We start from the raw sequence: 56563 nt of genomic DNA, 5'->3' as shown, positions 1-56563 counted from the left end.
ACCAGCCGGCCGTTGTAGATCACCCGCAGAGTGTCGGACAGGCCGATCAGCTCGTCCAGGTCGGCGGAGATCAGCAGCACCGCCAGGCCCTCGCGGCGGGCCTCGCGGATCTGGTCCCAGATCTGCGCCTGGGCGCCGACGTCCACGCCGCGGGTGGGGTGGGCGGCGATCAGGAACTTCGGCCGGTGGCTCATCTCACGGCCGACGATCAGCTTCTGCTGGTTGCCGCCGGAGAGGGAGGCGGCGGTGACGTCGATGCCGGGGGTGCGGACGTCGTACTGCTCGACGATGCGGCGGGTGTCGGCCTGGGCGGCCTTCGGGTCGAGCCAGAAGCCCTTGGCGTTGGGCTTCTCGGTGACGTGGCCGAGGATGCGGTTCTCCCACAGCGGGGCTTCCAGGAGAAGGCCGTGGCGGTGGCGGTCCTCGGGGATGTAGCCGACGCCGCGCTCGCGGCGCTTGCGGGTGGGCCAGGGGGTGATGTCCTCGCCGAGGAAGCGGATGGAGCCGGAGTCGGCGTGCTTCAGGCCGATCAGCGCGTCGATGAGCTCGGTCTGGCCGTTGCCCTCGACACCGGCGATGCCCATCACCTCACCGGCGTGGATGGTGAAGGTGACGTCGTCGAGGACGCGCTTGACGTCACCGGCGGTGGTATCGGTGAGGTCGGTGAGCAGGCCGGTGGCCGTGGGCTCGGCCTCCGCGCCGAGGGAGGCGCCGCCGGCGGCGTAGACGGTGAGGCCCTCGACCTGTAGCACCGCCTGGTCGGTGACCGTGGACTCGGCGGTCTCCGGGGTGGGCAGTTCGCTGCCGACCATCATCTCGGCGAGCTGACGCGAGGTGGTCTCGGAGGGAACGGCCGTCCCCACCGTCGTACCCCTGCGGATGACCGTGATGTCGTCGGCCACCGACAGCACCTCGCCCAGCTTGTGCGAGATGAAGATGACGGAGAGGCCCTCGGACTTGAGCTCACGGAGGTTCTCGAAGAGCGCGTCGACCTCCTGCGGGACGAGCACGGCGGTCGGCTCGTCGAGGATCAGGGTCTTCGCGCCGCGGTAGAGCACCTTGAGGATCTCGACGCGTTGGCGGTCGGCGACGCCGAGCTCCTCGACGAGGGCGTCGGGGCGGACGTTCAGGCCGTACCGCTCGGAGATCTCCTTGATCTTCTTGCGGGCGCCGGCGCCGATGCCGTACAGCTTCTCGCTGCCCAGCACCACGTTCTCCAGGACCGTGAGGTTGTCCGCGAGCATGAAGTGCTGGTGGACCATGCCGATGCCGCGGGCGATGGCGTCGGCGGGGCTGTGGAAGGTCACCTGCTCGCCGCCGACGGTGATGGTGCCCTCGTCCGGCTTCTGCATGCCGTAGAGGATCTTCATCAGGGTCGACTTGCCGGCACCGTTCTCGCCGACGAGGGCGTGCACGGTGCCTTGCCGGACAGCGAGGTGGATGTCGTGGTTGGCGACGACACCCGGGAACCGTTTGGTGATCCCCGCCAGCTCTACCGCGATCGTCGACCGATCGGTGAGCGGAGGGCTGCTGGTCGCGTCGATGGCGCACTCTCCTTGGGAAAGGGGCCCGATCTACGCGCGTAGTGCCCCTGCTTCACATAGTGCCCGGACCTGATCGGCCTTGTACAGGTACCTGATCCGGGTCCGAGCATTCTGCCGCGCGAACGGGGCACGGGGAGCATCCTCCCCGTGCCCCGTTCCGTGGCCGTAACGCTGTCATTGCAGCGTCCGGTGGCCAATGCCTCCGACGGAAAACGTCAGGAGGTCTTCACCTTGATGGTGCCGTTCTCGATGCCCTCCTTGGCCTTCTTCACGGCCGCCTGGATGTCGGCGTTGCCCTTGAAGGCCGGGTTGGAGTCGGACAGGCCGACGCCGCCGTTCTTGAGGGAGCCGCGGACCACGCCGGTCGCGGGCTTGCCGTCCTTGACGGACTTGGCGAGCTCGTAGACCGCGCCCTCGACGTTCTTCAGGGCGGAGGTCAGGATGTAGTTCTTGTACTGGGCCAGCGCCGCCTGCTTGTACTGGTCGGAGTCGACGCCGATGGCCCACACCTTGTGGGAGGCGGCGGACTTGATGACGCCCTGGCCGGACAGACCGGCCGCGTGGTAGACGACGTCCGCGCCGGCCTCTATCTGGCCCTCGGCGGCGTTCTCGCCCTTGTCGGGGCTGGCGAAGCCGCCCTCCTGCGCCGTCTCGGTCAGGTACTGGGACTTGACCTTGACGCCCTTCTTGGTGTCGGCGACGCCCTGCTTGAAGCCCGCCTCGAACTTGTGGATCAGCGGGATGTCCACACCGCCGATGAAGCCGACGACGTTGCTCTTGGTGGCCTTGGCGGCGGCGACACCGGCGAGGTAGGAGGACTCCTCCTCGTGGAAGACCAGGTCGGCGACGTTGTCGGCCTTGATGGTCTCGTCGTCGACGATGCCGAAGGTCACCTTCGGGAACTTCGCGGCGACCTCCTTGACGGCGGGCGCGTAGGCGTAGCCGACGCCGATCACCGGGTTGTAGCCCTTCCTGGCGAGCGTCTCCAGACGCTGCTCCTTGTCCGCGTTGGACTCACCGTCCTGCGGCTCGACGGCCGTGGACTTGTAGCCGAACTCCTTGTCGGCCTTGTCCATGCCGGCGGTGGCGGCGTCGTTGAAGGACTGGTCACCCTTGCCGCCGACGTCGTACGCGAGGGCGAGACCAAGGTTCTTGTCGCCGCCGGCGGACTCCTTGGAGGAGCTGCCGCAGGCGGACACGGTGACGGCAAGGGCTGCGGTTGCGACGCCTGCAACCGCGATACGGGACACCCGGCGCATGGAACGAGACTCCTTTGTGCAAGCGCCCCTACCAGGCGCTGGTTCCGCGGCAGCGTAACGCGCGTAGACCAGACGGAAAAACCCTTCTGTCCGGTCCGTTATCGAGATGTGGCCACCCGGGGGTACCCGCGTTACGGACAGCGATACGGCCCTTGCGGGGAGGCAAGGAACGACGGGGGCGGGGTGCGTTGCGGGGGCCGGCGCTCCGGTTCACCGACCCGCGCCGCGGGCAGATCGGCGCGCGATGACCGCCACGGTCACCGCGGCCCGGGAGGATCCGGTCCTCCGAGATGTCAGACGCACTGCGAGCACCCCTCATTCCCACGGCACCGGGAGGCGGCTCGCTCCCGGTGTGCCGCCTCAAGTGGCGATCGCGGCGCACAGTAGCGCGCGCAGAAGGGGAGGGGAACGGGGCGGATCCCGGTCGGCCGGGTGACACAAGCGGGCGAAGGGGTGCCGGCCGGGGCACCCCTTCAGCCGGCGTTCTCAGCCGGTCACGTCCAGCAGGGCGGCCGCCGTGAACAGCTCGACGCCCACCTTGATCGCGGACTCGTCGGCGTCGAAGTCCCCCTGGTGCAGGTCCCGCACGATCCGGTCCCCCGGGGCGCGCACCCCGAGCCGGGCCATCGCACCGGGCACCTGCTCCAGGTACCAGGAGAAGTCCTCCCCGCCCAGGCTCTGCTCGGTGCTCTCGACGGAGTCCACACCCCGCCGCTGAACCATGGCGTCCCGCAGCAGCTCGGTGGTCACCGGCTCGTTCACCACCGGAGGCACCCCGCGCACGTAGTTGATCTCGGACTTGGCCCGGTGCAGGTTGGCGACCTCGTCGATCGCCGCGACCACGATGTCGGGCGCCTGCCGCCACGCCTCCAGCGAGAGGCAGCGCACGGTGCCCGCCAGCTCGGCGTGCTGCGGAATGACGTTCGGGGCGTGCCCCGACTCGATCCGTCCCCAGGTCACGGCGAGCCCGCTGCGGCTGTCGAACCGCCGCGCGACCAGCGCGGGCACATCGGTGACGACCCGGGCGACCGCCGTGACGAGGTCGGTGGTCAGATGAGGCCGCGCGGTGTGCCCGCCCGGGCCGTCGAGCGCGATCTCCAGCCGGTCGCACGCCGAGGTGATGGGCCCTTCCCGCAGTCCGATCCGCCCGGCGTCCACCCGCGGATCACAGTGCACCGCGAGGATCCGCCGCACGCCCTTGAGCACTCCGCACTCGATGGCGTCGGCGGCGCCGCCGGGCAGCACCTCCTCCGCGGGCTGGAAGATCAGCCGTACGGGCCGGGCCAGCAGCCCCTGCTTGTACAGCTCGGCGAGGACGAGCCCGGCCCCCAGCACCACCGTCGTGTGCACGTCGTGCCCGCACGCATGCGCCCGATCGGGCACGGTCGACCGGTACGAGCAGTCACTCTTCGTGTCGGGGATGGGCAGCGCGTCGATGTCGGCCCGCAGGGCGAGCATGGTGGGGCCCCCGTCCCATTCCCCTCCCTCGACGCCGATGTCACAGACGAGCCCGGTTCCGAGGGGGAGTACGCGCGGCTTGAGGCCGGCCCTTTCGAGCCGTTCCTTGATCGCGGCGGTCGTACGGAACTCCTGGTTGCCGAGCTCGGGGTGCATGTGCAAGTCACGCCGGAACGCGACGAGTTCGGCACGCAGCGGCTCGGGGAGCGCGCCGGGAAGCACGGTTTCACCGGGAAGGTCGGCCTCGGACTCTGGAGACATCAGTTGCTTCACCCTCTGAAGGGTAGGACGCCCGGGCGGCAGGTTGACCCTCGATCAACAAAAGTTCAGCCCCTCAGGGGAAGAAAACCTGGCCGCTCGATGCATGGCTGACGACTGCGATGGGTAAACTCGCGCCTCTTGAGCCGAGTGGATCATGGAATCCACGGAGAGTGACATCGAAAAGTGATCTCGGCCACACTCCGGCACCCATCCTCCTCAGACGGATACCACGCCCCGCCCGACCCACGCGGCCGGTGCCGGGAAAACCCCAGGTTAGCGCCGAACCGGCGGACGGCCCCACGGCACCGCCGGTAGGGTGCGCCTGCGTGACCAACCCCCACGCCACCCCGGCCGCCGGCTTCGTGGACGCCACCCGAGCCTCCTACGACGCCATGGCGGAGCCCTTCACCGACTTCTGCGGCGACTGGCTGGCCGGCCGCCCTCTGGACCGTGCCCTCGTCACCGCCTTCGCCGAGCTGGTACGGGCGCAGGGCAGCGCGCCGGTCGCCGATGTCGGCAGCGGACCCGGCCACATCACCGCCCGGCTCCATGACCTCGGCCTGCCGGTCTTCGGGATCGACCTCTCGCCCCGCATGGTGGCGCTGGCCCGCCGGACGCATCCGCACCTGCGGTTCCACGTGGGTTCGATGACGTCCCTTGACCTTCCGGACGAGACGCTCGGCGGGATCAGCGCCCTGTACTCGATCATCCACGTACCGGACGATCACCTGTCCGCCGTCTTCGCCGAGTTCCACCGCGTCCTCGCGCCCGGCGGCCACGTACTGCTCGCCTTCCAGTCCGGCGACGAGGACGGCCACCTGCACCTCAGGGAGCGCTTCGGCCAGGACATCTGCCTCGACTACTACTGGCGCACCCCGGACACCGTGGCCGCGCGCCTGACCGAGTCCGGTCTCCAGCCCGTGGCCCGGTTCCTGCGCGAGCCCGACGAGGAGGAGAAGCGCCCCCGTGCCTTCGTTCTGGCCCGCCGGCCGCCGGCGTGACGGCTACACCGCGCTGACCGCCGACAACCGGTGCACATCGCGTGCCGTCCCCGTCACCCCCGACAGGAACCCCTGCGCCCGCGGCGAGGCGTTCTCCGTCAGCCAGGCGGGGTCGATGTCGCACACCGCCACCCGCACCTGAGTACCGGCGAGCGCGAGGGGCAACGTGTGCACGACCGTCGACGGGAAGCTCAGCACCGTACGGCCGATGGGGCCGCGGCGGGCGATCAGCTCCAGCGGAAGGTCCGGGCGGACGATCTCCAGTCCCGTCTCCACCGCCAGCCGGTGGAGCTTCTCCGGGCTCTCCCGCCGGTGGGCGAAGTAGCGGGTCGCCCCGTGGGCCTTGGCCAGGGCGCGGACGGCCTCCAGATAGCGGTCGCCGTCGACCACGCCCGTCTCCACCAGTGACGTACCGACCATGTCGGCGCCCTTGGTGATGCGGGGCGGGCCGAAGCGGGCGCGGGTCCAGGCGAAGGTGTTCGCGGTCACCGTCACGCCCGCCGGTGTCTCCTCCATCGGCATGGAGGAGAAGATCTCCACCGTCCGCCGTCCGCTCGGCGTCAGACGCCGGCGCGCCGAGGACGACACGGGAGCGAAGACCAGGTCACGCGGGCCCGGGCGGCCGCCCTTGCGGTGCCACCGCACGAGCCGCTCACCGCGGGCCAGCTGGGCGACGAACTCCATCGTCGCCGTGCCGTCGTCGACGACGACCAGGTCACGGGCCCGGGTGATGGTCAGCAACAGCTGGACGTAGCGCGAGAAGGGGTCGCCCATCACCACCCGGCGGGCCCGGCGCAGGAGCGGGGTGAGGCCGCCGACGGTCTGGAACGGGGCCGCCGGGCCGCCCCGCGCCTCCTCCCAGCGGACCTCGTGGCCCTCCTCGCGGGCCAGTTCCGACATGCGGCGCAGCTGGCCGCGGGTCATCGGATCGATCGGGGACAGCACCACGAGCGTGAGCCCCGCGCCCAGCGCATGCTCGCGCGCATGCGCCCACTCCAGCACGTTCAGCAGCTGTACCGGACTCTCGACGAACGCGAGTGTGTGGGGGCCGGCTGACCCGGCGCGGGGGCTCATCGGCGTACGACCGTCCCGTCGTCAGGGGTATGGACGTGTAAGGCGTTCAGGGCTGTCAGACCGCGACCGGCTCGCCCGCCGCCGCGGCGATCTCCGCCTCGGCGACCACACCGGTGACGCGGCGCAGCTTCTTCATCGGGGCCAGCTCGGACTCGTAGACCTTCTTGACGCCGTCACCGAGGGAGGACTCGATGGTGCGGATGTCGCGGACCAGGCGCGTGAGGCCCTGCGGCTCCACGGACGCGGCCTGGTCGGAGCCCCACATGGCGCGGTCGAGGGTGATGTGGCGCTCGACGAAGCAGGCGCCCAGCGCGACGGCGGCCAGGGTGGTCTGCAGGCCCGTCTCGTGGCCGGAGTAGCCGATCGGGACGTTCGGGTACTCCCGCTCCAGGGTGTTGATGACCCGCAGGTTGAGCTCCTCGGCCTTCGCCGGGTAGGTCGAGGTGGCGTGGCAGAGCAGGATGTTCTCGCTGCCCAGGACCTCGACCGCGTGGCGGATCTGCTTGGGGGTGGACATGCCGGTGGAGAGGATGATCGTGCGGCCCGTGGCGCGCAGGGCGCGCAGCAGCTCGTCGTCCGTGAGGGAGGCCGAGGCGACCTTGTGGGCGGGTACGTCGAACTTCTCCAGGAAGGCGACGGCCTCGGTGTCCCACGGGGAGGCGAACCAGGCGATGCCCTTCTTCTTGCAGTAGGCGTCGATCTGGGCGTACTCCTCCTCGCCGAACTCCACGCGGTGGCGGTAGTCGATGTACGTCATCCGGCCCCAGGGCGTGTCGCGCTCGATGTCCCACTGGTCGCGCGGGGTGCAGATCTCGGGCGTGCGCTTCTGGAACTTGACGGCGTCGCAGCCGGCCTCGGCGGCGGCGTCGATCAGCTTGAAGGCGTTCTCGATGTCGCCGTTGTGGTTGATGCCGATCTCGCCGGTGATGTAGACGGGGCGGCCGGGGCCGGCCTCGCGGGGACCGAGCGTGCGGATGCGGGAGTTGGTGCTCATGACAGGGGATGTCCTTACCTGGTGAGGGAATCGAGAGAGGGGCCGAGGATCCAGCTGGCGATCTCTCGGATCGCGCCGTCGCCACCGGGGACGGTGGTGACCGCGCGTGCGGCGCCGCGTACGACGTCGTGGGCGCTCGCGACCGCCACGGGCCAGCCGACGAGGGCGAAGCACGGGAGGTCATTGACGTCGTTGCCGACGTAGAGCACGCGCTCCGGCGCGATGCCCTGCTCCTCGCACCACTGCTTCAGCGCGAGGTCCTTGCGGTCGATGCCGTGCAGCACCGGGAGCTTGAGCTTCCGGGCCCGGGCGGCGACCACAGGGTTCTGTTCCGTGGACAGGATCAGCATCTTCAGGCCGCTCCTGCGGAGCGCCGCGATGCCGAGACCGTCCCCGCGGTGCACGGAGACGAACTCCCGTCCGTCGGAGTCGACCAGCACCCGGTCATCGGTCTGGGTGCCGTCGAAGTCGAGTACGACCGCGTCGATGTCGTCGGCGGTCGGGAGGGCTCCGGGCCGGTCCGCGTCGAAGAGCGGCGCCAGCGCGCGGGCCCGTGCGAGGTCGTGCGGGTCGTCGATCTCCAGGACGCGCGCCGGGTCGGTGCGCACCAGCTCGGTGTGGCCGAAGAAGCGGTGCTGGTGCTTTCGGAAGCCCGCCGCGTCCATGGCGTAGGCGGCGCCGGTCTCCAGCAGGTCCTGGGGGCGGTCCTGGCGGCGCGGGCGGAAGGACTTGTCGTGGTTGACGCCGTAACCGCCGGTCGTCTCTTCGGAGTTGACCTCGTCGTCGGCATCCCGCCAGATGAAGCCGTGGAACGGCGCCACGGTCACCGCCGTGTCCGCCCCGTTCTCCACGAGGGCGGCGGCGACGCCGTCCACGTCCTCGCGGACGATGAAGGGGCTGGTGCACTGAACGAGCAGCACCACGTCGACCACCGCCCCGTGGCGGGCCTCGTGCGCGTCCATGGCGTGCAGCACGGCCGCCTCGGAGGTCGCGGTGTCCCCGGCGATGGTGGCGGGCCGCAGCACCACCTCGGCGCCGGCCTCGCGGGCGGCGGCGGCGATGGCCTGGTCGTCGGTGGAGACGACGACGTCCGTGACGAGCCGCGCGGCCCGGCACTCGCGCACCGCGCGGGCGACCAGCGGCACACCGCCGACAGGGGCGAGGTTCTTCGCGGGCACGCCCTTGGAGCCGCCGCGCGCGGGGATCACCGCGAGCACCCGGCGCACCGCAGCGCCTCGGCCCGCTTCCGGGTGGGACATGGGGTCTACTCCTTGGGCAGGTGTCTCGGGGCGGCTCACAGCTCCCCCATCCGCCGGATGACGGGCGCCACGCGCTGCACGCCGTGCCGGTAGGCGCCGCGCGCCGCCCGGCGCACGACCTGCCGGACCGGTCCGGGCTCCTTGTCGGCGGCGGGCGCGCCGGGCAGCGGGGTGCCGTCCGGGCCGAGGTGGTGGCGGGCGAGGATGCCGGGCAGGTAGCCGGGGGCGGTGGCGGGCGTGTAGTACGGGGTCAGGGGCGGCAGTCCGCCGGGGCGGTCCAGCAGCTTGGCGATGCGTTCGCGCGCCGCGTCGAAGGCCCGCTCGTAGCTGCCGTCCGCCACGACGCCCTGCCGGGCGACCCACTCCTCGTCGGGCACCGGGCGGTGTCCGGCGTCGAGCTGGTCCCAGGAGGCGAGGCAGCCGGAGCCGACGAAGTGGTGGTTGCCGAGCGCCTCGCGCACGCCGAGGTCGGTGAGGACGACCGTCGGGATGCGCCGGTGCAGCGACTCCAGGGCGGCGGTGGAGCTGATGGTGACCAGCAGGTCGGTGCGGTCGAGCACCTCGCCCATGTGGCCGTACACCAGGCGGAAGTTGGGCGGCAGGTCCTGCTTCTGCGCCAGCTTCTGGTAGGGCAGCTCCTCGATGTGCGTGGTGTGTTCGCCCGGCTTGGAGCGCAGCTTCAGCAGCACCTCGCGCTGGGGGTGCCGGCGGGCGTGCTGGACCAGCCGGTTCAGCAGGTACGTACGGTCCCTGCGGTTCTCCGGCACGGAGGGCTGGGCGGCGAAGACCACGGTGTAGGGGTCGTGCTCGCCGGTGTAGGCGGCACCGCCGAGGAACGGCAGCGCGACCTCGGTCACCGACGAGGCGTCGGTGCCGACCCCCTCGTACACGGCGCGGAAACGGTCCGCGTCCTGGCGGGAGTTGGCGAGGACGAGGTCGGCGCCGTGCCGCAGCAGCAGGCCGTCGGCGAGCTTCTCGTAGACGACGCCGACGTAGCCGGTGACGACGACGGGCCGCGAGGTGCGGTCCTCCCAGACGCGCTTGAGGCCGTGCAGCATCGCCTGCACTCCGCCGCCGACCAGGGCGAGGACCAGGATGTCGTACGGCTCCTCGCCCATCGTCCGCAGGAACTCGACCGCGGTCACCTCGCGGAGGGAGTCCGCCTGGACGCCGACTTCCTGAAGCTGACGGGGGGTGGGAGTCGCACGGCCACGCAGGAGATATCCGTCCAGGTGGATGTCCGAATCATCCGGGGCAATACGGTTCGCGGTGAGCGCGCCCCATTTCCACCGGGTGTCGGAATCCGCGAGGACGGCGATCCGCCGTGACTTCGTTGCACTTGCTGGCACACCGAAGACGCTAGGAAGCCATTTCTAGGTTCCGCCCAACCCGAATGCAACAAACGGTTAACAGCACATCGCCGAATGGCGAATCAGGCCGTCCGGCGTCCACAAAAGCGTCCGCTTCACGGCCCCGCCACATCTCGTTCACCCGGCGTCAAATCACAGGTAAAGACGAAGGCCGGGGTTCCGCCTAGCGTCAGGTGTGTGCTCAAGCTCTCCGTCATCGTGCCGTTCTACAACGTGCAGCAATACGTCCCCGATGCCCTGAGGAGTCTGCGCGCGAACGCGCGTGAGGACTTCGAATTCATTCTCGTCGACGACTGCTCGACCGACGGGACCCCGGACATCCTCGCGCGCGCGGAGCGCGAGCTGCCGGGGGCGGTGCTGGTCAGACACGAGCAGAACGGCGGCCTGGCGACCGCCCGCAACACCGGCATCGACCGGGCACGCGGCGAGTACCTCACGTTCCTGGACGGTGACGACTGGCTCGCCCCCGGCTACTACGCCCAGTTGGTCGCCAGGATCGAGGAACTGGGCTGCGACTTCGTACGCACCGACCATGTGCAGTGCACCGCGCGGGCCCGCTCCGTGCACCGGGTGCCGTACGGCCGGCGCAACACGGTGCTGAACCCGCGCGAGGCCATCCTGCCCGCCCACCGGACCACCTCCGTCGACTACGCCTACGCCTGGGCGGGCATCTACCACCGCCGGCTGGTCGACCGCGGCCTGCTGCACTTCACCGACGGGCTGCGCACGGCCGAGGACCGGCCGTGGATCTGGAAGCTGCACCGGGAGGCGGAATCCTTCGCGGTGACCGGACTGCTCGGTGTGTTCTACCGGCGCGGAGTGTCCTCGTCGCTGACGCAGATCGGGGACGCCCGGCAACTCGATTTCATTCGCGCGTTCGACCAGGTCATCCAGGAAACCGCCGAGGATCCGGACGCGAAGAATCTGCTGCCGAAGGCCATGCGCACCTATTGCGCCATCATTTCCCACCATCTTGGCTCCATCGAAAGGTTCGAGCCGACCGTGGCCAGAAAACTGAAGTCGATGAGCACCGCCGCGCTGCGGCGCATGCCGCAGGACGCGCTCGACGAGGTGCTCGACTCGATGGACGCCGAGCGCGCCACGCGGCTGCGCCGGCTGCGCCGCCGTCCGGTTCCGGCGACGGAGGTGGCGGCGTGACCACGCAGATCTTCATGGCGTCGACGCTGTACGGCACCGCCACGCTCGCCGCCGCCCTCGACGCCGGCTGCTTCGCCCCCGCCGACCGGCGGATCCTGCTGGTCTCCAACAACGCGACGAATCCGGAGACGGCCCCGGCCGTGAACGAGATGCCCGGGTTCGAGCATCTGCGGGGGCGGTTCGACGACGTCGTGTCGTGGAACGAGGCCATCTTCCCCTTCCATCCGGGCGGTTGGTCGCCGCGCATGGACGACGTGCCCATGTGGGAACGGTACTTGCGGCTGGCCTGGCGGCTCGGCGACGACGACGTGGCACTCGCCGTGGAGTCGATCCAGGTGCACCCGGCGCTGGGTGTGGCGCAGATCTTCCCCGAGGCGCCCGTCACGGTCTACGCGGACGGCCTGATGAGCTACGGCCCCACCCGCAACAAGATCGACCCGCTGGTCGGCACGCGCATCGAGCGGCTGCTCCACCTGGACCTGGTGCCGGGGCTCAGGCCGCTGCTGCTGACCGAGTTCGGTGTGGAGCCGGAGGTCGTGCCGACGGCCGCGTTCACCAAGGTGCTCGCCGAACTGGTCGACACCGGCGCCGATCTGCCGTACGCCAAGGAATCCGAGGAGCCCGCGCTGCTGCTCGGCCAGTACCTGTCCGCGCTGAACATCCTCTCCGCCGAGCAGGAGGAGAACCTGCATGTGCGGATGCTGAAGGGCGCCGTCAACCTGGGTCACACCCGCGTGGTGTTCAAGCCGCACCCCTCGGCCCCGGCCCGTTTCACCCGCACCCTGGAGCAGGAGGCCGACCGGCTCGGCGTCGACCTCACCGTCCTGGACACCCCGGTCCTGGCCGAGGTGCTGTACCAGCGGATGCGTCCGGAGCTGGTCGTCGGCTGCTTCTCCACCGGCCTGCTCACCGCGTCCGCGCTGTACGGCCTGCCGGTCGCCCGGGTCGGCACCGACACGCTGCTGGACCGGCTGACGCCGTACGAGAACAGCAACCGCGTCCCCGTCACCATCGTCGACGCGCTGCTGCCCGAGCTGACCGACCGCGCGGCCGTGCACGAGCAGCGCCCGAGCATGGACACCGACGCGCTCGCCGAGCTGGTACGGGTGGTCGGGTACGCGATGCAGCCGAAGATCCTGCCGGAGCTGCGGGCCGAGGCCGAGCAGTACCTGACGGACCGGCTGGACGAGCACACCTGGCGGTACTTCAAGAAGAAGCGGCTGACATCACTGGGGCTGCCGGGCGGGGTGCCGGCCCAGCTGTCGTTCCTGCCGCGCAACGCGGCCGTGCGCCGGATGGCGCGCAAGGCACGCAATCTCAAGCGCGCCGTGCGCAGGAAGTGAAGCGCAACGGGGAAGACCTGCTTCCGCAGCGGAGTGTTCGGGCGGGGTTAACAAAGTCTCCATAGCTTCCCCGAATGGTACAAACAGCTTTCACGCCCGGCCCGTTCGACGACTCGGCGGGCGGGCGCAGATGACGCAGCAGGACATCCGCCCGTCCGCGCCGGCTCCCCTGGCCCTCGCGCCGGTGGAGCCGGCCCGGCGGGCACTGGTCTCGTACGTGCTGCCCGTCTACAACGAGCAGGACGGCATCGCGGCGTTCCACGCCGAGCTGACGGCCGCGCTCGCCGGCCGTGCGGAGCTCGACTTCGAGCTGATCTACGTCAACGACGGCTCCTCCGACGGCTCGCTCGCCCTCCTCAAGGACCTCGCGGAGCACGACGGGCGGGTCCGGGTGGTCGACTTCGCCCGCAACTTCGGGCACCAGATCGCCATCACCGCGGGCCTGGACCTGGCCCGCGGCGACGCGGTGATCGTCATGGACACCGACCTGCAGGACCCGCCGCGGGTCAGCCTGGAGCTGGTGGACGCCTGGCTGGAGGGCGCCGAGATCGTGCACGCGCGCCGCCGCAGCCGGCGGGACACCGCGTTCAAACGGGCCACCGCCCACCTGTACTACCGCGTCCTGCGCGCCTCCACGGACGTGGACATCCCGCTGGACACCGGGGACTTCCGGCTCCTCGACCGACGGGTCGCCGACGAGCTGCGCAAGTACCGCGAGCGCAGCCGCTTCGTGCGCGGCATCGTCGCCTCCATGGGCTACCGCCAGAGGGAGGTGGCCTTCGACCGGGACGAGCGCTTCGCCGGCCAGACGAAGTACCCGCTGCGCAAGATGGCCCGCCTGGCCGTCGACGGGGTGACCAGCTTCTCCACCGCCCCGCTGAAGATGATCACGCGGCTGGGCTTCGGGGTGCTCGTGCTGTCGCTGCTCGGCATCCTCTACGCGCTGTTCATGAAGTTCTTCCGGCCCGACATCACCGTCTCCGGCTGGACGATGCTGATGGTCGTGGTGCTGTTCCTGGGCGGCACCCAGATGCTGTCCCTGGGGGTCATCGGCGCGTACATCGGGCGCATCTACAGCGAGGCGCAGGGGCGTCCGCTGTACCTCGTGCGCGAGGTGATCGGCGCGGACCAGCGGGAGCGGTCCCATGACGACGACTGAGACCCCGGCCGGGACCGTCCCGGCCCGGGGAACCCTGCGGCAGCTGCTGCGCTACACCCTGATCGGCGGCAGCGGCGTCGCGCTCGACCTGCTGCTCTTCCTGCTGCTGCACAACTCGGCGGGCCTGGACGAGCAGATCGCCAACGCCGTCAGCACCACGCTCGGCATCACCAACAACTTCGTCCTCAACGCGCTGTTCACCTTCGAGCGGCGCGACCGGATCGTCCTGCGCTTCCTGCGCTTCTACGCCGTCGGGCTGACCGGGATCGCCCTGACGAACCTGCTCTTCCTCGTCTTCACCGACTCACTGGGGATCGACGCCGACCTCGTCAAGGCGGGTTCGCTGCCGCTGGTTCTGGCGCTCCAGTTCGTGCTCAACAGAAAGTGGAGCTTCGCATGAACCTCGGCATCATCGGCGCGGGCGCCACCGGGCTGACCGCCGCCTGGGACGCCGTACGCGCCGGCCACCGGGTCACCGTGCTGGAGGCGGCCGGCGAACTGGGCGGGCTGGCCTCCTCGCTGGAGGTGGGCGGCGTGCCGCTGGAGCGCTACTACCACCACATCTTCCGCAGCGACCGGGACATGATCGCCCTGATCGGGGAGCTGGGGCTCGGGGACGCGCTGCGCTTCCACAAGCCGACGACGGGCATCTTCCGCGGCGGGCAGCTGATCGACTTCACCACTCCGCTCGACATGCTGCGCTTCCCGGAGTTCTCCCCGCTGGACGCGGTGCGGTTCGCCGGGTCGTCGGCGGTGCTGAAGGCGGTGCGGGGCGGGGAGCGGTTCAACGACCGTACGGCCTTGGCCTGGTTGCGCCGGTGGGCGGGCCGCAGGGCGACGGCGGCGATCTGGGAGCCGCTGCTGCGCGGCAAGTTCGGCGACCGGGCGGAGCGGGTGTCGATGGCGTGGCTGTGGGCCCGTATCCACTGCCGTACGTTCGAACTCGGCTATGTGGACGGCGGGTTCGAGCGGGTGTACGCGGCGCTGCGGGACGGTGTGGAGGAGCGGGGCGGCAAGGTGGAGTTCGGCAAGGCGGTTCAGTCCATACGGCAGGACGAGCTGGCGTCGGTGCGCTGCGCCGACGGCTCGGTGTACGAGTTCGACCAGCTGATCGTCACCACTCCGCAGCCCGCCTTCGCCAGGGCGGCCGGGCTGCCGGCCGACGACACGGTCTGGAAGAACCAGTACCTGGGGGCGACCTGCTTCGTGCTGGAGCTGGACCGCAGCGTGATCCCGTACTACTGGCTCAACATCAACGAGCCGGACTTCCCGTTCCTCGCGGTGGTCGAGCACACGAAGATGATCGACCCGTCCGTGTACGGCGGCCGGCACATCGTCTACGTGGGCAACTACGTGGAGCGCGACGACTGGCGGTTCACGACCGAGCCGGCCGAGCTGCTGACGGCGTTCCTCCCGTACCTGCGGCGGATCAATCCCGCCTTCGACGAGTCCTGGATCAAGAACTGGCACTTCTCGAAGGCCGGCTTCGCACAGCCGGTGGTGACGCCGGAGTACCGCTCCCTGATCCCGCCCCACGACACGCCGATGAGCCGGGTCACGCTGGCGACGATGGCCCAGATCTATCCGCAGGACCGGGGGCAGAGCTACTCGGTGGCCCTGGCGAGGAAGGTGACGGCCGCACTGGGGCTGCGCTGATCCGGGCACCGGCCGCCCGCCTCGGCCGACCAGGCGGTGACCGCCCTTGGGACTCCGCCCCAAAGCCCCGGCGGGCCCTGGTCGGTCGCCTCCTGGCCGACCGAGACGGGTGGGTGGGCAACACCCCCTCAGTCGCGCCGTACGCACAGCACCGTCTTGGTGCCGGTGCTCGCGGGTGGGCAGTCGTACACGGCGGTGATCCGGCGCCAGAGGGCCGGGTCGATCTTGCCGGGGCGGAACCAGGTGCGGTCCAGGACCGCGTAGGGCGCCGGGGTGTGGTCGACGCAGCCGGCGTTCTCACGGAAGGAGGGCAACTGGGCGACGTCGGGGAGGTAGCGGGTGCGCTGGAGGAACGTGGCGATCGGGTAGCGGCAGCGGGCCGGGTGGTCGACGTAGTACGTCGTGTCGCCGAAGGCGAGGTAGAGGACGGGCGCGTCCGCCGGCATCTCGGCGCGCAGCCGGTCCGCCTCCGCCTCGGTGCGCCGCATCTCGGCCAGGTACTCGGCGCTGGTCATTCTGACCTTGCCGTACTGCACCAGGTGCGGGGCGCCGGGCCAGCTGCTAGCGGCCAGGCAGACCACGCCGGTCAGGGCGAGCAGCCACACCGCGCGTGCCGGGCGGCGCCGGCTCCGCGCACGGAACGTGTCCACCGCCGCCGCGAACATGGCGAGAAGGGCCAGCGTCCCGGCCACGCCGGGGCGTTGCAGCTCGGTCGGCGCCTGCGCGTACAGCACCGGCAGCGCCCCGTACAGCAGTGACACCGCGCCGAAGCACCACGGGGGCGAGCGACGGGCGCCCCCGACCGCCAGCCCCCACACCGCCGCGGCCAGCACCGGCATCTGGGCGCCGTGGTACAGGAACCAGTTGCCCTGCACGATCACGACCGCCTGGGCGGCGAGGCCGATGACCAGGGTCAGCACAAGCAGTTCGGTGCGGCGGGCCCGGCCCTGCGAACGGGTCAGGACCAGCAGCAGCGCGCCCGGCAGGAGCAGCAGCACCGGGCTGACCACGGCCCGGTCGGCCAGGAAGTCCACCGAGCGTTCGAGGACGAAGGACGGGCGGATGCCGGTGCGGCTGAGGGCCGACTGGTTGATCTGCGGCATGTCCTCGGTCCACTGCCACTCGTGGGACCCGGCGAGCAGGCTCAGCCCGAACAGGGCCAATGCCGTGGGGACCGCGACAAGGGTGACCCTCAGCGCCCGGCCCCGGTCCACGGCGTACACGAGCAGCACCCCGATCGCGGCCGTGGCTGCGGTGGAGTACTTCATCATCACCGCGAGGCCGAGGGGCAGGGCGGCGAGCAGGGCCGCCGGCCACGGACGCGGTGGGCCCAGTGCCGCGGCGATCGCGAACACCGTCAGCACCGCCGCCGCCCACTCCGGCTGGAGGAAGTCGTTGCGGGGGGCCAGCGCGAGGGCGAGGCCGACCGAGCCCGCGGTGAGGGCCGCCTCGCGGCCGGTGACCCGGCGCAGCAGCGTCGCGTACAGGGCGCAGGCGGCCGCGGCGGCGAGCAGCACGCCCGCCGCGGCCATCAGGGTCTCGCGCGTCGTCGTATCGCCGAAGGAGGTGAGGCGGTCGAGGATCGCGATGAACCAGCGGTAGAAGAACGGCCGGTGGGTGAAGACCTCGGACGGGGAGTAGCCGGCCGCCCTGCCGCTGCGCAGGGCGGCGAGGACGTAGTGCAGGTCGCCGGTGAGCCGCCGCGTGGCCACGGTGTACACCACGGCCGCCGCGGCGGGCAGGGCGACCACCGGCCACCACAGGGGTGACCGGCGGACGCTGGGCCCGGCCGTGGCGGGCGCGTCGGCCAGGGCGGTCGGCACGGCTCAGCCGCCCAGGATGATGCGCAGGTCGGCGGCGTTGGCCTCGGTGACCTTCCACAGCTCCTGCTGCCGGCCGTGCACGTCGGCGACGGTCGCCGCGTGGTCGGCGAGCAGGTCCCGGGCGCGTTCCACGAGCCGGGCGGCCAGGTGGCGGTCGTGCACGGACACGCCCCACTCGGGCCGGTCGATGTCCCGCAGGAAGTACGCCATCTTCGGGTGCGAGATCAGGCTGATGATGGGTGTGCCGACGCCGAAGGGGATCATCCCGGCGTGGCCGCGCATGCCGATCACCAGCTTGGTGCGGGCGTACAGGTCGCGGATCTCGTCGTTCTCGAAGTCGTACATCGGGATGACGGGCATCGAGATGCCGTGCTCACGGCGCAGGTCGAAGGCGATCTTCTCGTCGTCGAGCGAGTGCGCCACACACCGCACCTCGGCGAGCTCGCCGAGGTCGCGGACGGCCTGGGCCATCTGGGCCAGGAAGTAGCCGTAGTCGTGGCCGAAACGCAGACCGGCCCGGTCGTAGGCGGCGTTGATCAGGATGGTGTCGTCGCGGTGGAGCGGGTCCCGCCAGCCCGGCACGAGCTGGCGGCTGACCGTGGTGGGGCACGGCTGGAAGCGCACCTTGTCGTGCAGGCGGGCGGGCAGCATGGCGCGCACCTTCTCGATCGAGCCGTGGTTGCGCAGCCCGAAGAAGGCGGACTTCTCCACCAGCAGACGCAGTGACGAGCGGAAGCGCTCGGCCCGGTACGACTGGCCGTCGAAGGCGTTGAAGCCGACCGCGAAGACGGCGATCGGCACGTCGATGCCGGCCAGGTGTTCGTCGGGCACGTTCCACTGCCAGGCGCTGTTGCCGTTGGGCATGGTGTCCGGGATGAACAGCCCGCCACCGCCGATGACCAGGCCGCGCCGGGCGTTGACGCGGTCCAGGGCGGCCTTGTCGAACAGGCGGTGGGCGTGGACGGAGTGCCAGCGGCGGGAGGTGGTGTCGGGGCCGAAGGACAGCCGCACGGTCTCCGGGAGCAGTTTGTCGCCCGCGTTGCCCTGCCGGTCCATGTAGAAGGCGACGTGGGCGAGCTGCTGGTCGGCGGCGCCCTGTTCCTGGGCCGGTATGGCGGCGGCGCGCTGCGCCCACAGTCGGCTTGAGCGGTGGGTGGGGTCGACGGAGATGCCGGCCGTGGCGTACTTCAGCGCCTCGGTGTGGTCGCCGTGCACCCAGGCCATCTGGGCGAGGCGGGCGTAGGCGGTGGCGGCCCGGTTGGGGGCGGCGGTGGCCATCAGCAGCTGCGCCTTGGCCTCCTCGTAGCGGGAGACGCTCATCAGGGCGTGCCCGAGCACCTCGTGCGGCCAGGCCTCGTCCAGCGGGATGCGGACACTGCTGAGGATGTCGACGGCGTCCTGGTAGTCGCCGGCCGCGATGTGCGCGGCGGCCACCTTGCGGGCGCACTCCACGTTCCCGGTGCGCTTCACGTGCGGGGTGCCGTAGTGCACGAGCAGGTCGTGGTGGAGGCCGCCGGGCCGTTCCAGGTAGGCGGCGTGGAAGTCGGCGTCGGACAGGTCGTACGACCGCCAGACCTCCTCCGCCTGGCTGTAGCCGGCCTCGCCGCCCTGCCACGGCTTGTGCCGGCCGGTGAAGTGGAGGATCGCGGTGTCGTCGGGGACGGGCAGGTCGCCGGACAGGCGTCGCTTGACGAAGTTGTAGCGCGCATCGAGGCGGATGAAGTCGCCGTCGAGGACGGCGTTGAGGATGCCCTGGTCGTGCTTGTCGAGTTCGTAGTCGCCGCTGCGTCCGGTGGCGTCGAGCTTGGCGCAGAACGCGTCCGACAGGTACTCGCGCTGGATGACGAGCAGCCCGGAGTTGAGCTTGTGCTGTCCGTAGAAGAACTGCGGGACGGCCGCCAGCCCCTCGCGCAGCTTGAGGAGCTCGCCCAGGTCGCCGAGGACGACCATGTCGGTGTCGAGGGTGATGACCGTGTCGTACTCGCGCAGCCGGAAGACGTCGAGGATGAAGTACGCCTTGCGGACCAGGTAGTTGTCCTGGTCGCCCTTCTGGTACGAGTCGTAGTGCGTGTCGTTGACGCGGCGCAGCACGATGCGCGGGTGCAGGGCGCGGATCCGGGCGATGGAGCCGGGGCGCAGGTCGTCGTAGAGGACGACGAAGTCCTCGCACACGCCCGGGTTGGACAGGGCGAGGCTGCGCAGCAGGACGAGGAAGCCGGGCAGGTAGTTCTCGTCGACGTAGGACGCGAAGGCGATGCGCCGCTTGCCGGTGAGGGCGTGCGCCGAGGGGGCGGGCGCCGGGGCCTCGGCGGGAGAGGTGATGGTCATCGCAGGGAGATCCTCATGTCGGTCACGCGCTGGGCCCGCTGCATGACCCATTCCTTCTCGCTGGTGTATTCGTGCACGGACGTGATGGGCATCTTCATCGCTTCCTGCACGCGGTAGGCGCCGGACTCGTAGAAGTCGAAGCCGATCAGGTCGAGGGTCGGGCTGACGTCCAGGAAGTCCAGCAGCCACAGCATGTTGAAGCCGGTGGTGGGGATGCCCGACCAGGCGTCGGCGCCGAGCCTGCCGATGTTGCGGACGGGCCAGCGCAGCGACTCGTCGCCGAGGTACGTCTGGGCGCCGGGGACGAGGCGGGTGCGCAGCGACCACTTCCAGTCGCCGGAGATTCCGCCGAAGACCAGCCGGGTGGTGACCTGCTGGTCCCAGTTGAAGCCGTGCTTGTGGATGGTGGCGTGGATGTCCGTGCGGCTGCCGGTGTGCTTCGGGTCGATGCGGTACGAGTTGAAGCGCACGACCAGGTCGTAGGCGTCGATCTCGGCCCCCATCGAACTCGCGCCGACCCGGCCGGAGTTGGCGATCAGGCAGACCGACTTGCCGGCGATCTGGTTGCGGAACTCGCCGAGGCTGATCCACTGCACGCCGCCGATCGTCGGGTCGGCGACGGGGCCGCGCATCCGGCTGCGGCGCTGCTCGGCGTAGAGGGCGAGGGCCTCGGTGAGCGCGGGCAGGTCGGCGCCGGGGACGGCGGTGCGCAGGTCGAGGTACTGGCTGAGCAGTTCCTGCCGGTCGGCGACCGGGGCTTCGTCGGCGGCGAGCCGCAGGAGCGCTCCCACGAGCCGGGGCTCGGCCTCCGCCCAGTCACCGACGGCGTGCGCGGCGAGGCCCTCGGCCCAGACGTCGGTGGCGGGACCGCGGGTGAACTCCTCGGCGCGCGGGCACTGCCGTCGCAGCAGGGCGTGCAGCTCCCGTTCCTTCTCGGCGGCGATGCGCAGGCCCGCGACGCGGGCGCGGACGCCGAAGCCGTCGTCGTCGGTGAGCGCGAGGTAGCGCTCGTACGCGTCCACGGCCTCCGTCTCGTCACCGAGGGCTTCGAGGAGCCGGGCGCGCAGCCGCCAGCCGGCGCGGGAGTTCTTCCGCTCGGCGAGGACGGTGTCGCTGATGACGAGAGCGAGGTTCAGTTCGTCGTCGTAGCCGCACTCCAGCGCCTTGTTGGCGACGGCGAGCAGCGCGTCGAGCAGTTCGTTGGAGATCGCCGCGGCGGGGGTCGCCGCGCCCTTCACGGCCCGTTTGAGGAGGGCGGTGGCACCGGCCGGGGCGGGTGCGGGGGCGGCGGTGTGGTGGGTGCCCCATACGACCAGCAGCTTCCTCAGCTGCTCGGCGAGCTCGGTGCGGCGACGGTCGACGCTGCCGACGAGTTTGCCACTGTGTACTGCGCAGGCGCGCAGGCAGTCGTCCAGCCCCCCTCCACGCACACGTGCACGTCTGTTCTGGACCCTCGTCATGGCACTCCTGGTTTGGCCAAATTCAAGGCTGTATTTGCATCAGCGTTGGTTGCGTTTCCTGCACGGTGGGGGGATGTCGAGAAAATTAGGAAACCAAAACGACATCGAGGTGAACTCGTCGGAACCGCGTGACGAATCGTTGGCCGCCCGACCAGGGCCTGCCTGAGAAGCGGGCTAGCGTGCTGGGGAACCCACAGGCACATCCGCATCACCCGTCGGGGGGATCTCGTGACCAGCATGACCGTCCGCCCGGTGGCCGACGTGCCCGACCTGCCCCCGGGGCCGGAGCCGGTACGGCCGCGCCGGGAGAGCCGGCTGCGCGCCCTGGACGGGCTGCGGCTGGTGGCCGCGCTGATGGTGGCGGCGTACCACTACGGCGGTCGCGGCGGTGAGGTCACCGAGGCCTGGGGCAGCTCGCCGGGGCGGCAGTTCCCCACGCTGCACACCTTCTTCGCCTACGGCTGCCTGGGCGTCCAGGTCTTCTTCGTGATCAGCGGGTTCGTGATCTGCATGAGCGGCTGGGGGCGGCCCCTGAAGTCGTTCTTCGCCTCCCGCGCCTCCCGGCTGCTGCCCGCCTACTGGGTGGCGGTCGTGCTCGTGACGGCGGTGTTCGCGCTGCCGATGGTCGCCTACGAGGCGGTGTCGCCGAGCGACGCGCTGGTGAACATGACCATGCTGCAGATGCCGCTGGGCGTGGACCGGGTGCTGGGGGTGTGCTGGACGCTGTGGGCGGAGATCCGCTTCTACGCGCTGTTCGCCCTGTGCGTGGTGCTGCCGGGGGCGAGCCGGCGCCGGGTGATCATGTTCTGCGCCTGCTGGACGCTGGCGGTGGTGATCGCGCAGAGCGCGAACGAACCGCTGCTCGACGTCGTCCTGATGCCCGAGTACGCCCCGTTCTTCATCGGCGGCATCGGCCTCTACCTCGTCCACCGCGACCGGCGGGACGCCTACGCGTGGGGCATCGTGGCGGTGAGCTGGCTGATCGGGCAGCACTACGCGGTGCAGAGCCTGTGGCACGCCCCGGACGCGGGCGGATTCTCCTACCGCTCCTCCTTCGGGATCATGCTCGTGGTGACGTTCGGCTTCGTGGCCGTCGCCGCGATCGCGCTGGGCTGGCTGAGCTGGGCCAACTGGCGCTGGCTGACGGTGGCGGGCGCGCTGACGTACCCCTTCTACCTGGTCCACGAGCACCTCGGCTGGGTGGTGATCCACGCCCTGCACCGCGGCCTGAACCTGCCGTCGGCCGAGACCTTCGCTCTGACGGTCGCGTCGATGCTGTTGCTGGCCTGGCTGCTGAATCGTTACGTCGAGAAGCCGCTCACCCCACGGCTGCGCGCACTGCTCTCCCGCGAGCACTGAGCCTCCACGGGACGTTCAGCCGCGGGACAGTTTTTCCCGCTCCCAGTGAGCAGGCTCGCCTCATGGCAACTGCACAGGCACAATCCGCCGACCAGTACCCCGGCGAGCTGAAAGACGTCAAAGGCTGGTTCCCGCCGCTGGACCAGGTCCTGTTCACCTGGTTCCTCGAACGGCAGAGGACGAACGGCATACGTGGCGACCTGCTGGAACTGGGCGCCTACATGGGCAAGAGCGCGATCCTGCTGGGCCACCACCTGCGGGACGACGAGAAGTTCACGGTGTGCGATCTGTTCGAGAGCGACGCGCCGGACGAGGCGAACCAGGCCGAGTCGACGAAGTCGTACGCCTCGCTCACCCGGCAGGCCTTCGAGCGCAACTACCTCTCCTTCCACGACGCCCTGCCGACGGTGATCCAGGGGCCCAGCTCCGTGATCACCCAGGAGGTCGCGCCCGGCACCTGCCGCTTCGTTCACATCGACGCCTCGCACCTGTACGAGCACGTCGCGGCCGACATCGTGGCGGCCCGGGACATCCTGCTGCCCGAGGGCATCGTCGTCCTCGACGACTTCCGCTCCGAGCACACCCCCGGCGTCTCCGTCGCCACCTGGGAGGCCGTGCTGAGCGGCGGGCTGCGGCCGGTGTGCCTGAGCACCCAGAAGCTGTACGGCACCTGGGGCGACCCCGAGCCGCTCCAGGAGGAACTGCTCGCCATGCTGAGGGAGCGCACGGACTGCGGGCTGAGCGTGCAGTGGGCCGCCGGGCACCGGCTGGTCCGCGCCCGGTCCAAGGGCATGAAGCCGCCGCCGTTCCCGTACTCCCGGCACTACACGGAGCCGAGGCTTCCGGCGGTCCCGTCCCCCCGGCAGGAGAAGGCCCCGCAGCAGTCCCCCCGCCCGCCCCGCTCCCGAGCCCGCCGCCTCGCCGTCGACCTGCTGCCCCCGCTCGTCACCAGGGCAGTACGACGGGCCCGCGCGAGCCGCGCCTAGGGCTTTTCCCGGTCAGGGGATCCCGTACCGCATCCCGATCCCCGCGACGACCAGCGCCAGCCCCTCCTCGAAGTGCCGGTCGTAGTCATCGAAGATCTCCGCGCCCGCCGCGGCCGACAGCGGGAAGTCGGCCATCAGGCGGGCGCGTTCCTCGACGTCATAGCCTTCGCGGCGTTCGCCGGGCAGTGGCTGCACGCCCTGCTCCTCGGTGACGAAGCCGAGGGTGAACAGATACGTCGTCGAGGTCGCCCGGACCGCTTGGGCGAGCGTGAAACCGGCGGCCGTGAACAGGCGCAGGGTGTCCTCCATCTGCTCGGCGTGCTCCAGGCCGGTGAAGCGTGAGCCGCTGAACACCTTCGCGCCGTCGCGGTAACCGAGCAGCGCCGAGCGCAGTCCCCGGTTGGCCTTCAGCAACCGCTCCCGCCAGGAGTCGTCCGGGCCGAGGGGCGTCCCGGCGACCATCCGCCGGTACATCTCGGTGGCCATCTCGTCGAGCAGCGCCTGCTTGTCCTTGAAGTGCCAGTACAGGGCCGGTGCCTTCACGTCCAGTTCCTTGGCGATGGCCCGCAGGGTCAGGCCCTCCAGACCCACCTCGTTCAGCAGCTTCAGCGCCGTGTCCGCGACTCGTCGGCGGTCGAGCGGGGCGCGTCGTTCGGTACTCACGCTTGACAGCTTAACGGCGTTAAGGGCAGGCTCGTGAGCGAGGTGACTTAACAGCGTTAAGGGGAGTGGGCGTATGGACGTGGATGTGCTGATCGTGGGCGCGGGGCCGACGGGCCTGGTGCTCGGCATCGATCTGGCCCGGCGCGGGGTGGACGCGCTCGTCGTGGAGCGGGCGGACGGGCTGTTCCCCGGCTCGCGCGGCAAGGGGATCCAGCCGCGCACCATGGAGGTCTTCGACGACCTCGGCGTGCTGGAGGCGATCCGCGCGGCCGGCGGAAGCTATCCGGTCGGGATGATCTGGCAGGACGGCAGGCGCGTGGGCGAGCACCGGATGTTCGACCCGGCCGAGGCGACGGAGGACTCGCCGTACACGGAGCCGTGGATGGTGCCGCAGTGGCGGACCCAGCAGATCCTGCTGGCGCGGCTGGAGGAGCTGGGCGGAAAGGTGGCGTTCGGGCGGGAGGTGGTGGGGGTGGAGCAGGACGAGGACGACGAGGACGGTGTGACGGCGCGTTTCGTCGCCGGGGAGCCGGTCCGCGCCCGGTACCTGGTCGCGGCCGACGGTGGCCGCTCGGTGGTGCGGCGGTCACTCAGCATCGCGATGACCGGCGAGACGGTGGACCCGAGTCCGATGCTGGTGGCGGACGTACGGATCGCGGGTCTGGACCGCGACAACTGGCACGTCTTCCCGCCGGGCGGGGAGGCGGGCGGCTTCCTGGCGATCTGTCCGCTGGCGGGTACGGAGGACTTCCAGGTGGTGGCCCAGTTCCCGGAGGGTACGGTCGTGGATGTCTCCCTCGGCAGCATCCGCGAGGTCGTCGCCGCCCGTTCCCACCTCGCGCCCGAGGACGTGACGCAGGTGCGCTGGGCCTCGGACTTCCGCCCGCGGGCGGCGTTGGCCGACCGCTTCCGTGCGGGCCGGGTGTTCCTCGCCGGGGACGCGGCGCACGTGCACTCGCCGGCCGGTGGGCAGGGCCTCAACACCAGCGTGCAGGACGCCTACAACCTGGGCTGGAAGCTGGGGGCGGTGCTGCGGGACGGGGCGGAGGCGGCCCTGTTGGACACGTACGAGGAGGAACGGCGCCGGGTGGCCGCCGACATGCTCGGCCTGTCGACGAGCGTCCACCGCGGCGAGACCCGGCGCGGCGAGGCGACCCGGCAACTGGGCCTGGGCTATCGGGAGTCGTCGCTGTCGGAGGAGACTCGTCCGGCCCCTGGCCCGATCCGCGCGGGCGACCGCGCCCCCGACGGCACGGTGAACGGCGTACGCCTCTTCGACGCCTTCCGTGGGCCGCACTGGACGCTGCTCGGCGCGGCGGTGCCCGTCCCGGGGGTACGGGCGCTCCCGGCCGCCCCCGAGTCGTACGGCCCGGGGGTGTTCCTGGTCCGCCCGGACGGCTACGTCGGCTGGGCGGGCGACACGGCCTCAGGGCTCACGGAGTACGCGGCACGGTTCGGTCAGTCGTCACCGTCGAGGAGGGTGTCGACGGAGAGTCCGAGGCTGACGCCGACGGACTCGGGCACCGGGACGGTCTGACCTCGCTTGAAGCGCTGGGGGTCGGGGTACTTGCCGTCGGCCGGGTCGGCGTAGAGGAGGACCTCGTCGTGTTTGCGGTCGGCGATGAGGTAGACGGGGATGTCGGCCTGGGCGTAGCACTCGACCTTGGGTCCGAGGTCGTCGGACCAGTTCGAGGACGTCACCTCCACGACCATGCGGAAGACGTTCGGGGCGTAGTAGTTCTTCCTGACATGAGCGTCGCGGAAGTCCTCGTCGACGATGGAGAAGTCAGGGATCGCGAAGTCCTCGGGCAACGTCGGCAGCCACAGTCCGATGCCTTGCACGTATTCGTGCCCTGCCTCGACGATCCCTGCCCGATCGAAAGCCCTGCCGAGCTTCGTCAACGACAGTGCGTGCGAACCGTCCGGCGGCGGTGTCACAGTGAGCCTCCCCTGGAGAATCTCCACGCGGTGGCCAGGCAGTGCCCGAGCAAGCTGGTCGGCAGCCTCGCCCAGGGTCAGCTCCTGCTGCAGTACGGCCATGGCGTCCTCCTTTTCGGGGCCCACTCTCCACGAGAGTAACCGGGGGCGTGCGGGTTCCGCCCCCGATCACTCATTCGGAGGAATCACCCAGGTCAGAACGCATCCGACGGCACGTAAGTCCCCCAGACCTCCCGCAGGGCGTTGCACACCTCGCCCACCGTCGCCCGCGCCTTCAGCGCGTCCTTCATCGGGTACAGGACGTTGTCCTCCCCCTCGGCGGCCTTCTTCAGGGCCGCCAGCGCGGTGTCCACCGCCGCCTGGTCCCGTTCCGCCCGCAGCTTGGCGAGCCGCTCGGCCTGCTGGGCCTCGATGGCGGGGTCGACGCGGAGGGGCTCGTAGGGCTCCTCCTCGTCCAGCTGGAAGCGGTTGACGCCGACCACGACCCGCTCGCCGCTGTCGGTCTCCTGGGCGATCCGGTAGGCGCTGCGCTCGATCTCGCTCTTCTGGAAGCCGTGCTCGATGGCGTTGACCGCGCCGCCGAGTTCCTCGACCTTCTCCATCAGCTCCAGCGCCGCCGCCTCGACGTCGTCGGTCATCTTCTCGATGACGTAGGAGCCGGCGAACGGATCGACGGTCGCCGTCACGTCGGTCTCGTAGGCGAGGACCTGCTGGGTGCGCAGGGCGAGGCGCGCGGACTTGTCCGTCGGCAGCGCGATCGCCTCGTCGAAGGAGTTCGTGTGCAGCGACTGCGTGCCGCCGAGCACCGCCGCCAGGCCCTGGACGGCGACCCGGACCAGGTTCACCTCCGGCTGCTGGGCCGTGAGCTGAACCCCGGCCGTCTGCGTGTGGAAGCGCAGCATCAGCGACTTGGGGTTCTGCGCGCCGAACTCCTCCTTCATCACCCGCGCCCAGATCCGGCGGGCCGCCCGGAACTTGGCGACCTCCTCCAGGATCGTCGTCCGGGCGACGAAGAAGAAGGACAGGCGGGGGGCGAAGTCGTCGACGTCCATGCCGGCCGCGACCGCCGTACGGACGTACTCGATGCCGTCGGCGAGGGTGAACGCGATCTCCTGCGCGGGCGAGGCGCCGGCTTCCGCCATGTGGTAGCCGGAGATCGAGATCGTGTTCCACTTCGGGATCTCGGCCTTGCAGTACTTGAAGATGTCGGCGATCAGGCGCAGGGACGGCTTCGGCGGGAAGATGTACGTGCCCCGCGCGATGTACTCCTTCAGCACGTCGTTCTGGATCGTGCCCGTCAGCTTGTCCGCGCTGACGCCCTGCTCCTCCGCCACCAGCTGGTAGAGGAGCAGCAGCAGAGCCGCCGGCGCGTTGATCGTCATCGACGTCGAGACCTTGTCCAGCGGGATCCCGCCGAACAGCACCCGCATGTCGTCGATCGAGTCGATCGCCACGCCCACCTTGCCGACCTCGCCGTGCGCGATCGGGGCGTCGGAGTCGTGGCCCATCTGGGTGGGCAGGTCGAAGGCGACCGACAGACCCATCGTGCCGTTGGCGATCAGCTGCTTGTAGCGGGCGTTGGACTCGGTCGCCGTACCGAAACCGGCGTACTGGCGCATCGTCCACGGACGGCCGGTGTACATCGTCGGGTACACGCCGCGCGTGAAGGGATAGCGGCCCGGTTCGCCCAGCTTCTCGGCCGGGTCCCAGCCCTCAAGGTCCTCCGGCCCGTAGACCGGCTCGATGGGCAGTCCGGACTCCGACTCGCGCGCCATGGTGTGTGCCTCCCGCTGAGCAGTTACTCGGGTTACTCGCCGGTTACTCGCCAGTACAGACCGACCTTCGACGGACTGTAGCGGTGAGCGTGCGCCTGTTGGACAGGAGCACGCTGGGACCTTCCTCACAGCCTTGTTGCGGTTCCGGTCACAACAATGCCGTCTCGTTCGCGGGCAGTCATCCGCGGGCAGCAATCTCAGGGGTCGTAAGGGGGGTGTCCCGGGGACATCCCCGGCAGAGCGCGGAGTCGACGCCGAGACGACGGGGGGCCGTTGTGCGTACTACGGGCATGGGGAGATGGATCGCGGCGCTGCTGGGCCTGGCCGCGGTCTGCGGCTGCACGGTGCAGGGGGCGGACAGCGGCGGCAAGCACCGCTCGCCGATCCGCATCGACATCACCACCACTCCCCCGGCCACGCCCTCCGCCGACGACGACGCCGGCAAAAACGCCGACGCCGGTGAGGTCGGGGGCGAGGACAGGCCGAGCGCTCCGGCCACCCGTGTGGAGCCCGCCGTGCTGTGGTCCCGTGGCGACACCGGGCGGGACGTCCGTGAACTCCAGGCCCGGCTGCGCCAGGTCGCCTGGCTCCACGACGGGCCGACCGGGACGTACGACGACCTGACGGAACGCGCGGTCCGGGGCTTCCAGGGCAAGCGCGGGCTGCCGCGGACCGGGAAGACCGACACCGTCACCTGGCAGCGGCTGCTGGACATGACCCGTGAACCGGGCCACTGGGACCTGTACCTGATGGGCGGGCAGCCGGCCGCCGCACCCGACGCGCGCTGTATGACCGGCCGGGTGCTGTGCATCAGCAAGTCGAGCCGGACGTTGCGCTGGATGGTGGACGGGCGGACCGTGTCGACGATGTCGGTCCGGTTCGGCTCGCGGGGCACGCCGACCCGGGAAGGCGTCTTCCAGGTCTACTGGAAGTCCCGGAACCACTGGTCGACGCTCTACGACTCGCCCATGCCGTACGCGATGTTCTTCAGCGGCGGCCAGGCCGTGCACTACTCGGAGGACTTCGCGGCCCGCGGTTACGCCGGCGCCTCGCACGGCTGCGTCAACGTACGGGACGAGGCGGCGATCGCGGAGCTGTACGCGCAGGTGAGGAACGGCGACAAGGTCGTCGTCCACTGGTGAGACGGGGCGCGGGCGGGACCGGGGGAACGTGTCCCGCCCGCGCCAGGTGCACGAGCCGCAGGTACGGGGGGAACCCCGGCTCTGTGCGACGGCCGATGACCAGTCGGCTCACTCAGTACTGCGCTCCGGCGGCCGAAAGTGTCACACCTGCGGCGAAGATTTTTCGGCGAGTTCCGCGACGGGTGCGAATCCGCAGGTCAGGAGCGTTTGGTGGGGCGGAGGAGGGTCAGGGGTTCAGCGGCAGTGCCGGCGTGGTGGTTGCCGCGCGGGGCACGTAGCGGCCGACGCCGTCGCCGCCCTTTCCGCTACCGCCGGGCCGGCCGTCCTCGCCGCCGGAGGCCTCCCTGCCCTTGCCGTTCTCGCCCTTGTCCTTGCCCTCGGCGCCGCCGCCGGACTCGGCCAGGACGCCCTTGCAGTACGTCCACACGCGTGAGGTACCGCCCGCCGCGCCCTCCAGCGCCCGCTTGCGCAAGGAGTTCAGTTCCTTGCCGTCGCGCACGTCGCGGCAGGCCGAGGCGATGTCCCGCCACCTGTCGCCGGAGTGGGCCTTTCCGCCGTCGGACGCGGAGCCGCGCTCCGTGGGCGTGCCGCCGCGCGCCTCGTCCCTTCCGGCGCCGCCGGAGGGGCCGGGCGTGGCGGTGCCGGGCACGGACCCGCCCTCCGCGGTCTCCTGCGGCGAGGGCGACACGAGGGGCTGGTCGGACGTCGCGGCGGACGGGCCGGGGGCGAGCGGCTCGGGTTCGGCGGTGCTGGTGAAGGGCACCTTCAGGACTCCGGTTCCGGCCGCGACCGCGACCCCGCCGGCCATGCAGGCGGCCAGCCCGGCAGCCAGGCCGAAGCGCAGAGGACGGCCCCAGCGGGAACGCCGGGCGCCGCCGTCACGGCCGCCGATGCGGACCAGCCCGGCGCCGGGGTCCTGCTCGTCGGTGGACCGGCCGGTGGCGGCCCGCTCGCCCTCCCGCTCCGCGCGCGCCTTGCGGAAGGCGGCCAGCGCGGCGGCCTCGCCGGGCAGCTCCTCGCCGGTCAGCGGGGGTGGCACGGACAACGCGCCGAGGGTCTTGGCGAGTCGTTCGGCCTGTTCCCGGGAGTCGGCGTCGACAGCCTCCAGTGACTCTCCGCGCAGCAAGAGCTCCGCCGTTTCGCGGTCCAGCCACCTGTCCTGCTCGTCGGCCATCACATGTCCTTCTGCGTCCGCGCACGCATGTGCGTCACACTGGCGGACGTCACCGCACGACCGCGCGGTTCTCGCTGGGGCGGCAGCGCGTCGAGCACGCCGGCGGATTCCGGATCCTCGCCGATGAGCTCGGCGAGGCGCTTCAGGCCGCGGTGCGCGGCCGTCCGTACGGCCCCGGGGCGCTTGCCCAGCGTCTCCGCGGCGGTCTTGGCGTCGAGACCGACCACCACACGCAGCACGACGGCCTCCGCCTGGTCCTGCGGCAGCCGGGCGATCAGGGAGAGAGTGGTGTCGGTGGCCAGCGCCTCGATGGCCTCGCCCGCGGTGTCGGACTCGGCGGGCTTGCCGGTCAGCTCGGTCTCGTCGCCGCCGATCGCGGGCCGGCGCCCGCGCATGCGGATGTGGTCCAGCGCGCGGTTGCGGGCGATACGGGCGGCCCAGCCCCGGAAACGGTCCGCGTCACCGGTGAACCGCTCCAGGTCGCGGGCTATCTGCAGCCAGGCCTCGGACGTCACGTCCTCGGCGTCCGGATCGCCGACCAGCGTCCGTACGTACCCGAGCAGCCGCGGGTGCACCGCGCGGTACACAGTCCGGAAGGCAGACTCGTCCCCGTCCTGTGCCGCACGCACCGCGGCCGTCAGCTCCGCGTCGTCCCCCAGCACCGCGCGCGCCCTTCTGCGCCTCAACCGGCGCCGCTCGCGCGGACCGGGTTCTCGCCGTCGTGGTTGCTCAATTGATGGTTGCGGTCTTGTGAGACCGTGGGTGGTTGCGGTGGTCACCGCGGGTTCCCCGTTGGATCGCCGCAGGTTACCCCGTTGGATCGCCGCAGGTCACCCCGGTGGGTCGCCGCAGGTTGTCGCGGTGGTCACCGCAGGTGGGAGCGGGGGGCATCGCCCTCCGCAGTCCGGCGCGAAAGGCACGTTACGTCTTGAAACCGCTCTTCGTCCATGTCCGCAGGAGATGCAACCGGTCCGAGACGCGCCGAGGTGTGACAGAAAACGCAGGCGCGGCGCTGTAGAGAGTACGGGCCGCCGCGCGGCCCGTGCCGCGCGACGGCCGGGGCCTCTCCTGTGGGGGGTGGCGGCCCCGGCCGTTGCCCGCATGCCGTGCCGTCGCCGGCATGCTCGCCGGGCGTCACAGCCGCACGCTCTCGTCTCCCGAGCGGATCAGGTCGGCCACGACGTCGTCCGGGTCCTGCTTGCCCAGCTCCTCCGCCAGCGCGGCCAGCACATCCTTGAGATCCGCGGCCAACCGTGCGGCGTTGGACGCGTTCATGTAGGGGTAGACCGCGAAACGCGGATCCCGCTGCACCACCGCCCGCACCGTCTGCTGCACCAGGTCCCCCCACATACGCGGGCGCACCACCACCGACAGATGCAGCGACGTCCCCCCTTCGGCCATCGCCACGTGCGGGGTCCCGTACGGCATGTACATCACGTCACCGGGCTCCAGTGTCGCCGTGAACAGCGGCTCGCCCAGCTGCTCCCGCGTGAACTGTGCCGCGTCCCCCTTCCGCACCTCGGGGAGCGGCCACACCTGCCACCGCTTGCGCCCGTGCAGGTGCACCACGAAGACGTCCACCGGGTCGTGGTGCGGGCGGAACCCCTCGGTCCCCGGCGGGGTCAGGAAGGCCACCGCGTCGCACTTGGTGGAGAACTTCTCCGCCAGCATCGTGGTCAGCCCGCGCACTCCCGCGTGCAGATGGTTGATGGTGTTCCAGGTGACCGTCGCCCCGGCCCGGAACAGTCCCAGCACCTGTTCCGGCACGACGGCGTCGGCGAAGTACTCGCCCTGCACCCGCAGCAGCTTGGTGTAGTTCATCGGGTGCAGGGGGTCGCCGTCCTTGGTGACGCGGACGTAGGGCAGCCGCGCCGAGCCGGACCTCAGCAGGCCGTCGAGGTCTTTGACGGTCAGCAGGTGCTGGTGGGTGCCGCGCAGGGCTCCGCGGCGCAGGACGGCCCTGCTGTTGAAGGCGGACGCGAAGAACTCCTGCTCGTCACCGACCAGGTCGGTGAACTCGGGGACGTACATGGGACTCCCGCTTTCGTTCGGTCAGCACAGGACGGGCAGCGCGTCGGGGGTTCGGTAGATCTTTCCGTGGAAGTGGGGCTCCGGGCGCTCTGGGTCGAGCCGGAGGCCGGGCAACGCGTCGCACAGGCGGTCCACGAGGGTGACGACCTCGAAGCGGGCCAGGTGCATGCCCAGACACAGGTGCGGGCCGTGCCCGTAGGTCACGTGCTGCAGACCCGCTCGGTGCACGTCGAGGGTGTCCGGATCGGAGAACCGCGCGGGATCGCGATTGGCCGCCAGGAAAGAGGTGTAGACCAGTGCTCCCGCGGGGATCGCGACACCGCCCAGGGTGGTCGGCCGCGCGGCGATCCTCAGCCCGCCCCCGACGGCGGGCTCCCACCGCATCACCTCCTCCAGGGCCTGGGGAAGCAGCGCACGGTCCGCCCGCACCGCCCGGTGCAGACCCGGTCGCTGGAACAGGGCGAGCAGCAGGTTGGCGGCGGCCCGGTGCGTGGTCTCGATCCCGGCGGGAATGAGCAGCAGCAGAAACGCCACCAGCTCCTCCTCGCTGAGCCGCCGGGGCGCGCGGACCGCGAGCAGATCGTCGAGGAGGCCCGGCGCACCACCGCGCCGGCCGCGCTCGACGAGGCCGGCGAAGTAACCGGACAACTCGGTGCGCGCGGCCGTCACCGCCGACCACTCCGCCTCGACGTCGATCAGTTGCGTCGCGAGCGCGCAGAAGTACTCCTCATCGGACTCGGGCACCCCGATGAGACCGGCGATGACCCGCACCGGGATCCACGAGGTGAGGTCCGCGAGCAGATCGGCCTCCCGCATCCGCCCGAGCCGTCTCACCCCGGCGTCGACCACTCCCTCCACCAGGCCCCGGTAGCGTCCGCTCACCATCGACGAGCGCAGCAGCGGTGCGATCGGCCCCCGGTGCGCGAAGTGCGCCGGAGGATCCATCTCCAGCAGCGTCCGGCCCGCGAACTGACGCATCTGCGGGGCGTAGGCGATGTTGGAGAAGCGCTCCGGATCGCCCATCACCTCGCGGACGAGCGCGTGGGAGAACACATAGAACTGCTGTGCGGGCGGTGAGGTGGCCGTCGCGGGCACGTCGACCGCCGCGACCGGCGTGCGCGACCGGATCTCGGCCAGCAGGGGGTGGATGTCCCGGTGGAACATGTCGGCCCTCAGGAAGCGCTCCAGCGGTGTCGTGAGCGCGGTCATGCATCGGCTCCGTACGGCATCGTCCCGAGCCGGTCCGAGCCGAGCGCGTCCTCCGTCGCCGTCCACAGCCGCCGCGCCAGACCCGGATCGCGCCACCGCTTGAGGCTCTTCACCGGCTTCGTCCCGTTGAACAGTGCCCCCGGGTGACGGACCCCGTCGTCGCCGGTCGCAAGGTTCACCAGGGCCAGGGCCGCGCTCTCCACCGGCTGGAACAGGAAGGGAAGGGCGCGGCGGAACGTGCGGTACGGACGGGACCCGGACGCGAACCCGGTGCGCACCATCCCCGGGTGACAGCACGTCGGGACCGGCCCCCGCGACCCGGTCAGTTCGGCCAGGCGCACCGCGAACAGCGCGTTGGCCTGCTTGGACGCCTTGTACGCCGCCCACCCGGCCCGCTTGCTGCGGACCCGGTCGAGGTCGTCGGGGTCGAGTCCTTCGGCCAGCAGCGAGCCGGTCGTCACCACCCGGCTGCCCGCGCGCCGGTCCAGCAGGTCCCACAGGAGGCTGGTCAGCAGGAACGGCGCGAGATGGTTGACCTGGTTGGTGACCTCGTGCCCGTCGCCGGTCAGCTCCCAGCGCCTGGTGTACACGCCGGCGTTGTTGATCAGTACGTCGATGCCCGGGTACGAGTCGTGCAGCACCCGGGACACCTCGGCCACGTCGTCGAGCCGTGTGAAGTCGGCGCGGATCCAGCGCGAGCGCACCGGACCCGCCGCGTCGACGGCGCGGGACACCGCCCGCAGGCGGTCCTCGTCGCGACCGATCAGCACGACGTGCAGACCTCGCCGGGCCAGCTCCAGCGCCGTCGCCGCGCCGATCCCGGCGCTGGCCCCGGTGACCACCGCAGCCTTCTCGTTCATGTATGTCCTCCAGGGGCGATGCGGACCGTCCAGTGATGCCTCGTCAGGCGCGCGAGCACGTACTGGTAGGGCAGCCAGGCGTGCCCTTCCTCCCCCCAGCCGGTGCCCCAGCTGTTGCGGACCCGGAGCGCGCCGCGCAGTGCGTGCCCGCCCTCCGGGGCGCGCCCGGCGGGCCGCTCGTCGTCGTAGGCCACGACGAGGACGACGTGCCGCGCGTAATGCTCGGCGCCGGGTGCGAGGGCCGGCAGCAGGCCCGTCCTGCCCGCGTCGGCCTGCGCCGGATTGAGCGGGTAGTCCAAGGTCACCGGCGCACCCGAGGCAAGGTGCGCGCGGATGCGCCGCAGGCACTCCTCGGGCGCGGTGTCCGCGCCGTCGAGCCTGTGGTAGCCGATGCCCCGGTACGCCTTGGCGCGGCTGAAGGCACGGGCGTCGGGCAGCCGGCCCAGGGCCGTCTCTTCGAAAGGCCAGCTGTTCTCGTCCGGGATGCCGAACCGGCGCCACGCCGCGAGGCACCAGTCCACACGCGAGCCCTCGCCCCGGACGAAGTCGCCTACCACCTGGGAGGTGACGTAGTTGAACAACACCGAGGGCCGCCACACCCGGCCGCTGACCCGGTACGCGTGGAACGCCGCGAGTCCCGCGGTCACCGCCGCCGCGCACGTCGGGTATCGCTGGTGGTCCTCCACGGGCGGGAACGCCGCGAGGTCGACGCTCGCCCGCAGCGGAAGGCCGGCCGCCGTGCGCGTCATCACCCGGCCTCCGCCGCGGCACGGGCGACCGCGCGGAAGTGTTCGTCCCGCAGGGCGACCGCCTCCTGGAAACGGCGCAGACTCGCGGCGCTGTACTCGTGCTCCGGAGGCTCCTCCAGGGCGAACGTGCCGGCGGCGGCGCTGCCGCGCACGAGCAGGGCACTGTCCGCACCGGGCAGTTGCCGCAGCGCCGGGCTGATGTAGTCCACGGCGAAGCACACCCGGTCGGCCGCGGCCGCGCTGGGCCCGGAGGAGTGGACGGTCGTGGGTCCGTGCAGCGACGCCTGGCCGGGGCGCAGCCGGACCTCGACCGCCGACTCCTCGTCCACCGCGATGTCCGCCTCCAGCCCGTCCGCCGCACGCCCCGCACGCAGGCGATGCGGCACCAGGGCGTGGTTGTGCGGGCCGGGCAGGAAGCGCATCGTGCCGTTCTCCGGGCCCGCCGCCGTCAGCGCCAGCCACACCCGCACCGCGGTGCCGTGCGGGTTCGCCCAGCCGTAGTGCAGAGCGTCCTGGTGCCAGGCGAGCCGCTCGGCGCTGCCCGCGCGCCGGACGAACACCGTCGTGGACCAGACGAGGAGGTCCGGACCGATCAGCCGGGTCGCCACATCGAGCAGGCGGTCGTCGCGCACGAGGCGGTCCGCCCAGGGCGCCAGCAAGTGGATCTTCGGCGAGTTCCACCGCTGCGCCAGCCGGCCGCCGACCCGGTGGGAGATCTCCTTGTGCCGGCGCACGGCGGTCAGCAGCGCCCCGGCCTCCTGGGGCTCCAGCAGCGGCACCGGGAAGGCATAGCCGTCGGCGGCCCACCGCTCCTTCAGGTCCCGCCCGGCCGCCGTCATCCGCGTGCCCCCGCCCGAGCGCGTGCCGCCGCCCTGTCCGCGCCCATCCGGCGCAGCAGCGCCAGCGCGTCCTCCCGCTTGGCGTCCGGCGCGCTCGTGCGCAGATAGGCGGCCAGAGCCTCCAGGTCCGCCGTCGCGACCTCCTTCCGCAGCGCGTTGATGACGGCCGCGGTGGACCGCTGCGGGAAGTAGATCTCCTTGGCCACCCGCAGGAAACGCTCGGCGAGTGCGGCGTCCGCCGCGCCCGCGCGGACGGCGGCGGCGAGCGCGAACCGCATGTTGACCAGAGGTTCGGACAGCGATGCGAGAGTGTCGGTGGAGTAGGTGATCGCGACCTCGTCGTCCTGGTCGATCTCCCCGGAGCGGAAGCACTCGAAGACCGCGCCGATCCCGACCATCCCGTACGGCGCGCACTCCACTGCCCGCAGGGCGCCCATGCTGGAGGAGCCGTACACCGCGATCCCGGCGTCGAGCACGCGCAGGATCTCCTTGGGCGAGACGGACAGCGACTGGAAGAAGCGCCCGTCCACGATGCCGATGAGGTCCGGTGGCCGCTCGTCGGCCAGCAACCGGTCCAGGTCGCCCTTGCCGACCGGCGGCAGGTATTCGGCGTCGAGCACCCGCCTGGCATCGGCGTGGCTCAGGCTGGGTCCGCAGAACACGACCGCGCGCATCATCCCTCCCCCCGTACGGCCGCCATGGCCGGGCTCGTCAGACCGGCGACGGCGGTGTTCCACAGCCGGGTCGCCCGGGCGCCCAGCTTGCTGTGGTCGACCGACCAGGACTCCAGGCCGGGCACGATCACCCTGACCACCGAGGCGGGCACCGTCGGCGGGCTGAGGTCGACGACGATCACCCGGTCGAGTCCGCCCGCCACCAACCGGTCCAGCAGCAGGCGCAGGTCCTCGGTGACGTCCTCGGACGGATGACTGGGAACGTCGGCGGCGGTGATGCGGGTGTCCGTGGGCTCCCACCACCAGCCGGACGCGTTGACGGTGTTGACCCGGTGCACGTGCTCCAGATGCTTGGGCACCTCCTCGTCGGGGGTGCTGATGTCCTCGCGCATCGCCTGGATGTCCACGGCCCTGCTCTGCGCACACTCGGTGAGCGCGCGGATCATCGCGACCGTCACGTCCGGGTGCGTGCCGAACCCGCCGTGCCCCTGCGGGCCCTCGGTCGGCCCGAAGGTCTCCACCGTGGCGCACCAGACGCTGGGCACGCCCAGCTCGGAGGTGATGTCGACCATGCGCACCTCGACGCCGGCCGCGCGGAAGCGGGCGACCACGGCCTCCACCTGCGGCGGCAGCCGGTCCATGACGAAGTGCGGGTGCCGTGAGCGCATCCCGGAGGTCACCGACTCGGGCTGGCGCGGGACCGAGGTACCGGTGCGCAGCACGCCCTCCAGGTAGGTGGTCACCAGTTCGGCCAGGGTCATCGAGTCCCGCTCGATCAGCTCGCACAGTGCGTGCGTGACGGCCTCCTCCACGGTGTTGCCCGAGGCGAGTCCGTTCGTCGAGGCGATGCTGTACACCGGCGGCTCGTGGAACTGGTCGCTGTAGGTGGTGCCGTGCATGGGCACCAGCACCGGCTCCTCGCGGACCAGGTCGTAACCCGACAGCCAGGAGACGGGGGCGTCGTCCCGGTAGTGCGCGGACAGCCTGGTGTTGCAGTCGGCCGGGTTCAGCACCGCGCAGCCGCCCTTGGCCAGCTCGGCGTAGGACGCGACGGCGGCGGGGGTGCGGGGCAGCCAGGCCGCGAAGCGCTCGACCGCCTCCATGACCGCGGAGACCTTCGCGTCGATCGGCCGCAGCCCCTTGCCGTTGTAGACCGAGATGAGGTCCCGTGACCTGGGGGAGATGGCGTTGTAGACGGGGATGCCGATGCGGTCGAGCCAGGTGATGTCGGCGACCCGGGTGATGCCCGCGTGCCGCAGATACGGCCAGACGCGCGCCGCCGTCTCCTCGGCGGAGACCTCACGGTGCGTGCCGGCGCCGGCGAACTTCGGTGCGTGGTCGCGCATCTTCATGCCCCCACCTCCTGGGGTGCGGTGCGGTCGGCGAGTTCGACCGTGGCGCGGCCGTCGCCGGTGTAGTGGTAGGACAGGGTGACCGCGGTGCCGGGCACCACCTCGACCTCTTGGGGGAAGACCCATCCGGCGGTGAACCAGTGGCTCTTGTCGCAGCCGCCGACCGGATCCGTGGACAGGACGGTGCCGGGAGACAGGCGCGCCTCGAAGTGGACGGTCACGCCGTTGACCACGCCCGCCCGCTCGGCGACGACCTCGGCGGTGCCGGTGAAGACGCGGGCGTCGCGGTGGAGGTCCACCTCGTACAGCGGTGTCGCCGGCGAGAGCCTGGGCCACTGCGCGGCGAGCGTGGGAGGTTCGTAGAACCCGGCCACCCGATCGCGGTCGTGCTCCAGCAAGGGGGTGAAGTCCATGCCGTAGCGGGCGTTCCACTCCTCGACGTGCGCCGGAACCACCCGGTGTGCCGCGACGTGTTCCGGCGGCATCCGTACGAGGCGCGCGGAGGCGGTGATCGACTCCGGGACCAGCCGGGCACCGGGGGCGAGCAGGCGCTCGCGCGCGTCCTGCACCGTTTCCCAGATGGCCATGTCCAGCGCGTCGTTGCCGACGATGTCCGTGGTGAGCACGTCGGCCTTCTCCGGCAGTTCCACCGAGGTGGACCAGTCGCGCAGGAAGGTGATGCGGTCGGCCACCCCGTTGCGGTCGGCCACCGCCTGCGCCAGGCCGGCCGACTGGGCGGGCTCGACCGCATAGACCCGCCGGGCCCCGGCCTGCGCGGCCGCGACGGCGAGGATGCCCGATCCCGTGCCGAGATCCAGCACCACGTCGCCCGGTCGCACGACCTCCTTGACGGCGCGTACGAACAGCCGCTTGCGCAGGGGGTCGTCCAGCATCCGGATGTTCGGATAGGCCATGCCGTAGCCGCCCACGGGAAACATCAGGTCGGTGAAGCCGACGGGATGCTCCTCGGCCAGCACCCCGGCCGAGACGAGCTGCCCGAGCGTGCTCACCACCTCGTCCAGCGCACGCCCGCCGACGAGCCGGGGCCCGAGCAGACGCAGTGCTTCGGCGACCGTGCGAGGTCGCCAGAAGGCGTCCAGCAGGGCCAGCGCGTGCCGGCCGAACTCCGACACCACACGGCCGTGGTGCACACGGACCGTGTTCGCGCCGTCCAGTTGGACGATCAGATCGGCTCTCCTCGTCAGCACCGTGTCCTTGGTGATCACGGACGTTCCTCTCCCCTGGCAGGTGCGATACGGGTCTTGATGAGCGCGCGCAGCAGCGGCTCGCGGAAGTCGCCGACGGACCCGAACTCCACGTCGGACGTACTGGTCGACAGACCGTCCTTGGGCTCGACGACCTGGTAGCCGTCCGCGACCAGCTGGGCGACGTTGCGCCGGGTGGCGGGCTTGTTCCAGGTCGCCTCGCTCATCGACGGGGCCACGATCACCGGACAGGTCGCGGCGGCGATCACCGCGGTGAGCACGGTGTCGGCGATGCCGTGAGCGAGCTTGGCGACGGTGTTCGACGTGGCGGGCATCAGCAGCAGCACGTCGGCCCCCGCGGCGATGCCGACGTGGGACCTGGCGCCGGGCGGGAGGTCCGACCAGCCGGTCACCACGGTGCAGTCGGCGACGGCCAGGAGCGACTCCCGGGTGACGAAGCGCTGCGCCATCTCCGAGAGCACCACGCACACGTCCGTGACCCCGAGCCGGGCGCGCAGCCAGGTCAGCAGGTGCGGTGTGCCCAGCGCGGCGACGGAGCCGCTGACACCGACCACCAGCCGTGCGCCGGACAGGTCCACCCGGTCGGCGGTCATGGCGCCACCTCCGCTGTGCGCACGGCCGCCCAGCATCGCTCGACGGCGGGCAGGGTCGCCGCGGCGCCGGTCGCGTCCTGGGAGGCCCACGCCCCCTGTGCGTAGTGCTCGATGACACGGTGCGCGGTCAGATCCCACAGCCGTGCCCGCTCGTCCCCGGTCAGGCGCTCGCCGTGTGCCTCCTGGTACGCGCCGAGAAAGGCCCGCGCGCGCAGCTCCACCGTCGACGGGGGGCGGTCGAACAGCGCGGCGGTCTCCACCAGTTCCGCGAGGAGGTGCGCCAGATCCCGGAGCGGGTCGCCCACCCCCGCCTCCCGCCACGCGAGCAGTACCGGGCCGGGCGCGCAGGCACCCGCGGAGAGCCTGCCGTGGACCAGCGTGACCCGTGCCGGGCCACCCGCCCGCCGCGCGGACGACGCCAGCGCGGGCGCGACGTCCAGCGGAAGCCGGGCCCGCCAGGCGCGCACGCCGGCGGCCACGACCTCGTCGTCGAGCCACGCGGGGCCACGGCCGCGGTCCGGCAGCGCCGTGCGCAGGGCGGGGGTCACCGGAACCCGGTGGACCTCGGCGATGTGCTGCCCGAGTGCGCGCAGGACGTGCGTCCAGCCGGCGTCGTCCTCGGCGGACGTCGGGGTCAGCATGCGGTCGCTGAGCAGTTCCGGGCTCGGCACCACAGGCCACACGGCGAGTTCCGCGGACCGCACCTGGGGCAGGTGCGCGGTCGGGAGCACCGTACGCAGCAGCGAGATCTGGTCTGCTCCCAGGTACTGCGCGCCGGGGCGGTGCAACCGCTCGATCCAGACGTGGCCGGACGGGGCACTCAGGCAGAGCCGGTCCGCGATGGGTCCCCGGATCTCGCGGGCCGGCCGGATCCCCGTCACCACGTCCGCTCCCGGTTCAGGTAGGGCGCCCGGACGTCCAGTCCGGCAGCCTCGTAGCGTGCCGAGATGGCCTCGAACCGCTCCCTCTCGGTGAGCGCGCCGCCCTCGAACGCGTCGAGCAGACCTTCGGCGACCAGCAGACTGCGGTGCTCGCCGAAACTCATGGTCCCCTCGTCGATGTCCGGGTCCTGCGCGAAGGAGAAGCCCTTGCCCAGGCGCAGGGCGAAGCGCGGGTAGTCGTCGCGCAGGTCCGCCTCGTGCGTCCGGTGCAACTCGGTGAAGAAGTGCCGGTGCCGGTCCCACTGGTCCCGTTCCAGGTAGACCACGAAGGAGTCCCGGCGCACCAGCGACGCGGGCGAGTTGACGGTCTTCGCCTCGAACGCCACCCTGTGTCCGTTCAGTTCGGCGAGCACCGACGCGAGCAGGACGGGCGCCACCTCCGCGGACCCGAGACAGAAGTAGACGCGGATCAGGTCCGAGCTGTCGGGTTTGCCGGCCTCTCCCACCACGCAGTACCAGCCGGGAACGCGGTAAGGGCGTTCGGTGGGCAGCCGGATGTCGACGACCTGGCCGACCCGGGGTGCCCGCACCGCCACCTCGTGGGGCCGCGCCAGCAGCGTCAGGCCGTCCTGGGAGACCACGGCGTCGGCCCCCCGCCGCTCGACGACGGTCCACCCCGCGGTCCACACGCCGTACCCCGCGGCGGCGTGGTCCAGCCGCGCCGCGTAGGTGACGTCCTCCAGCTCGTGCACGGCGCGGGCGGCGTGGCCGCCGCTCAGGAAGAGCCGTGCGGAGGGCCGGTCCCCGGAGTGGTAGACGAGGTAGACGGTGCGGCACAGGGGAACCAGCAGCGGCCGGGCGGAGGTGCTTTCGAGGTCCCTGGGCGGGGTGAACGCACCGAACTCGCGGTGGTGGAAGGTCTCCGGTGTGCGCACCTCCAGGTCCGCGGCGATGGTGCGGAACAGCTCCTCGTGCTCGGTCATGGCGCTCCCTGCGGCGACAGGCGGTTCAGCAGCGTCTGAGGCCGGCGGAGCAGCCCCTCGGCGAGCAGCAGGCTCAGATGGCCGGTGCGGCCCAGCGAGCCGAACAGTTCCAGCCGCGCGCCGGCCTGCTGCAACAGGACCAGGCCCGCGTACCGCACGGTCTTGAGGAGCGCCGCGCCGGGCGCCGGGGCCTGGGAGTGGTACACCGTGACCAGGCGATCGATCGTGTGGAGGGTGGCGGCGGGGATCGAGGGTCTGCCGCTGCTTCGCAGCGCGTGCAGCACGAACTGGGCGACGACGTAGCCGACGTCGTAGTGCGGATCGCCGACCGCGGCGAACTCCCAGTCGATGATCCGGACCGCCGTCGACGCCGTGGTGCCGGTGGTGAACAGCACGTTGTCGTCGCGCAGGTCGAAGTGGATGAGGCCGCGCGGGTCCCAGCCCCGGTGCAGTTCGCCGAAGGCGTCCGACAGCCGCTGCACGGCCCGGATCCAGGTGTCGAACTCCGCCCCCACCCCGCAGGCGTACTCGGCGACGCTCAGCAGTGTGGTCCGCGGCGCCGGTGCGCTCATCCGCAGGTCGGGGTCGGTCAGTACGTCCGCCGTCCACCGAGCGGTGTGCAGTCCCGCGAGCGCGGTGGCCAGCGTGTCGACGTGGCCGGTCCGCAGGGCGCCGGTGTCGAGCAGCTCGCGCAGGCTGGCGGCCGGGTGGAGGGCGTCGTAGGCGGTGATCTGCCCGCCCCCCGTCACCGGCACGGCGCTCGGCAGGGCGGTCCGGGCCTCGGCCGTCATCGGGGTGGACCACAGCAGCGACAGCATGTCCGCCTCGCGACTGCCCGCGGGGTCCAGGTCGTCGTCGGGCCACTTGAGCACGAGGTGCCGCCCGTCCGCCAGGCCGGCCAGCACGACGGTGCGGCGGGAGACGCAGTGCCGTACCCAGCTCACGGGGGCGCCCAGGTCCAGGGCGCGTACCCGGTCCGCGACCGTGTCACGGCCGGTGCCCAGCCCGGCGCGGGGCCGCGGATGAGGATCCGGACGCCGGGTGTGGAAGCCCAGCGTCCGGACCCGCATCCGCTCATCGTGATCGATGATCGGATTCATCGTGTCGGCCAGGTCAGCAGTGCACGGCCACCGTGACGGCGAATCCGATGACGCTCTGCTGCACACCGCTGGCGGCGGTGACGCTCGCCTTCTCCTCCAGGAACTGCTGCAGTTCCTCCTCACTGAGGCCGGAGATCTCCGCGAAGGACAGGTCGACGTCCTGAAGGTTCGCGTTCGCCGCGTCGTCGGCCTTGATCTGCTGGACCAGGTTCTCGATATCGGTTTCCGAAACCGATGCGGTCACCACGTCTTCTTCGTTCTTCTCCATTACTCCCTCATTCCGCTTCGGAGTGCGGGAATACGCACTCCCGGCCAGCATGCCGTCCGGCCTTATGGGCGTCCAGACAAAGGGTGGTGACTCTATTGGGCACCAAATTCCCGCCGGTGCAGGGCATAGTTCCGTATCGGCGCCACAAGAATTCGGATAAGGTGCGCCCGACGCCGATCAGGCGGGGCGCGGACCTTCGGAGCGCCTGTTCCCCGCCGGTTTCCGCGGATCGGCCAGCAGGTCGCCGACCAGTTGCCTGATGTCCCTCGGGCAACCGTGCCGGATCTGTTCGGCGAGGGCCCTCGCCACCCGTGTGCCGTCCAGCAGGGATCGCACCAGCTCGGCCCCCTCCTCCACGGCCATCCGCCCGAGCCGGATGGACAGCGGGTCGAAGTGCGCCTGTACGGCGGCCAGTCGCCGCCGGCTGGTGACGGCCACCGCGCAGTCGCCCGGCCCGGGCAGCATCGGGACGACCTGATCGGTGTCCACCACGCCGTCGAGCACGATCAGCGTCCTGGTCCCGTGGACGAGTGAGCGGAACAGGGCGGCCACCTCGTCCGGCTCCCCCGGGATCCGGTGGGCCTCGATGCCGAGGGCCTGAACGAATCCCCGCAGCACCACCGCGGGTTCGACGCGGCGTTCGCCGTTGCCCAGGTCGGCGAAGAGCGTGCCGTCGGCGAACTCTTCGGCGTGCTCGGCGGCCCAGCGCAGCACCAGTGCCGTCTTGCCGATGCCCGCCGGGCCGTGCACGGCCAGAACGGGCACGCCCGGCCGGGCGGTGTGGCGGGCGCGCAGCCAGGCCCGGGCGTCGGCCAGTTCCGTCTCCCTGCCGATGAAGTGCGCGGGAGGGGCCGGCAGTTGCCGGGGCCGTGGCCAGGGCCTGCGCGCCAGCTGCGCCCGGTGCACGAGGGCCGCGAGGGCGCTGTCCGGGCCCAGCGCGTCGCAGCATCGCTTGGCCAGCTCAGGCGTCAGCGACTTGTGTCCGCTCTCCACCTTGCTCAGATAGGTGTGGCTGTAGTGCGTCCGCCTGGCCAGTTCCCGCAGCGTCACCTTCCGTCTCAGGCGTGCACTGCGCAGTTCGGCTCCCAACGGCCTGTCGTGACCGTTCTCCTGCCCTCCGGGCATCCGCTGAGGTCGTCCGGGCGTGTGGGCATGAGCGTGCAAAGGCTTCTCCCCGTGTGAAGGCATCGACTCCTGTCGACGCTTGTCGCGCAAACGGCTCGGACGCCGTCTCGCCTTTTGGCTGTGCGGTGAGGTGAGGAGCGTGCGACGACCGAAGAGGGCCGAGGCGACGGGATGATCTGCCGCTTCCTTCGAGGAATTCCCCATTCCGCCCTGCTGGGCCGTCGAGCGGTCGGCGTGGCGAGCACGGAATCGGCCGGCACCACGGGCATCCGACACTCCGTCGGCCCAGGTATAGCCACTCGCGGATTGTTCGCGTTCGGGGCACTGGTGCCGAACAAACAAACCCTGAAAAAATACGGCGGCGCCGTCGTGTGAGGTTCGGCGGTGACGGGAGCGACGGGGGAGGTGCGGTGGATGCCGCGCAGAGAGCGCCCGCTGGAGGCGGGAGAAGGACCCTTATGGGAGTTCGCGGCGGGGCTGCGGAAGCTGCGGCAGAAGGCAGGCAATCCGCCGTACCGGAGCCTCGCCGAGCGAGCGCACTACTCGATTTCCACGCTGTCCTCCGCGGCCTCCGGGCAACGGCTCCCGACGCTGGCGGTGACACTGGCGTACGTCCGTGCCTGCGAGGGGGACGTCGAGGAGTGGGAGCGCCGCTGGCGGGCGGTGGCCGAGCGGGACGAGGGCGATGCCGGGCCCGAGGAGGCGTCCGCCGAGGGCTCTCCGTACGTGGGGCTGCGGCCGCTTCGGGAGCAGGACGCGCAGTGGTTCTTCGGCCGGGAGGACCTGGTCGACGAGTTGGCCGACCGCTTGCGGCGACAGCGGTTCGTGATGGTGACCGGGGCTTCCGGATCGGGCAAGTCCTCACTGTTGCGGGCGGGGCTGGTGCCGCGGCTGCGGACCTCGGCGACGGTGGTGGTGCTGACGCCGGGGCCGAGGCCGCTTGAGGAGTGCGCGGTGCGCCTGGGAGGGATGGCGGGGGCCACCCCGGGCGGTCTGTACCGGGAACTGAAGGAGGATCCGAGGAACCTGGGCCGCCTGCTGCGGCAGATCGCCGAGCGCTCGGGAGCCGGCGACGGTGACGCGGTCCTGATCGTCGACCAGTTCGAGGAGACCTTTACCCTGTGCCGGGACGATGCCGAGCGGGACCGCTTCGTCGAGACGCTGGTCACTGCCGCTTCGGCCGACTCCGGCCGATGCCGGGTGGTCCTGGGCGTGCGGGCCGACTTCTACACCCACTGCGTCCGCAACAGCTTCCTGGTGGAGGCGATGCGCGACGCGCAGGTGCCGGTCGGGCCGATGAGCCTCGACGGGCTGCGCCGGGTGGTGGTCGAGCCGGCCCGGCGGGCGGGACTGACGGTCGAGAGCGCGCTGCTGGCGACGCTGACCGCGCAGGCGCACGGCCAGGCCGCGGTGCTGCCGCTCGTGTCACACGCCCTGCTCCAGACCTGGCGGCGACGGCGCGGCAACGCGCTCACGCTGGACGCGTTCCAGGCGGCGGGCGGGCTGGAAAGCGCCCTGGCCCGCACCGCCGAGGAGTTCTACCACCGGCTGGAAGCCGGACAGCGGGAGTCGGCCCGGCGCGTGTTCGTACGGCTGACCGCGCCGGGCGACGGCACGGAGGACACCCGTCGCCCGGCCCCCCGGGCTGAGCTGGACGGACTCGACGGTGCCGGCGACGGCCATGTCCGCACCGTACTGGAGCGTGCGGCCGCGGCGCGGCTGCTCACGCTCGACCGGGAGCGGGTGGAACTGGCCCACGAGGCGCTGATCCGGTGCTGGCCCCGGCTGAGCGGCTGGCTGGCCGAGGACCGCGAGGCCGCACGGACCCTGCGCCGGCTCACCGACGCCGCGCACACCTGGGAGGCGCTGGGGCGGGATCCCGGGGCACTGTACCGAGGCACCCACCTGGACATGGCGGCGGCGCTCGACCGCGCCGCACTGTCCGGACAGGAACGGCGCTTCCTCCTCGCCAGCCTGGCCGCCCGGACGGCCGAGCGACAGGCGGCGCGGCGCCACGGGCAGCTCAAGCGCGGAGCCGTGGCGCTGCTGAGCGTGCTGCTCGTGCTGGCGAGCCTGACCGCGTTCCTCGCCGTGCGGGCCCAGCGAGCGGCGGACCTCCAGCGTGACGCCGCCAGCTCGCAGCGGGCCGCCGACAAGGCCGCGGGACTCAGGACGCTCAATCCGCCGCTGGCCGCTCAGCTGGCGCTGGCCGCCTACCGCCTGTCACCCACCGAGGCGGCGCGCGGCAGCGTCCTCAGCATGTTCGCCACTCCGTACGCCACGGTGCTGGGAGGTCACACCGCGGCGGTCCTGACGACGGCCGCCGCCCCCGACGGCCGGATCTGGGTGACCGGCGGCGCGGACCGGACGGTGCGGCTGTTCAGCGCACAGGATCCCCACCACCCTCGCGAGTCGAGCGCGTCCGTGCGGTTGGCGGGGCCGGTACGCGCGGTGGCCGTCAGCGCCGAGGGCCGTCTGCTGGCCGCGGGCGACGAGAACGGCACGGTGGCGGTGTGGGACATCGAGGACGAGCGGCACCCCCGGTTGTCGACGCGTCTGCCGGCCGAGGCCGGACCGGTGGTCGCCCTGGGGTTCGGCCCGGGCGGACGCACCCTGGCGACCGTCACCCGGAACGGCATCCGGCTGTGGCAGCTGGCGACCCCCCGGCAGCCGCGCACGCTCACCGTGCGGCACATGACCGCCGGGGTGACCGCGGCCGCGTTCACCCGGGACGGCCGGACGCTGGCGACGGCCCACGCTGATCGGACCCTGCGCCTGTGGCGGACGGCCGGGCCGCACGGCAAGGTGCACGAGCTGTCGGCGGTGGACGCGCCCGGTGGCGAGGTGAAGGCCGTGGCGTTCGCCCCGGACGGCCGCCGACTGGCGACCGGGGGAACCGACTTCGCGGTACGGCTGTGGGACGTCGGCGGCCCGCGCGACGCTCGCCTGCGGAAGGTGCTCAAGGGGCACACCGACGCGGTCAACGCGGTGGGGTTCAGCCCCGACGGCCGCACGCTGGCCACCGGCAGCACCGACGCCACCGTCCGCAGGTGGGAGGTGAGCGGTCCGGGCCCCGCCCGTGCGCTGCCCGTTCTCACCGGCCATACCGGCAGTGTCGTGTCCGTGGCCTTCGGTCCCGACGGCCGCAGCCTGGCCACCGGCAGCGAGGACCGGACGACCCGCCTGTGGGACCTGCCCGACCCGGCCCTGACCGGCCACACCAGCTCGCTCTACTCGATCGCCTTCAGCCCGGACGGCCGCCTCCTGGCCAGCGGAAGCTACGACCGGACCGTGCGCCTGTGGAACAGGGCGGACATGCGGTCTCCCCGGCGCTCGGTCCTGCTCACCGGCCATACCGGCCCCGTCAACTCGGTGGCCTTCCACCCGGACGGCCGCACCCTGGCCAGTGGCAGCGCCGACGGCACGCTGCGGTTGTGGAGCCTGACGGCAGGACGGCGTCCCGCACCGCTGACGGCCGTTCCCTGTCGTATCGGACACGTCAACGCCGTGGCGTTCGCCCCCGACGGCCGGACCCTGGCCACCGGTGGCGAACGGGGCGCGGTACGGCTGTGGGACACGACGGACGTACGCCGCCCCCGGCCGCTGGCCGAGATACCGGGGCCCGGTGCCGTGGACTCGGTGGCGTTCTCCCCGGACGGCCGCACGCTGGCCGTGGCCGGACGCGACCGTACGGCGGTGCTGTGGAACGTCACCGGCCGCCGCCACCCGACCCGGCGGGCCGTCCTCACCGGGCACACCGGCGAGGTGAAGAGCGTCGCGTTCGCCCCCGACGGCCGTGCCCTGGCCACGGGCAGCGAGGACCGCACCGTCCGTGTGTGGAGTCTCGCCGGTCCGGGGCGTCCCGTCCTGCGGGACCGGTTCACCGGGTACACCGATGGCGTCATGTCCGTCGCCTTCGCACCCGGGGGGCGCATGCTCGCGGCCGCCAGTTCGGATCACACCGTGCGGCTGTACGACGTGGGCGGCGAGGACTCCCGGGAACTGGCCGTTCTGGTGGGCCACACCAAGCCCGTGGACACCCTCGCCTTCAGCCCCGACGGCCGGACCCTGGCCACCGGGAGCGAGGACTGGACGGCGCTGCTGTGGGACCCCGACGTGCAGCGCGTCGCCGCACGGATCTGCCGTGCCGCCCCGCGCTCCGTCACCCGCGCCGAATGGCGTCAGTACTTCCCTCAGCACAGGTACCGGCCGCCGTGCTGACGGAGACGGCGTGGATCACCTGTTCTTGCCGCCGCTGGGCTGGCCGGACGTCTGCCGGCTGTTGTCGGCGCCGGAGCCGGCGGAGTTGTCGGTACCCGAGTCGCCGGCACCGGCGTTGCCGGTACCGGCGTTGCCGCTGCCGGAGTTGCCGCTGCCGGCCGTACCGGTGTTCGAGTTGTCGTTGCCCGTGCCGCCGGTGCCGTTGTCGCCCGGATCGGCCGTTTCGCCACTCTTGCCGGAGCTGCTCCTGTCCTTCGCCCGCGCCAGCTGTTCGGTGCAGTACGCGGCGACCTTTTCCTCGCCGCCCGCCGCCTCGATGAGCCGCTGCCAGGCCGTGGCGTCCAGGGCCTGGCCCCGGTCGTCGACCTGCTCGTAGGCGCGGCATTGGGCCTCGGTGTCCTGGGCCGTGGACGGGCGGTCCGGCCCCGCCTCGGCGCCGGACGCCGTGGTGGAGGGCTCCGGGGTGTGCCGAGTGGGGGCACTCGCCGAGGACTGCGGGGCCTTGTGGTCGTCGCCGGGGCCGGCCGAGCCCGCCGCGCCGATCGCCGCGAACGCGGCGCCGCCGAGGGTGAGGCTTGCGGCGAGCACGGAGAGGGTGACCTTCAGCGGGCGTCCCGCGCGCCGCTGTTCCCGGGGGCGCCAGTCGTCCCGGCGGCGGGCGCGTGACGTCCGGTGGGCTCCCGCGTCCCGGGCGGCCCGGAACGCGGCCACGGCCCGCTGCTCGGCCTCGGCGTCGATGCGGTCCGCGCGCACGGCGGCGGCGAGCAACGCCTCCAGCCCGGCGGTGTCGATCGTCGTGCGGTGGCCGGACACGGCGCCGTGACGGTGCACACGCCGACGGCCCCCGGGCCTGCCGTCGCTCTGCCGTTCACCCATGTCCGCTTCCGTTCCTGTCCGTTCCGTTGGGCGTGCCCGCCCGGTTCGACCTGCCGGGCCTGACGGCCCTGCCTGCCCCATGTGCCGTCCCGGATCCTCGGCGCCTGTCCGATACGCAGCGCCCGCCCGACCCGTTCAGCCCGACCAACCCGTCCAGCCCGCCGGATCTGCCGGACCGGCCCGGCCGGGGTGTCCCGTCAACAGCCCCGCAGGGCCCGCTCAGCCCGACAGCCCCAACGCACGCGCCGGGCCCGACCAGCCCACCGGACGAGCCGAATCTGCCTGGCCCGCCTGGCACGACCAGCCCGCCGGACCGACCCAACCCGATCCGCCCAACCGAGCCACCGGACCCGCCGGATCCACCGGACCCGCCCAGCCGGAGCGACCCGGCCAGCCCGCCGGACGTGTTCAGCCCGGCCGGCCCGCCAGACTCACCGGACCGACCCAACCCGATCCGCCCGACCGAGCCACCGGACCGGCCAGATCCACCGGACCGGCCCGACCGAACCGTCCCGACGAACCCTCCGGACCCGTTCAGCCCGACCAACCCAACCGGACCACCGGACCGGCCAGGCCCACCGGACCAGCCCGACCGAACCGACCCGACGAACCCGCAGAGCGCGTTCGGCCCGGCCGTCTCTGCCGGCGTGTCCGGCACGGTCACCCGGGCTGGGCCATCGGATCCACCCGACTCGACCGTCCGGTCCGCCCGGCCCTTCGGCCGCCTGAGCGTCCCGGCCGTCCCGCCGACCGGTCCGTCAGCCGCATCGGCCGGCTCCGGCCAGCCCGCCCGAACCGCCCGGCCCCGTGGCCCTTCGCCGACGCTGTTCACCTCGACTCACCCAGCGTTCGGGACGCCTCATCCGTCACACCTTCGACGCCCAGCTGTCTGGCCAGGCGCTTCAGACCCCGGTACGCGGCCGTGCGGACCGCGCCCGGACGCTTGCCGAGCACGCGTGCGGCGCTGGGGCCGTCGAGGCCGACGACGACGCGCAGCAGCACGGCCTCCGCCTGGTCGCGGGGCAGCCCGCGGACCAGGTCCAGGGCGTACTCGGTGGACATGGCCTCCAGCGCCTGGTCATGGGTGCTGTGCGGGCCGGGCAGGTCCAGTACGTCCTGCTCCAGCGCCGCCGACCGGGGCCGTACCTTCTGGCGGCGCAGATGGTCCAGCGCCCGGTGCCGGGCGATGGTGGCCGTCCAGCCGCGGAAGCCGGCGCCGTCCCCCTTGAACCGCCCGAGGTCCCGGGCGATCTCCAGCCAGGCGTCGGAGGCCACGTCCTCGGCGTCGTCACCGACCAGCCCGCGCAGATAGCCGAGCAGGCCCGGCTGCACGATCCGGTACGCGACCGCGAAGGCGGCCTCGTCACCTTCCTGGGCCCGCGCCACGGCAGCGCCCAAATCGCCGTCGTACGCCTGTACGCGGCGGGGTTCCCCTGCGTGGCCCAAGAACCGTCCTCGTCCGTACCGAGTTCACCGCGAGCTCGCTGAGCCCGCACCGTGGGACACGTCCGGCCGTGCCCACGTCCCCCACGGTCAACAGCGCCAGAACTCACCGAAGTGTCACTGTCACCTCAGCGCACGCGAGTCCGCCCAGTGCACAGCCGCCTCATGCGACGGCCCGCCGGGCCCGCCCGTGCAGGGTCAGGTAGAAGGTCTGCAGCGACTCCTCGGGCCCGCCGACCTCGAAGCGGTTGAGGACCTTGCCCAGCGGGTTCCAGACCCGGCCGTCCGGCATCCGCACCCCGGCCGACTGCCCGAAGTAGGCCCGCTGGTCGGCGTCGAAGTCCACCCACACCGCCCCCGCACGGCGCACGAGCACCTCACCGACGTACGCACCGAGCCCGAGCAGCGTGCCGCCGGCCCGCTCCCGGTCGGCGCCGCCCTTGCGCAGGCCGTCGATCAGGAAGTCGACGACGCGCAGGCTGGCCACGGAGAAGTCGAGCGGCAGCCGGTTGCGGGCGGTGACACGGGCGACGAACGCCGTCGCGCACGTCCGCATCTCGTGTGCGCTCGGCACACGCACCTTCACCTCGTCCATCCCGGGCCCCACCCCTTCGCTCGTCCGGAGGAGACCTCCGCACGGCTCCCCCCGGCTCACCCAGCGCATGAGATGTCACGGACATCACTGGTCACGGAAGTGGTGATTGCCACACAGCAAAGTCACTGACGCCATACAACCTTTTCCGATTTCGCACGTCAGGGACGGCGTACGCCGCCGACCAGGCGTGACGTTCAGCCGGACTCGTGCGCTGTCTTCAAGTGGCACCCGTGATCTGTGGTGCTTCCGTGTTCACTTTCTAGGGGTGGGACAGTTGAGTCCTCGCAGGACGCGTGCGTACAAACCGCTCAGTCTGAAGAGACGGGCGTGGCTGACGGCGGGGGCCGTCGTCCTGAGCGCCGCCGGCGTCGTCACGTACGCGATGGCGGATCCGTCCGCGCAGCCCGACGGCAACGGCCAGAGCCGCAAGCCGTCGATCCACACGCTGAAGCTGCAGAGCAAGGGCGGCGGCCGCAAGGGCCTGGCCAAGCAGGACACCGACCGCTTCAGCGCGGTGCTGCTGACCTGGGACGACCCCGATGCCGACGTCAAGGGCACGCCCGAGGTGCGGTCCCGGGACCTGAAGACCGGCAAGTGGTCCGGCTGGCAGAAGCTGGCCGTCGACCCCAGCCAGGCCGACGGCGCGGAGGGCGAGCGGGCGGCACTGCGCGGCGGCACGGAGTCGATGTGGACCGGGGACGCCGACGGCGTCGAGGTGCGCCTCGTGAACGCGGACGGCACCGAGGCGGGCGGCCAGCCGGCCGGCCTGGACGTCAAGCTGCTCGATCCGGGCACCGACCCCAAGGGCACCCCCTCCTCCGCCGGCCTGGACCCGGCCGCGTTCGCGGAGGAGACCACGGCCCCGGCGACGGACTCCCCCACACCGACGGACCCCCCGGCACCGACGGACTCCCCGGCCCCGACGGACACGGCCACGGACACCGCCACGCCGACCGGCACGCCCGGCGACACGGCGAGCGCCTCCCCGTCGGCCTCGGACTCCCCGACGGCCTCCCCCTCCCCGTCCTCCACCGTTCCCGAGCCCCGGCCCTCGACGGTCGTCAAGCCGCCGATCATCACGCAGGCCGAGTGGGGCGCGTCCACGGACTACGACGGCACGCCGAACTACGGCACCGAGATCAAGGCCGCCGTCATCCACCACACCGGCATGGACAGCGACAACACCCTGTCCTGCGCCCAGTCCCGCGCCCGGATGCGCTCCATCCAGCAGGAGCACTTCGCCCGCGGCTACTACGACATCGGCTACAACTTCGTCGTCGACAGGTGCGGCGAGATCTTCGAGGGCCGCAGCGGCGGCATGGACCTGCCGGTGGTCGGCGCCCACGACGTCGGCTTCAACACCAACACCGTCGGCATCTCGTACATCGGCAACTTCGAGACCGCCCAGCCGAGCCGTGCCGCCCTCGACGCGATCGCGCGGATCGTGGCGTGGAAGTTCGGCATGTACGGCATCGACCCGACCGGCAAGGTGACGCTGACCTCCGGCAGCCCGAAGGGCCAGGACGGCAACCTCGTCGAGAAGGGCACGTCGATCACGCTCCCGCGGGTCTTCGGTCACCGTGACACCAACGCCACGGCCTGCCCCGGCAAGAACCTCTACCCGAAGCTCTCCCTGATCGCCCAGCTCGCCAAGGCGCCGGGCGTCTCGCACGCCCTCGCCACCTCGGACTTCAACCGGGACGGGGTGAGCGACCTGGTCGCGGGCACCCCCAGGGCGAACCGCGTGACGGTGGTCCCCGGCAGCATCGACGGACCCGCCCCCGCGTCGAAGATCACGCTCACCCAGAGCAGCCCCGGCGTCCCCGGCTCCTCCGAGACCGGTGACGAGTTCGGCGCCTCCAGCGCCTGGGGCGACGTCAACGGCGACGGCTACGCCGACCTCGCGATCGGCTCCCCCGGCGAGGACGACACCAGCGGCAACGCCGACCGCGGCCAGGTCACGGTGATGTACGGCCCGGCCCTCACCACCGGCTTCTCGTACACCACGTCGGGCGTCACGGCGGCCGGGGCGAAGCTCGGCTCGACGGTCACCGTCGGCGACTTCAACGGCGACGGCAAGGCGGACGTGTTCTCGGCCGGCACCGGCAAGGGCGGCAACTGGAACGTCCGGCTGGACAGCGGCACGTACCAGTACGGCACGCTGACCACGGCCACGGGTTCGGTGGCGTACCTGGACGCGGCGACCGGCGACTTCAACCGGGACGGCTACGCGGACGTCGCCCTCAACTACCGCGACACCGGTGGCATCGGCCGCGTGGTCCGGTTCGCGGGCTCGGCGAGCGGCCTGACCAAGGCCGGCGTCATCTCCGTCAAGGGCGGCCGCTCCATCGCCGCGGGTGACGTCAACGGCAACGGCTACGACGACATCGTGATCGGCCAGCCCGTCGCCTCCGAGTCCGGTGGCATCTCGGGCGGCCAGATCACCATGGTCCCGGGCACGTCGACGGGCTTCACCACCACCGGCATGACGACGATCCACCAGGACACGGCGTACGTCCCCGGCGGCAACGAGTCCGGTGACGCCCTCGGCACCTCGGTCTCGGTCGGCGACTACAACGCCGACGGCTACGCGGACGTCCTCGCGGGCGCCCCGGGCGAGGACCTGTCCCGCAGCGGCGTGAACTACGCCGACGCGGGTGACGCGATCCTGGTCAAGGGCACCGCGTCCGGCCTCACCGGCTCCGGTTCGGTGGCCGTCTCGCAGGACACCTCGGGCGTCCCCGGCACCGCGGAGGCCGGCGACCGCCTCGGCTCCTCGGTGTCGCTCACGGACCTGTCCGGCTACGGCCGCGCCGACCTCACCTTCGGCGCCGACGGCGAGGACGGCACGGACGGCATCCTCCTGCACCTGCCGAGCAACAGCACGGGCCTCGGCTACTCCGACGCCGTGATCTACAGCAAGACCACGCTGGGAACGCCGACGGACGGCCGCCTGGGCCAGACGCTGACGCCGTAGTCCCGATCCGGCGGAAGCACGTGAGGGGGCCGCGGTCTCGCGGCCCCCTCAGTCGTTTTTCGTCCCCCCCCCCGTCAGCCGCGCAGCGCCCGGTCCACTTCCAGTCGGCTCGCCAGGTCCAGGCCGCTGTGCCCGCCGGGGTTGCGGAAGCTGAGTTCACCCTCGCAGGTCCAGGCGCCGTCGCTGCCCGTGAACCACTCGGGCTCCCCCCACATGGTGCCGCCCTCGGCGAGGAGCCGGGCGAGATCCTCGGGGTCACCGGTGGCCCCGACCTCGCGCAGGGCCCCGGCGAACTGCTCGGCGGCCCGGTCCGTATGGCGTCCGTCGGCGTACATGGGTGCGAGGAGCAGCATCCGCCGGGCCCGCTCCAGCGGACCGGCGCCCGCGTTCGCGAGGGCCTCCAACTCGTCCCAGGATATTCCGGGACCCATGAAATGCCCTTCGACCGCCGCGATGCGAATGCAGTCCTTGCCCTGCCCGGGGTCGACGACGTAGTCGGTACCGTCGTCCTCCGGGTAGTTGCGGAAGACGACGACCACGCTCCGCCCGCCGAATGCGGGAATCCGGAATGTGGGCCAGGCGCCCTCGGCCCGCATTTCCTGGTGCACCTGAACTGCGGAATCCTCCTCCCCCTCGAAGACGGCGAACACCAGGTCTTCGTCCTCGGTGCCCTGCGACAGGAAATAGGCTGCCCAGAAGCCTTCCAAGGCCAGGAACGGCGTTCCGTCCACCAGGTGGATACCGCCTTCCGGTTCGACGCCGAACCGCTTGTACCCCTGAAGCTGCTGCACGCTCATGTCTTTCCCTTTCCGCTCCGTACCATTGCGCCCCGTGCCAGAACGGCACACGGCCGCACCGGTGGCTCCGGTGCGGCCGTATGACATTGCCGAAATACGCTGGGCGGAGCGCTACTCCGCCAGCCCCATTCCGCGGAGCTCATTGAGTTCGGACAGCACCTGACCGAAGCTCTTCGAACGCCGTGGGGCCACGGCGACGATCGAGTCCCAGGGACTCACCTCGAACCGGCCGGCAGCGATACCCGCATACACCGGCAGATCCGACAGGTTCACCCCTGAGAAACTCTCCCGCCGCAGCAGGAACTGCGTCTCCTCGTCCCGGCGAATCAGTTCGCCCGGTACGTAGTAGAAGTCCGCGTCACTGAATTTCGCCTCTCTGATGTCGAGCGCCCATTCCACTTCCTGATAGGCGACCCGCATGGCAGCCACGAAGCTCTCCCGCACCTCTTCCGGCAGGGCATCGTTGGGAGGAGTGGTCACCACTCTCCCGATGTTCCCGCGCAGGGTGACGCGGTCGAAGACGCACGCCTCCAGGAGTAGCCCCCCGGCAATCGAGAGGTCCTCTACAAGTACATCTCGGAAGAGAACACCGTGTGCACCGCAGTTGTCCACTTTGCACCGCCGGGCCTCGACGCCCTGGACCACGAACCCGAAACCAGGGTCGTCGAACTGGGCGAGGGTCGAACCCACACACGTGCAGCGGGTGAGACCGACGTCCCCCAGGACTCTGGGTCCCCCGATGATCTTCTGAGACCGGAAGGTGGCCGCATTCACCTGTTCCATGAATGACATGCTGCCACCTCAGCCGAAGATGTCATCGACATAGCTGTCGGACACCGTCGGGTAGTCCAGAATCTGCTCTCGGCTGTCGATGTAGTCACGCCGGAGATGCTCCGAGATTGAAGTGGCACTGGCACCCGTGACATCGATATTCACCACATTGGTGCCGTCCTGAATGGTGAAGTCGGGAACCGACTGACCGGGAGCGGACGTACCCATGTGCCGGATGTTCGGGTCCGCGAGCACAGCGGGGTTGTTCGCCGCGGCCTTCTCGATGTCACTGCCGATGAACATCCTCTTGAGGAAGGGGAGCTTCTTACCGGCGGCGATCTGCCCCGCACTGAGTCGGGACTTCACCGTGCTCGCGGGCCGCGCAGCGGCCTGGGCCACGGCGTCCTTGAGCCGGTTGTAGCTGGCCTTGCCCGCGTCAGTCTTGCAGACCTCGGCGGGATCGTCGTTGTGGACGAGAACCGACCAGCCGCCGGCCACCACGAAGAACGTGTGCTGGCCGTCCACGGAAAGGTTGCGGACCCGCTGGCTGTGATGGACGTCGTCGATCGCGGTGATCTGGACCCAGGTGCCGGCTGCGGTCTGCAGCCACATGCCCGGTTCGAGGTCACCGGCATCGGCCCACCTACCGTAGTCGGGCAGCCAGAACGGGTGGTTGGCCGTGGCCGTGATCTTGCTGGGCTTGGCCTTGCCGTCCTTGCCGTCGGGGTCGACGGTCAGCGTGACCAGGTGCTTGACGCCGTCACCGGTGATGGTGTCGGTGACCGGGCGGGCCTGAAGGTTGCCGGTCT

General features: G+C 71.5%; 47 protein-coding genes (2 of these 47 cut by a window edge). 12 read left to right on the top strand and 35 right to left on the bottom strand.

All coding sequences use genetic code 11. From position 1 onward, the window contains the following. From NW895_RS09865 to NW895_RS09855, 3 genes are all read right to left on the bottom strand, one after another. Positions 1-1502 carry the 5' portion of an ABC transporter ATP-binding protein gene (locus NW895_RS09865; protein WP_289935508.1) on the bottom strand. It extends 124 nt beyond the left edge of the window, so only the first 1502 of its 1626 coding nucleotides appear in the window; its start codon is at positions 1500-1502; its stop codon lies beyond the left edge, outside the window. A gap of 257 nt (positions 1503-1759) precedes the next feature. After that, positions 1760-2803: a BMP family ABC transporter substrate-binding protein gene (locus NW895_RS09860; protein WP_289935008.1), complete on the bottom strand. Its 1044-nt coding sequence runs from the start codon at positions 2801-2803 to the stop codon at positions 1760-1762. Positions 2804-3289: 486 nt separating this feature from the next. Beyond that, positions 3290-4522, bottom strand: coding sequence for a M20 family metallopeptidase (locus tag NW895_RS09855; protein ID WP_289935007.1), 1233 nt, complete (start codon positions 4520-4522; stop codon positions 3290-3292). 392 nt (positions 4523-4914) lie between these two features. Here NW895_RS09855 and NW895_RS09850 point away from each other — a divergent pair, with 392 nt between their 5' ends. Then, positions 4915-5523, top strand: coding sequence for a class I SAM-dependent methyltransferase (locus NW895_RS09850; protein WP_289935507.1), 609 nt, complete (start codon positions 4915-4917; stop codon positions 5521-5523). Between the two features lie 3 nt (positions 5524-5526). On the opposite strand, the gene NW895_RS09845 is transcribed toward NW895_RS09850, so the two are convergent. The 4 genes from NW895_RS09845 to NW895_RS09830 are packed head-to-tail and all read right to left on the bottom strand — an operon-like array spanning position 5527 to position 10199. Beyond that, positions 5527-6597: a hypothetical protein gene (locus tag NW895_RS09845; RefSeq protein WP_289935006.1), complete on the bottom strand. Its 1071-nt coding sequence runs from the start codon at positions 6595-6597 to the stop codon at positions 5527-5529. 55 nt (positions 6598-6652) lie between these two features. Further along, on the bottom strand, positions 6653-7591 hold the full coding sequence (locus tag NW895_RS09840) for an N-acetylneuraminate synthase family protein (RefSeq protein WP_289935005.1): 939 nt from the start codon (positions 7589-7591) through the stop codon (positions 6653-6655). 14 nt (positions 7592-7605) lie between these two features. After that, positions 7606-8850 carry an N-acylneuraminate cytidylyltransferase gene (locus tag NW895_RS09835; protein WP_289935004.1) on the bottom strand — a complete coding sequence of 415 codons (1245 nt, stop codon included), beginning with the start codon at positions 8848-8850 and terminating at the stop codon, positions 7606-7608. Between the two features lie 35 nt (positions 8851-8885). Beyond that, the gene (locus NW895_RS09830) at positions 8886-10199 is read right to left on the bottom strand and encodes a DUF6716 putative glycosyltransferase (RefSeq protein ID WP_289935003.1); all 1314 of its coding nucleotides are present in this window, start codon (positions 10197-10199) and stop codon (positions 8886-8888) included. Positions 10200-10397: 198 nt separating this feature from the next. Here NW895_RS09830 and NW895_RS09825 point away from each other — a divergent pair, with 198 nt between their 5' ends. The 5 genes from NW895_RS09825 (at position 10398) to NW895_RS09805 (ending at position 15536) form a co-directional block, all read left to right on the top strand. Then, complete coding sequence (locus tag NW895_RS09825) at positions 10398-11378, top strand: glycosyltransferase family 2 protein (RefSeq protein WP_289935002.1); 981 nt, start codon at positions 10398-10400, stop codon at positions 11376-11378. Next, on the top strand, positions 11375-12721 hold the full coding sequence (locus NW895_RS09820; RefSeq protein WP_289935001.1) for a polysialyltransferase family glycosyltransferase: 1347 nt from the start codon (positions 11375-11377) through the stop codon (positions 12719-12721). Before NW895_RS09825 ends, NW895_RS09820 begins: the two co-directional genes overlap by 4 nt. 130 nt (positions 12722-12851) lie before the next feature. Next, on the top strand, positions 12852-13880 hold the full coding sequence (locus tag NW895_RS09815; protein ID WP_289935000.1) for a glycosyltransferase family 2 protein: 1029 nt from the start codon (positions 12852-12854) through the stop codon (positions 13878-13880). Then, positions 13867-14280, top strand: coding sequence for a GtrA family protein (locus tag NW895_RS09810; RefSeq protein ID WP_289934999.1), 414 nt, complete (start codon positions 13867-13869; stop codon positions 14278-14280). Before NW895_RS09815 ends, NW895_RS09810 begins: the two co-directional genes overlap by 14 nt. Continuing rightward, complete coding sequence (locus NW895_RS09805; RefSeq protein ID WP_289934998.1) at positions 14277-15536, top strand: NAD(P)/FAD-dependent oxidoreductase; 1260 nt, start codon at positions 14277-14279, stop codon at positions 15534-15536. The genes NW895_RS09810 and NW895_RS09805 overlap by 4 nt, the downstream gene beginning before the upstream one ends. Before the next feature lie 128 nt (positions 15537-15664). Here NW895_RS09805 and NW895_RS09800 read toward each other — a convergent pair whose 3' ends face one another. From NW895_RS09800 to NW895_RS09790, 3 genes are read right to left on the bottom strand one after another with little or no spacing between them, the layout of a single operon-like run. Further along, positions 15665-17359 (bottom strand): hypothetical protein, encoded by a 1695-nt coding sequence (locus NW895_RS09800; protein ID WP_289934997.1) that lies wholly within the window; start codon positions 17357-17359, stop codon positions 15665-15667. A gap of 3 nt (positions 17360-17362) precedes the next feature. After that, positions 17363-19687 (bottom strand): glycosyltransferase, encoded by a 2325-nt coding sequence (locus tag NW895_RS09795; protein ID WP_289934996.1) that lies wholly within the window; start codon positions 19685-19687, stop codon positions 17363-17365. Continuing rightward, the gene (locus tag NW895_RS09790) at positions 19684-21147 is read right to left on the bottom strand and encodes a glycosyltransferase family 29 protein (protein ID WP_354670080.1); all 1464 of its coding nucleotides are present in this window, start codon (positions 21145-21147) and stop codon (positions 19684-19686) included. The genes NW895_RS09795 and NW895_RS09790 overlap by 4 nt, the downstream gene beginning before the upstream one ends. 237 nt (positions 21148-21384) lie before the next feature. Between NW895_RS09790 and NW895_RS09785 the strand changes: the two genes are divergently transcribed. After that, positions 21385-22506 carry an acyltransferase gene (locus tag NW895_RS09785; RefSeq protein ID WP_289935506.1) on the top strand — a complete coding sequence of 374 codons (1122 nt, stop codon included), beginning with the start codon at positions 21385-21387 and terminating at the stop codon, positions 22504-22506. A 62-nt stretch (positions 22507-22568) separates the two neighbouring features. After that, positions 22569-23492, top strand: a complete 924-nt coding sequence (locus tag NW895_RS09780) for a class I SAM-dependent methyltransferase (RefSeq protein WP_289934994.1) — start codon at positions 22569-22571, stop codon at positions 23490-23492. 12 nt (positions 23493-23504) lie between these two features. Here NW895_RS09780 and NW895_RS09775 read toward each other — a convergent pair whose 3' ends face one another. Then, the gene (locus NW895_RS09775) at positions 23505-24155 is read right to left on the bottom strand and encodes a TetR/AcrR family transcriptional regulator C-terminal domain-containing protein (protein WP_289934993.1); all 651 of its coding nucleotides are present in this window, start codon (positions 24153-24155) and stop codon (positions 23505-23507) included. Positions 24156-24228: 73 nt separating this feature from the next. Here NW895_RS09775 and NW895_RS09770 point away from each other — a divergent pair, with 73 nt between their 5' ends. Then, positions 24229-25692: an FAD-dependent oxidoreductase gene (locus tag NW895_RS09770; RefSeq protein WP_289934992.1), complete on the top strand. Its 1464-nt coding sequence runs from the start codon at positions 24229-24231 to the stop codon at positions 25690-25692. On the opposite strand, the gene NW895_RS09765 is transcribed toward NW895_RS09770, so the two are convergent. Both NW895_RS09765 and NW895_RS09760 read right to left on the bottom strand, forming a co-directional pair. After that, entirely contained in the window at positions 25614-26195 is a 582-nt protein-coding gene (locus NW895_RS09765) for a Uma2 family endonuclease (RefSeq protein WP_289934990.1), read from the bottom strand. The two genes, NW895_RS09770 and NW895_RS09765, sit on opposite strands and share 79 nt — an antisense overlap. A gap of 92 nt (positions 26196-26287) precedes the next feature. After that, on the bottom strand, positions 26288-27868 hold the full coding sequence (locus NW895_RS09760; protein WP_289934989.1) for a methylmalonyl-CoA mutase family protein: 1581 nt from the start codon (positions 27866-27868) through the stop codon (positions 26288-26290). A 290-nt stretch (positions 27869-28158) separates the two neighbouring features. Here NW895_RS09760 and NW895_RS09755 point away from each other — a divergent pair, with 290 nt between their 5' ends. Next, the gene (locus NW895_RS09755) at positions 28159-29010 is read left to right on the top strand and encodes a L,D-transpeptidase family protein (RefSeq protein ID WP_289934988.1); all 852 of its coding nucleotides are present in this window, start codon (positions 28159-28161) and stop codon (positions 29008-29010) included. Positions 29011-29236: 226 nt separating this feature from the next. Here the strand turns inward: NW895_RS09755 and NW895_RS09750 are convergent, their stop codons facing one another. The 16 genes from NW895_RS09750 to NW895_RS09675 all read right to left on the bottom strand — a co-directional run bounded on the left by NW895_RS09750 (position 29237) and on the right by NW895_RS09675 (position 44074). Next, on the bottom strand, positions 29237-30184 hold the full coding sequence (locus NW895_RS09750; protein ID WP_289934987.1) for a hypothetical protein: 948 nt from the start codon (positions 30182-30184) through the stop codon (positions 29237-29239). Continuing rightward, positions 30184-30846: an RNA polymerase sigma factor gene (locus tag NW895_RS09745; protein ID WP_289934986.1), complete on the bottom strand. Its 663-nt coding sequence runs from the start codon at positions 30844-30846 to the stop codon at positions 30184-30186. The genes NW895_RS09750 and NW895_RS09745 overlap by 1 nt, the downstream gene beginning before the upstream one ends. A gap of 472 nt (positions 30847-31318) precedes the next feature. After that, on the bottom strand, positions 31319-32215 hold the full coding sequence (locus tag NW895_RS09740) for a cupin domain-containing protein (protein ID WP_289934985.1): 897 nt from the start codon (positions 32213-32215) through the stop codon (positions 31319-31321). 21 nt (positions 32216-32236) lie between these two features. Then, positions 32237-33424, bottom strand: coding sequence for a cytochrome P450 (locus NW895_RS09735; protein ID WP_289934984.1), 1188 nt, complete (start codon positions 33422-33424; stop codon positions 32237-32239). Next, positions 33421-34284, bottom strand: coding sequence for an SDR family NAD(P)-dependent oxidoreductase (locus NW895_RS09730; RefSeq protein ID WP_289934983.1), 864 nt, complete (start codon positions 34282-34284; stop codon positions 33421-33423). Before NW895_RS09730 ends, NW895_RS09735 begins: the two co-directional genes overlap by 4 nt. Beyond that, positions 34281-35033, bottom strand: a complete 753-nt coding sequence (locus NW895_RS09725) for a C1 family peptidase (protein ID WP_289934982.1) — start codon at positions 35031-35033, stop codon at positions 34281-34283. Before NW895_RS09725 ends, NW895_RS09730 begins: the two co-directional genes overlap by 4 nt. Beyond that, on the bottom strand, positions 35033-35872 hold the full coding sequence (locus NW895_RS09720) for a phytanoyl-CoA dioxygenase family protein (protein ID WP_289934981.1): 840 nt from the start codon (positions 35870-35872) through the stop codon (positions 35033-35035). The genes NW895_RS09725 and NW895_RS09720 overlap by 1 nt, the downstream gene beginning before the upstream one ends. Beyond that, a complete protein-coding gene (locus tag NW895_RS09715) occupies positions 35869-36546 on the bottom strand; it encodes a TfuA-like protein (RefSeq protein WP_289934980.1) in 678 nt (225 codons plus the stop codon). Before NW895_RS09715 ends, NW895_RS09720 begins: the two co-directional genes overlap by 4 nt. After that, on the bottom strand, positions 36546-37898 hold the full coding sequence (locus NW895_RS09710; protein ID WP_289934979.1) for a YcaO-like family protein: 1353 nt from the start codon (positions 37896-37898) through the stop codon (positions 36546-36548). Before NW895_RS09710 ends, NW895_RS09715 begins: the two co-directional genes overlap by 1 nt. Further along, a complete protein-coding gene (locus NW895_RS09705) occupies positions 37895-39124 on the bottom strand; it encodes a 50S ribosomal protein L11 methyltransferase (protein ID WP_289934978.1) in 1230 nt (409 codons plus the stop codon). The genes NW895_RS09710 and NW895_RS09705 overlap by 4 nt, the downstream gene beginning before the upstream one ends. Next, entirely contained in the window at positions 39121-39717 is a 597-nt protein-coding gene (locus NW895_RS09700) for a flavoprotein (RefSeq protein ID WP_289934977.1), read from the bottom strand. The genes NW895_RS09705 and NW895_RS09700 overlap by 4 nt, the downstream gene beginning before the upstream one ends. Continuing rightward, positions 39714-40601 (bottom strand): hypothetical protein, encoded by an 888-nt coding sequence (locus NW895_RS09695; protein WP_289934976.1) that lies wholly within the window; start codon positions 40599-40601, stop codon positions 39714-39716. The genes NW895_RS09700 and NW895_RS09695 overlap by 4 nt, the downstream gene beginning before the upstream one ends. Then, on the bottom strand, positions 40595-41581 hold the full coding sequence (locus NW895_RS09690) for a T3SS effector HopA1 family protein (protein ID WP_289934975.1): 987 nt from the start codon (positions 41579-41581) through the stop codon (positions 40595-40597). Before NW895_RS09690 ends, NW895_RS09695 begins: the two co-directional genes overlap by 7 nt. Next, a complete protein-coding gene (locus NW895_RS09685; protein WP_289934974.1) occupies positions 41578-42651 on the bottom strand; it encodes an aminoglycoside phosphotransferase family protein in 1074 nt (357 codons plus the stop codon). The genes NW895_RS09690 and NW895_RS09685 overlap by 4 nt, the downstream gene beginning before the upstream one ends. A gap of 43 nt (positions 42652-42694) precedes the next feature. Further along, entirely contained in the window at positions 42695-42949 is a 255-nt protein-coding gene (gene tvaA / locus NW895_RS09680; protein ID WP_289934973.1) for a thioviridamide family RiPP peptide, read from the bottom strand. A gap of 177 nt (positions 42950-43126) precedes the next feature. Beyond that, the gene (locus tag NW895_RS09675) at positions 43127-44074 is read right to left on the bottom strand and encodes a helix-turn-helix domain-containing protein (protein WP_289934972.1); all 948 of its coding nucleotides are present in this window, start codon (positions 44072-44074) and stop codon (positions 43127-43129) included. 414 nt (positions 44075-44488) lie between these two features. On the opposite strand from NW895_RS09675, the gene NW895_RS09670 reads away from it, so the two are divergent. Next, a complete protein-coding gene (locus NW895_RS09670) occupies positions 44489-48295 on the top strand; it encodes an XRE family transcriptional regulator (RefSeq protein ID WP_289934971.1) in 3807 nt (1268 codons plus the stop codon). A 15-nt stretch (positions 48296-48310) separates the two neighbouring features. Here the strand turns inward: NW895_RS09670 and NW895_RS09665 are convergent, their stop codons facing one another. From NW895_RS09665 to NW895_RS09655, 3 genes are all read right to left on the bottom strand, one after another. Next, complete coding sequence (locus NW895_RS09665) at positions 48311-49171, bottom strand: pentapeptide repeat-containing protein (RefSeq protein ID WP_289934970.1); 861 nt, start codon at positions 49169-49171, stop codon at positions 48311-48313. An 828-nt stretch (positions 49172-49999) separates the two neighbouring features. Continuing rightward, positions 50000-50617: an RNA polymerase sigma factor gene (locus NW895_RS09660; protein ID WP_289934969.1), complete on the bottom strand. Its 618-nt coding sequence runs from the start codon at positions 50615-50617 to the stop codon at positions 50000-50002. A gap of 160 nt (positions 50618-50777) precedes the next feature. Beyond that, positions 50778-51209: a hypothetical protein gene (locus NW895_RS09655; RefSeq protein ID WP_289934968.1), complete on the bottom strand. Its 432-nt coding sequence runs from the start codon at positions 51207-51209 to the stop codon at positions 50778-50780. A 382-nt stretch (positions 51210-51591) separates the two neighbouring features. Between NW895_RS09655 and NW895_RS09650 the strand changes: the two genes are divergently transcribed. Then, positions 51592-54186: an FG-GAP-like repeat-containing protein gene (locus NW895_RS09650; RefSeq protein ID WP_289935505.1), complete on the top strand. Its 2595-nt coding sequence runs from the start codon at positions 51592-51594 to the stop codon at positions 54184-54186. Between the two features lie 74 nt (positions 54187-54260). Here NW895_RS09650 and NW895_RS09645 read toward each other — a convergent pair whose 3' ends face one another. The 3 genes from NW895_RS09645 to NW895_RS09635 all read right to left on the bottom strand — a co-directional run. Further along, complete coding sequence (locus tag NW895_RS09645; RefSeq protein WP_289934967.1) at positions 54261-54983, bottom strand: hypothetical protein; 723 nt, start codon at positions 54981-54983, stop codon at positions 54261-54263. 111 nt (positions 54984-55094) lie between these two features. Continuing rightward, entirely contained in the window at positions 55095-55775 is a 681-nt protein-coding gene (locus NW895_RS09640) for a hypothetical protein (protein ID WP_289934966.1), read from the bottom strand. 9 nt (positions 55776-55784) lie between these two features. Beyond that, positions 55785-56563 carry the final stretch of a DNRLRE domain-containing protein gene (locus NW895_RS09635; protein ID WP_354670079.1) on the bottom strand. The gene runs 8344 nt beyond the window's last position, so only the last 779 of its 9123 coding nucleotides appear in the window; its start codon lies beyond the right edge, outside the window; it ends in the stop codon at positions 55785-55787.

Origin of the sequence: Streptomyces sp. S.PNR 29, assembly GCF_030386795.1 — a bacterium.
Lineage (GTDB): Bacteria > Actinomycetota > Actinomycetes > Streptomycetales > Streptomycetaceae > Streptomyces.
This window is presented reverse-complemented; position numbering and strand designations above follow the sequence as displayed.

What these genes read in the sequence shown, in the direction of transcription:
- NW895_RS09860 (WP_289935008.1), bottom strand. Translation starts at nt 2,803, where the DNA reads ATGCGCCGGGTGTCCCGTATCGCGGTTGCAGGCGTCGCAACCGCAGCC.
- NW895_RS09855 (WP_289935007.1), bottom strand. Translation starts at nt 4,522, where the DNA reads ATGTCTCCAGAGTCCGAGGCCGACCTTCCCGGTGAAACCGTGCTTCCC.
- NW895_RS09850 (WP_289935507.1), top strand. Translation starts at nt 4,915, where the DNA reads ATGGCGGAGCCCTTCACCGACTTCTGCGGCGACTGGCTGGCCGGCCGC.
- NW895_RS09845 (WP_289935006.1), bottom strand. Translation starts at nt 6,597, where the DNA reads ATGAGCCCCCGCGCCGGGTCAGCCGGCCCCCACACACTCGCGTTCGTC.
- NW895_RS09840 (WP_289935005.1), bottom strand. Translation starts at nt 7,591, where the DNA reads ATGAGCACCAACTCCCGCATCCGCACGCTCGGTCCCCGCGAGGCCGGC.
- NW895_RS09835 (WP_289935004.1), bottom strand. Translation starts at nt 8,850, where the DNA reads ATGTCCCACCCGGAAGCGGGCCGAGGCGCTGCGGTGCGCCGGGTGCTC.
- NW895_RS09815 (WP_289935000.1), top strand. Translation starts at nt 12,852, where the DNA reads ATGACGCAGCAGGACATCCGCCCGTCCGCGCCGGCTCCCCTGGCCCTC.
- NW895_RS09810 (WP_289934999.1), top strand. Translation starts at nt 13,867, where the DNA reads ATGACGACGACTGAGACCCCGGCCGGGACCGTCCCGGCCCGGGGAACC.
- NW895_RS09805 (WP_289934998.1), top strand. Translation starts at nt 14,277, where the DNA reads ATGAACCTCGGCATCATCGGCGCGGGCGCCACCGGGCTGACCGCCGCC.
- NW895_RS09795 (WP_289934996.1), bottom strand. Translation starts at nt 19,687, where the DNA reads ATGACCATCACCTCTCCCGCCGAGGCCCCGGCGCCCGCCCCCTCGGCG.
- NW895_RS09790 (WP_354670080.1), bottom strand. Translation starts at nt 21,147, where the DNA reads ATGACGAGGGTCCAGAACAGACGTGCACGTGTGCGTGGAGGGGGGCTG.
- NW895_RS09785 (WP_289935506.1), top strand. Translation starts at nt 21,385, where the DNA reads ATGACCGTCCGCCCGGTGGCCGACGTGCCCGACCTGCCCCCGGGGCCG.
- NW895_RS09780 (WP_289934994.1), top strand. Translation starts at nt 22,569, where the DNA reads ATGGCAACTGCACAGGCACAATCCGCCGACCAGTACCCCGGCGAGCTG.
- NW895_RS09770 (WP_289934992.1), top strand. Translation starts at nt 24,229, where the DNA reads ATGGACGTGGATGTGCTGATCGTGGGCGCGGGGCCGACGGGCCTGGTG.
- NW895_RS09765 (WP_289934990.1), bottom strand. Translation starts at nt 26,195, where the DNA reads ATGGCCGTACTGCAGCAGGAGCTGACCCTGGGCGAGGCTGCCGACCAG.
- NW895_RS09760 (WP_289934989.1), bottom strand. Translation starts at nt 27,868, where the DNA reads ATGGCGCGCGAGTCGGAGTCCGGACTGCCCATCGAGCCGGTCTACGGG.
- NW895_RS09755 (WP_289934988.1), top strand. Translation starts at nt 28,159, where the DNA reads ATGGGGAGATGGATCGCGGCGCTGCTGGGCCTGGCCGCGGTCTGCGGC.
- NW895_RS09750 (WP_289934987.1), bottom strand. Translation starts at nt 30,184, where the DNA reads ATGGCCGACGAGCAGGACAGGTGGCTGGACCGCGAAACGGCGGAGCTC.
- NW895_RS09740 (WP_289934985.1), bottom strand. Translation starts at nt 32,215, where the DNA reads ATGTACGTCCCCGAGTTCACCGACCTGGTCGGTGACGAGCAGGAGTTC.
- NW895_RS09735 (WP_289934984.1), bottom strand. Translation starts at nt 33,424, where the DNA reads ATGACCGCGCTCACGACACCGCTGGAGCGCTTCCTGAGGGCCGACATG.
- NW895_RS09730 (WP_289934983.1), bottom strand. Translation starts at nt 34,284, where the DNA reads ATGAACGAGAAGGCTGCGGTGGTCACCGGGGCCAGCGCCGGGATCGGC.
- NW895_RS09725 (WP_289934982.1), bottom strand. Translation starts at nt 35,033, where the DNA reads ATGACGCGCACGGCGGCCGGCCTTCCGCTGCGGGCGAGCGTCGACCTC.
- NW895_RS09720 (WP_289934981.1), bottom strand. Translation starts at nt 35,872, where the DNA reads ATGACGGCGGCCGGGCGGGACCTGAAGGAGCGGTGGGCCGCCGACGGC.
- NW895_RS09715 (WP_289934980.1), bottom strand. Translation starts at nt 36,546, where the DNA reads ATGCGCGCGGTCGTGTTCTGCGGACCCAGCCTGAGCCACGCCGATGCC.
- NW895_RS09710 (WP_289934979.1), bottom strand. Translation starts at nt 37,898, where the DNA reads ATGAAGATGCGCGACCACGCACCGAAGTTCGCCGGCGCCGGCACGCAC.
- NW895_RS09700 (WP_289934977.1), bottom strand. Translation starts at nt 39,717, where the DNA reads ATGACCGCCGACCGGGTGGACCTGTCCGGCGCACGGCTGGTGGTCGGT.
- NW895_RS09690 (WP_289934975.1), bottom strand. Translation starts at nt 41,581, where the DNA reads ATGACCGAGCACGAGGAGCTGTTCCGCACCATCGCCGCGGACCTGGAG.
- NW895_RS09685 (WP_289934974.1), bottom strand. Translation starts at nt 42,651, where the DNA reads ATGCGGGTCCGGACGCTGGGCTTCCACACCCGGCGTCCGGATCCTCAT.
- tvaA (WP_289934973.1), bottom strand. Translation starts at nt 42,949, where the DNA reads ATGGAGAAGAACGAAGAAGACGTGGTGACCGCATCGGTTTCGGAAACC.
- NW895_RS09675 (WP_289934972.1), bottom strand. Translation starts at nt 44,074, where the DNA reads ATGCCCGGAGGGCAGGAGAACGGTCACGACAGGCCGTTGGGAGCCGAA.
- NW895_RS09670 (WP_289934971.1), top strand. Translation starts at nt 44,489, where the DNA reads ATGCCGCGCAGAGAGCGCCCGCTGGAGGCGGGAGAAGGACCCTTATGG.
- NW895_RS09665 (WP_289934970.1), bottom strand. Translation starts at nt 49,171, where the DNA reads ATGGGTGAACGGCAGAGCGACGGCAGGCCCGGGGGCCGTCGGCGTGTG.
- NW895_RS09655 (WP_289934968.1), bottom strand. Translation starts at nt 51,209, where the DNA reads ATGGACGAGGTGAAGGTGCGTGTGCCGAGCGCACACGAGATGCGGACG.
- NW895_RS09650 (WP_289935505.1), top strand. Translation starts at nt 51,592, where the DNA reads ATGGCGGATCCGTCCGCGCAGCCCGACGGCAACGGCCAGAGCCGCAAG.
- NW895_RS09645 (WP_289934967.1), bottom strand. Translation starts at nt 54,983, where the DNA reads ATGAGCGTGCAGCAGCTTCAGGGGTACAAGCGGTTCGGCGTCGAACCG.
- NW895_RS09640 (WP_289934966.1), bottom strand. Translation starts at nt 55,775, where the DNA reads ATGTCATTCATGGAACAGGTGAATGCGGCCACCTTCCGGTCTCAGAAG.